This window comes from Curvibacter sp. EU05-FHT14A10, from assembly GCF_058791075.1.
The window spans coordinates 1-48,635 of sequence record NZ_JBYTDE010000014.1; the positions used below are offsets into that span (position 1 = coordinate 1).

At 58.9% G+C, this 48,635-nt stretch carries 38 protein-coding genes and 5 pseudogenes; 24 read left to right on the plus strand and 19 right to left on the minus strand.

Features of this window, described 5'->3' with window-relative positions; all coding sequences use genetic code 11:
* Positions 1-76: 76 nt before the first annotated feature.
* From AC3WUT_RS22540 to AC3WUT_RS22555, 4 genes and pseudogenes are all read right to left on the minus strand, one after another.
* Positions 77-553 (minus strand): annotated as a pseudogene (locus tag AC3WUT_RS22540) (AraC family ligand binding domain-containing protein); the annotation flags it as partial.
* A 330-nt stretch (positions 554-883) separates the two neighbouring features.
* A complete protein-coding gene (locus AC3WUT_RS22545) occupies positions 884-3,286 on the minus strand; it encodes a two-component system response regulator (protein ID WP_492349322.1) in 2,403 nt (800 codons plus the stop codon).
* A complete protein-coding gene (locus AC3WUT_RS22550; protein WP_492349323.1) occupies positions 3,283-5,196 on the minus strand; it encodes a PAS domain S-box protein in 1,914 nt (637 codons plus the stop codon). The genes AC3WUT_RS22545 and AC3WUT_RS22550 overlap by 4 nt, the downstream gene beginning before the upstream one ends.
* 442 nt (positions 5,197-5,638) lie before the next feature.
* The gene (locus AC3WUT_RS22555; RefSeq protein WP_492349324.1) at positions 5,639-6,652 is read right to left on the minus strand and encodes a diguanylate cyclase domain-containing protein; all 1,014 of its coding nucleotides are present in this window, start codon (positions 6,650-6,652) and stop codon (positions 5,639-5,641) included.
* 298 nt (positions 6,653-6,950) lie between these two features.
* Here AC3WUT_RS22555 and nosR point away from each other — a divergent pair, with 298 nt between their 5' ends.
* The 10 genes and pseudogenes from nosR to AC3WUT_RS22605 form a co-directional block, all read left to right on the plus strand.
* Positions 6,951-8,243, plus strand: a complete 1,293-nt coding sequence (nosR, locus tag AC3WUT_RS22560; protein ID WP_492349325.1) for a response regulator c-di-GMP phosphodiesterase, NosR family — start codon at positions 6,951-6,953, stop codon at positions 8,241-8,243.
* Between the two features lie 9 nt (positions 8,244-8,252).
* On the plus strand, positions 8,253-8,708 hold the full coding sequence (locus AC3WUT_RS22565; RefSeq protein ID WP_492349326.1) for a response regulator: 456 nt from the start codon (positions 8,253-8,255) through the stop codon (positions 8,706-8,708).
* Positions 8,709-8,746: 38 nt separating this feature from the next.
* On the plus strand, positions 8,747-10,840 hold the full coding sequence (locus tag AC3WUT_RS22570) for a PAS domain-containing sensor histidine kinase (RefSeq protein WP_492349327.1): 2,094 nt from the start codon (positions 8,747-8,749) through the stop codon (positions 10,838-10,840).
* 163 nt (positions 10,841-11,003) lie between these two features.
* Positions 11,004-11,388, plus strand: a pseudogene (locus tag AC3WUT_RS22575) (transposase); the annotation flags it as partial.
* Positions 11,389-11,855: 467 nt separating this feature from the next.
* The gene (locus AC3WUT_RS22580) at positions 11,856-13,649 is read left to right on the plus strand and encodes a PAS domain S-box protein (protein WP_492349328.1); all 1,794 of its coding nucleotides are present in this window, start codon (positions 11,856-11,858) and stop codon (positions 13,647-13,649) included.
* Positions 13,646-14,254 (plus strand): ANTAR domain-containing response regulator, encoded by a 609-nt coding sequence (locus AC3WUT_RS22585; protein WP_492349329.1) that lies wholly within the window; start codon positions 13,646-13,648, stop codon positions 14,252-14,254. Before AC3WUT_RS22580 ends, AC3WUT_RS22585 begins: the two co-directional genes overlap by 4 nt.
* 314 nt (positions 14,255-14,568) lie before the next feature.
* Positions 14,569-16,116: a methyl-accepting chemotaxis protein gene (locus AC3WUT_RS22590; RefSeq protein ID WP_492349330.1), complete on the plus strand. Its 1,548-nt coding sequence runs from the start codon at positions 14,569-14,571 to the stop codon at positions 16,114-16,116.
* A complete protein-coding gene (locus AC3WUT_RS22595) occupies positions 16,113-18,668 on the plus strand; it encodes a putative bifunctional diguanylate cyclase/phosphodiesterase (protein ID WP_492349331.1) in 2,556 nt (851 codons plus the stop codon). Before AC3WUT_RS22590 ends, AC3WUT_RS22595 begins: the two co-directional genes overlap by 4 nt.
* Positions 18,669-19,448: 780 nt before the next feature.
* Positions 19,449-19,625 (plus strand): annotated as a pseudogene (locus AC3WUT_RS22600) (GNAT family N-acetyltransferase); the annotation flags it as partial.
* Between the two features lie 1,111 nt (positions 19,626-20,736).
* Positions 20,737-20,957, plus strand: a pseudogene (locus AC3WUT_RS22605) (ABC transporter transmembrane domain-containing protein); the annotation flags it as partial.
* A gap of 221 nt (positions 20,958-21,178) precedes the next feature.
* On the opposite strand, the gene AC3WUT_RS22610 reads toward AC3WUT_RS22605, so the two are convergent.
* The 6 genes from AC3WUT_RS22610 to AC3WUT_RS22635 form a co-directional block, all read right to left on the minus strand.
* Positions 21,179-21,679 (minus strand): sensor histidine kinase, encoded by a 501-nt coding sequence (locus AC3WUT_RS22610; RefSeq protein WP_492349332.1) that lies wholly within the window; start codon positions 21,677-21,679, stop codon positions 21,179-21,181.
* A 635-nt stretch (positions 21,680-22,314) separates the two neighbouring features.
* Positions 22,315-23,166: a pPIWI-associating nuclease domain-containing protein gene (locus AC3WUT_RS22615; protein WP_492349333.1), complete on the minus strand. Its 852-nt coding sequence runs from the start codon at positions 23,164-23,166 to the stop codon at positions 22,315-22,317.
* A 25-nt stretch (positions 23,167-23,191) separates the two neighbouring features.
* Complete coding sequence (locus tag AC3WUT_RS22620; RefSeq protein ID WP_492349334.1) at positions 23,192-23,656, minus strand: hypothetical protein; 465 nt, start codon at positions 23,654-23,656, stop codon at positions 23,192-23,194.
* A gap of 46 nt (positions 23,657-23,702) precedes the next feature.
* Positions 23,703-24,821, minus strand: coding sequence for a HigA family addiction module antitoxin (locus tag AC3WUT_RS22625; protein WP_492349335.1), 1,119 nt, complete (start codon positions 24,819-24,821; stop codon positions 23,703-23,705).
* Positions 24,822-24,835: 14 nt separating this feature from the next.
* Positions 24,836-25,132, minus strand: coding sequence for a type II toxin-antitoxin system RelE/ParE family toxin (locus tag AC3WUT_RS22630; RefSeq protein WP_492349336.1), 297 nt, complete (start codon positions 25,130-25,132; stop codon positions 24,836-24,838).
* A 363-nt stretch (positions 25,133-25,495) separates the two neighbouring features.
* A complete protein-coding gene (locus tag AC3WUT_RS22635; RefSeq protein WP_492349337.1) occupies positions 25,496-26,422 on the minus strand; it encodes an AraC family transcriptional regulator in 927 nt (308 codons plus the stop codon).
* Positions 26,423-26,523: 101 nt separating this feature from the next.
* Here AC3WUT_RS22635 and AC3WUT_RS22640 point away from each other — a divergent pair, with 101 nt between their 5' ends.
* Entirely contained in the window at positions 26,524-27,372 is an 849-nt protein-coding gene (locus AC3WUT_RS22640; RefSeq protein WP_492349338.1) for an NmrA family NAD(P)-binding protein, read from the plus strand.
* A 132-nt stretch (positions 27,373-27,504) separates the two neighbouring features.
* Positions 27,505-27,939 (plus strand): nuclear transport factor 2 family protein, encoded by a 435-nt coding sequence (locus AC3WUT_RS22645; protein WP_492349339.1) that lies wholly within the window; start codon positions 27,505-27,507, stop codon positions 27,937-27,939.
* Between the two features lie 120 nt (positions 27,940-28,059).
* On the opposite strand, the gene AC3WUT_RS22650 is transcribed toward AC3WUT_RS22645, so the two are convergent.
* The 3 genes from AC3WUT_RS22650 to AC3WUT_RS22660 all read right to left on the minus strand — a co-directional run bounded on the left by AC3WUT_RS22650 (position 28,060) and on the right by AC3WUT_RS22660 (position 30,075).
* A complete protein-coding gene (locus AC3WUT_RS22650) occupies positions 28,060-28,788 on the minus strand; it encodes a DUF6880 family protein (protein WP_492349340.1) in 729 nt (242 codons plus the stop codon).
* Positions 28,785-29,117 carry a hypothetical protein gene (locus tag AC3WUT_RS22655; RefSeq protein WP_492349341.1) on the minus strand — a complete coding sequence of 111 codons (333 nt, stop codon included), beginning with the start codon at positions 29,115-29,117 and terminating at the stop codon, positions 28,785-28,787. Before AC3WUT_RS22655 ends, AC3WUT_RS22650 begins: the two co-directional genes overlap by 4 nt.
* 82 nt (positions 29,118-29,199) lie before the next feature.
* Positions 29,200-30,075 (minus strand): restriction endonuclease, encoded by an 876-nt coding sequence (locus AC3WUT_RS22660; protein WP_492349342.1) that lies wholly within the window; start codon positions 30,073-30,075, stop codon positions 29,200-29,202.
* 215 nt (positions 30,076-30,290) lie between these two features.
* On the opposite strand from AC3WUT_RS22660, the gene AC3WUT_RS22665 reads away from it, so the two are divergent.
* Positions 30,291-30,920 carry a hypothetical protein gene (locus tag AC3WUT_RS22665; RefSeq protein ID WP_492349343.1) on the plus strand — a complete coding sequence of 210 codons (630 nt, stop codon included), beginning with the start codon at positions 30,291-30,293 and terminating at the stop codon, positions 30,918-30,920.
* An 88-nt stretch (positions 30,921-31,008) separates the two neighbouring features.
* Here AC3WUT_RS22665 and AC3WUT_RS22670 read toward each other — a convergent pair.
* Positions 31,009-31,667: pseudogene (locus AC3WUT_RS22670) on the minus strand (IS3-like element ISAzo10 family transposase); the annotation flags it as partial.
* Between the two features lie 394 nt (positions 31,668-32,061).
* On the opposite strand from AC3WUT_RS22670, the gene AC3WUT_RS22675 reads away from it, so the two are divergent.
* The 3 genes from AC3WUT_RS22675 to AC3WUT_RS22685 are packed head-to-tail and all read left to right on the plus strand — an operon-like array spanning position 32,062 to position 34,843.
* Positions 32,062-32,745: a glutathione S-transferase N-terminal domain-containing protein gene (locus AC3WUT_RS22675; RefSeq protein WP_492349344.1), complete on the plus strand. Its 684-nt coding sequence runs from the start codon at positions 32,062-32,064 to the stop codon at positions 32,743-32,745.
* A gap of 2 nt (positions 32,746-32,747) precedes the next feature.
* Positions 32,748-33,395, plus strand: coding sequence for a 2-hydroxychromene-2-carboxylate isomerase (locus tag AC3WUT_RS22680; RefSeq protein ID WP_492349345.1), 648 nt, complete (start codon positions 32,748-32,750; stop codon positions 33,393-33,395).
* A gap of 38 nt (positions 33,396-33,433) precedes the next feature.
* Positions 33,434-34,843 carry a dihydrolipoyl dehydrogenase gene (locus tag AC3WUT_RS22685; RefSeq protein WP_492349346.1) on the plus strand — a complete coding sequence of 470 codons (1,410 nt, stop codon included), beginning with the start codon at positions 33,434-33,436 and terminating at the stop codon, positions 34,841-34,843.
* A gap of 58 nt (positions 34,844-34,901) precedes the next feature.
* On the opposite strand, the gene AC3WUT_RS22690 is transcribed toward AC3WUT_RS22685, so the two are convergent.
* Together AC3WUT_RS22690 and AC3WUT_RS22695 are read right to left on the minus strand one after the other, a co-directional pair.
* Positions 34,902-35,621 carry a Crp/Fnr family transcriptional regulator gene (locus tag AC3WUT_RS22690; RefSeq protein ID WP_492349347.1) on the minus strand — a complete coding sequence of 240 codons (720 nt, stop codon included), beginning with the start codon at positions 35,619-35,621 and terminating at the stop codon, positions 34,902-34,904.
* A gap of 46 nt (positions 35,622-35,667) precedes the next feature.
* Complete coding sequence (locus AC3WUT_RS22695; protein ID WP_492349348.1) at positions 35,668-36,642, minus strand: GlxA family transcriptional regulator; 975 nt, start codon at positions 36,640-36,642, stop codon at positions 35,668-35,670.
* 129 nt (positions 36,643-36,771) lie between these two features.
* On the opposite strand from AC3WUT_RS22695, the gene AC3WUT_RS22700 reads away from it, so the two are divergent.
* From AC3WUT_RS22700 to AC3WUT_RS22725, 6 genes are all read left to right on the plus strand, one after another.
* Positions 36,772-37,059, plus strand: a complete 288-nt coding sequence (locus tag AC3WUT_RS22700) for a hypothetical protein (protein ID WP_492349349.1) — start codon at positions 36,772-36,774, stop codon at positions 37,057-37,059.
* 227 nt (positions 37,060-37,286) lie between these two features.
* Positions 37,287-40,829, plus strand: coding sequence for an indolepyruvate ferredoxin oxidoreductase family protein (locus AC3WUT_RS22705; RefSeq protein ID WP_492349447.1), 3,543 nt, complete (start codon positions 37,287-37,289; stop codon positions 40,827-40,829).
* A gap of 2 nt (positions 40,830-40,831) precedes the next feature.
* Positions 40,832-41,560 carry an enoyl-CoA hydratase-related protein gene (locus AC3WUT_RS22710; protein ID WP_492349448.1) on the plus strand — a complete coding sequence of 243 codons (729 nt, stop codon included), beginning with the start codon at positions 40,832-40,834 and terminating at the stop codon, positions 41,558-41,560.
* Complete coding sequence (locus AC3WUT_RS22715) at positions 41,557-42,279, plus strand: NAD(P)H-dependent oxidoreductase (RefSeq protein WP_492349350.1); 723 nt, start codon at positions 41,557-41,559, stop codon at positions 42,277-42,279. The genes AC3WUT_RS22710 and AC3WUT_RS22715 overlap by 4 nt, the downstream gene beginning before the upstream one ends.
* Before the next feature lie 15 nt (positions 42,280-42,294).
* On the plus strand, positions 42,295-43,128 hold the full coding sequence (locus tag AC3WUT_RS22720) for an amidohydrolase family protein (protein WP_492349351.1): 834 nt from the start codon (positions 42,295-42,297) through the stop codon (positions 43,126-43,128).
* 42 nt (positions 43,129-43,170) lie between these two features.
* Positions 43,171-43,947, plus strand: coding sequence for an enoyl-CoA hydratase/isomerase family protein (locus AC3WUT_RS22725; protein WP_492349352.1), 777 nt, complete (start codon positions 43,171-43,173; stop codon positions 43,945-43,947).
* A 47-nt stretch (positions 43,948-43,994) separates the two neighbouring features.
* Here the strand turns inward: AC3WUT_RS22725 and AC3WUT_RS22730 are convergent.
* A protein-coding gene (locus tag AC3WUT_RS22730; protein WP_492349449.1) for an IS3 family transposase occupies positions 43,995-45,106 on the minus strand; the annotation gives its coding sequence in 2 pieces (ribosomal slippage) (positions 43,995-44,911 and positions 44,911-45,106; 1,113 coding nt in all).
* 63 nt (positions 45,107-45,169) lie between these two features.
* Between AC3WUT_RS22730 and AC3WUT_RS22735 the strand changes: the two genes are divergently transcribed.
* Entirely contained in the window at positions 45,170-45,859 is a 690-nt protein-coding gene (locus tag AC3WUT_RS22735; protein WP_492349353.1) for a Crp/Fnr family transcriptional regulator, read from the plus strand.
* A 7-nt stretch (positions 45,860-45,866) separates the two neighbouring features.
* On the opposite strand, the gene AC3WUT_RS22740 is transcribed toward AC3WUT_RS22735, so the two are convergent.
* Both AC3WUT_RS22740 and AC3WUT_RS22745 read right to left on the minus strand, forming a co-directional pair.
* Positions 45,867-47,567: an AMP-binding protein gene (locus AC3WUT_RS22740; protein ID WP_492349354.1), complete on the minus strand. Its 1,701-nt coding sequence runs from the start codon at positions 47,565-47,567 to the stop codon at positions 45,867-45,869.
* A 19-nt stretch (positions 47,568-47,586) separates the two neighbouring features.
* Entirely contained in the window at positions 47,587-48,360 is a 774-nt protein-coding gene (locus tag AC3WUT_RS22745) for a nitroreductase (RefSeq protein WP_492349355.1), read from the minus strand.
* Between the two features lie 120 nt (positions 48,361-48,480).
* Between AC3WUT_RS22745 and AC3WUT_RS22750 the strand changes: the two genes are divergently transcribed.
* Positions 48,481-48,635 (plus strand): transposase (locus AC3WUT_RS22750; protein WP_492349450.1); only part of this gene is annotated, 155 nt, incomplete at its 3' end.

Genomic DNA, 48,635 nt, shown 5'->3' on the forward strand with positions numbered 1-48,635 from the left:
CAGCGTTCATCTCTTCTCTCCTTTCCCGGCATTCTCCGGGCTGAGCTATGAACTCCGAAATTCGAGGGCAACCTCAATCCCCTTTGCCTCGCTTTCGCTGCGCGCCAGAGGCCGCGGCAAGTGCATGCGCAAGCTCTGCAAGCGCGTCACTCTGTTCCAACGGTTCGTAAATATGGCCTACGCGTTGCAGCAGTGACTCCGCTGCAGCCGCGATATGTGGATCTGTTGTCACACCGCCTTCGAGGAACGGGAGAGCCTGTCCACCCAGCACATCCTGGAAAAGCGCTGGCTCCACGTAAATCATGCGATAGCGAAATCCCTCGTCCGTACCCGCCTGGCCATCATGCGCTTCGTCGGGGTGTAGAACGATGGTGTTGCCCGGAAGGCTGTCACGTCGGCTGCGTCGATAGTTAAAGCTCTGCACTCCGTCGAGCGTGCGGCCAATCGCATAGGTATCGTGGCGATGCATGGCGTAAGCTTTGCCGTGAAACCAAGCCTCAATACGTTCGAGGCCCTCTGACGGCTGTGCGCGCATCACCCAGTCCGGGCGCATGGATGCAGATGTTTGGAACAAGCAAGTCGCGAAAAATATAAGGGAGTGCACGCAAACGCGAAGTGCACGACTCGATTCTAGAATATGCCACGAGGATACGCTCCCCGTTGGCAACTTTCATGTCGAAGTGATCGCGAAATCGGTACTCTGCCTCGAAAAAATAGAACAGTTCGTTGTTCAGGTTCATTCGACGTTAATTTCACTGAAACTAAAATCAGGAGAGTGTCGACTGTGGCCCTGAACGACTGAATTCTGGCGTCGGCGGTGATCGCAGCTTTGTTATCAAGCGGTACTGAAACTGGTAAAGGGTCCGCCCCTGCGAACCGTGCTTCAGGGCCCAGGTGCGACCAGCAGTGGAGTCAGCTCCGCCGCTGGCATTGGACGCGCAAACAGATAGCCTTGTCCCATGGGGCACCCCTGAACGGTGAGAAACGTAAGTTGTGCCTCGGTCTCGATGCCCTCGGCAGTCACCTCCAAATCCAATGTCTCGCTCAGCCCGATGATGGCGCGCACGATAGCCATGTCGTTGGCGTTGCCGGGTAGATCCCGTACAAAGGATTGGTCGATCTTGATGCGATCCAATGGCAGATGTTTCAGATACGACAGCGAGGAAAATCCGGTTCCAAAGTCGTCCACCGCGATGCGTATCCCCATGGATCGCAATTGCCACAACACTCGCCTGCTCAGCTCCAGTTCCTGAAGGAGGCTTTCTGTGATCTCCAGTTCGAGAAATTGGGGTGCGAATCCGGAGGATGAGAGTGCCTCCGACACGTCTTGTATGAAGTTCTCCGCAGCCATCTGACGTACCGAGACGTTGACGGCCACAGTGAGCTCCGTGTGCCCTTGCTGATGCCAGGATGCACCTTGCTCGCAGGCGGCCTGCAGAACCCAGCGTCCGACAACCTCGATGAGTCCGGACTCCTCTGCGACAGAGATGAACCGTGCCGGTGATATGAGTCCGTTCTCCGGGTGATGCCAGCGCACAAGTGCCTCGACGCCGATAATGTTGCGGGAAGGCAGTGCCACGACCGGTTGGTAGTGCAGGATCAGCTCATGGTGTTCGATTGCATGGCGCAGGCCTTGCTCGATTCGCATGCGTTCATGCACACGCTCTGCCATCTCCGGGGCATAGAAACAATAGCGGTTGCGGCCCCGTCGCTTGGCGTCATACATGGCGCTATCGGCGGCTCGGATCAGGTGGTCCACGTCTTCACCGTTGGCGGGAAAGACCGCGATGCCCAGGCTGGCAGAGACCACGAGGCGCTTATGACTGCTCAGGTCCAACGGTTCTCGGATCGCCCGCAGCAACTTGTCTGCCAGGCCTGCACCGTCCTCGACGCGAAGCATGTCGGGGGCCAGCACGACGAACTCGTCCCCGCCAAGGCGAAACGCGACGTCTGCGCGTCGGATCGTGCTGCGAAGGCGTTGCGCAACCTGCTTGAGCAGGTCGTCACCCACGGCGTGGCCCAAGGTGTCATTGATCGTCTTGAAGCCATCGAGGTCGATGAAGATCAACGCGATCGGTATACCGGAACGGCGTGAGCGTTCGATTTCGCTTTCCATGCATTCGGCCAGCAGGTTGCGGTTTCCAAGCCCTGTGAGCGCATCGTGAAAGGCCAGGTGATTGAGCTGCAATTCAGCGTCCCGGATGGCGCTCAGATCAGAGAAGGCCAGCACATACTGAACAACCTGCCCATGATCGTCGCGCACGGCGCAGACATGTTCCCAGGCGGTGAAGCGTTCGCCCGACTGCCTAAGGCACACGGTTTCTCCGTTCCAGTAGCCGTGCTCCGAGGCTTCCAATCTTTCGTAAAAGACGGGGCTGTGTCGGCGGGCGTGCAAGACTTCGTCCGGTGTGCGTCCGATCACCTCTTCAGCCTCCATCGCTGTCAGCAAGGTGAAAGCCGGGTTGATCGACACAATGCGTTGCTGGCTGTCCATGATGGCGATGCCCTCGGCCGTGGTGCGAAAGACGACGCTGGCCTGACGCAGTTTTTCCTCCATCTCCTTGCGTTCGGTCACGTCCCGCAGCACACCGACCACTCGGTGTTCACCGTGGCGTTTCGCATGGATCTCGGCCCAGAGATGCATGCCGGCATCGCGCTGCAGACGCACTGTAGCGCAGGCCATGCCGGGTTGTTGCAATGCCTCGACCAGCAAGGCGCGATCGTCCCCATGTACCTGATTGAGCAAGGCGCTCTCCCCCTCAAGAAAGGTGGTGGGCGCTCCGCCGACGATACGAGAGAAATGGCCTCCGACCTTCAGGTGGCCACTGTCGGTATCCCACTCCCAGACACCCAACTCTGCGGCGTCGACCGCCAGCCTGAGTCGCTCTTCGGCGCTCTCGATGTCCAGTTCGGCAGTACGCCGACTCAGGGCCATCTGCAACGTCGCGCGCAATTCACGCATCTCATAGGGCTTGACCAGATACCCATAGGGGGCACTCGCAGCCGCGCGGCGCAGGTTGTCGTCTTCGGCGTAGGCCGTCAGGAAGACGATGGGCACCGAGGCCGCAGCCCGGATCATGCGTGCGGCCTCGGTCCCATCCATCGGCCCTTCCAGGTGGATGTCCATCAGAATCAGATCTGGGGGGCTTTGCCGGGCCAACTCGATGGCCGCCGGGCCAGTGGCCACGATGCCGGTGATCTCGCACCCCAGAGCCTCCAGGGCTTGCTTCAGGTCGAGTGCGACGATGCGCTCGTCTTCGACGATCTGGATGCGGATGTTCTTCATGGCATGTCCCGGTATTCCTGGGTGGATTCGTCTGACGGGTGTAGTACCACATCGAAGCGGGTTCCCAGTTGGCTACTCATCTGCAACTGCCCCTGCAACTGGTCCACTAGCAGCGGGATCAACTGAAAGCCCAGGGATCGGGCCTGGCCCAGCGCAGGTCCTGCCGGCATGCCAACCCCGTTGTCACTGACCACAATGCGGCCCCGGCCTTGTGCATCACGGTCAAGAATGATTTGAACCTCGCCACTTCGCTGGTCAGGGAAGGCGTGCTTGAGTGCATTGGTCACCAGCTCTGTCACCAACAGGCCGCAAGGCACAGCACGTTGCAGGTCGAGCGCCACCTTGTGTTGGTGATGTACCTGCAATTGCACATGGGGCCTGCCGCGGAGCATCGATTCGCGCAGCAGGCTGGCCAGTCGCTCCAGATAGGTCCCCAGGTCGATTTCGTTGAAGTCGTGACGCTCGTACAGCAACTGGTGAATCAGCGCCATGGCCTTGACTCGGCGCTGGCTCTCTTCCAGCAAGGCCTGGGCTTGCGGCGGTGCATGGCGCGCCTGCAGGCTCAGCAGGCTGGAGACCACCTGTAAATTGTTTTTCACGCGATGATGAACTTCGCCCAGCAAGGCAGTCTTCTCACCCAAGGCCCGTTCGATCTGCAGTTGGGCAGCCTTGCGAGCCGTCACGTCGACGATGGTGGCCAGCACCCGCTGGGAGTGGCTGGTGGTGATCGGGTTGAGGCCGATCTCCACCGGGAATTCGCTGCCGTCGCGCCGGCGCGCATACAGTTCACGCCTCTGGGCCATTTCGCGGGCGGAAGGCTGGGCAAAGAAGGTCTGCCGCAGGTTGGGATGGCGCTCCCGGTAACGCTCTGGCATCAGCATCTCGATCGTCATGCCGAGAAACTCTTCGCGTGAATAGCCGAACAAGGCGACCATCTTTCCGTTGACCATTTGCAGGCGCCCATGGACATCGACCATCGCCATTCCGTCCGGTGATGACTCGACAGCCTGTCTGAACCGCTCTTCGCTTTGACGCAGTTCCTGTTCGCTCTGCTGACGACTGCTGATGTCGATTGACGATGCGATCAGGTGGGTGATGAGCCCCGCGCTGTCTCGCAAAGGCGCGAGCATGAGGTCGGTGGTGATTCGCCCATCTTCACGGGAGCGCATCACCACATCAAAGCGCACCACCTCGCCCTTGGCGGCCTGGCCGACCGACTCTCTCAGTTGCTGTTGAACACTGGGGTCGTAGCTCCACCAGTGGCAGTCCCAGAACTTGCGCCCGAGCACGGCGTCCATGCCGATGCCCGCTGCGTCCAGCGGCGCTTGATTGGTTTCTATCAGCGTGCCATCAGGCAGCAGTACCCCTACAAAGGCAAACAAGGTATTGAGCAGCCGCTGCAGGCGCCTCTCATGGGTTTCACTTTGCAATTCGGTCTGGCGCTGCAAGGTCACGTCTTGCACCAATGCAAGAATCCCTCGCAACCTGCCTGCTTCGTCGCGGTAGGGGTGGTAGCTGGCCCGCCAGCAGCGTGCCGGCTCAGGCGGGGTGCCCGGGGCGGTATCGATGGCGGGGTCCATGACGACTTCATCGATCACCGGCAATCCCGTGCTGAGCACGTGCTGCAACAGCTCCTCGATTCGATCAGCTGCGCCAGGAAGTACCTCGCGTACCGTCCGGCCCAGATGGGCCGAGACCGACAGGCCATTCGATTGCGCCAGGCATGTATTGATGGCCAGATAACGGAAATCCGAATCCAGAATGGCCATGCCATGTGGCACCACATTCAGCGTGGCATTCAACAGATGTGGGCAAGACCGACTGAGCCCCGCGAGACCTGGCATACACCCTCCCTCAAGGGTTGAGCTGTTGACGTCATGGCATGTCGATCGACAACATGCCGCGCTCATTTATTGTTTTTCTGGCCAACCCTGAAGGGGCAGCGAAATTCAGTGAAAGACACCCAGCAAAACCATTGCTCTGGGTAAGGTGCTGATGTATTGTGGAATTCAGGATACCGTTCATTGGTCAACCCTGTCCAGCAAGTGCATGCTGGATATGTTTGAACGACATGGCGTTTTCGAGACACGAGAATGTCTCGCAATTCGGGTCAGACCCTCGGCCTTAACAAGCCAGTATTTCGGCCGAAAATAGGCCCGGCGAGGTGATAGTGAATCGGACACTGGCCGTTCGCAGAAGCTGTCTGCCAAATTCCTGTAAAGCAATATTCGGCACTTCACCTTCTGGAACCGTTGGCTTATATTTAGCGGTGTCGAGTGGATGCGGTCGATGCTTCATGGGCATTTTTTGCCGATCCAGCCTTTTGAGATTCGACTTCACCTCAAACCAGACTCAGCCCGAGGCGCGCGGCAGCGAATGATCACCGTTCTGCCAAGACACGAAGCAATTACGACCGTTGGATTTCGCTGCATACAGAGCAGCGTCGGCATGACGAATCAAGTCAGTTGGTAGGGCATCGGCCTGCGGTATCAGTGTTGCGCTGCCCACGCTGACCGTGACATGGCCGTCGATACCACCAGACTGGTGAGGGATGGCCGTGACCGCCATGTGATCCCGAATTCGCGAGGCGACAACGGCAGCGCCGGCGCTGTCTGCGCCGGGCAGGATGAAGGCGAACTCTTCGCCACCATAGCGGGCCACAATGTCGTTCGGGCGCAGTACAGACTCCCCTAGAACCCGACCGACCGTGCGAAGGCATTCGTCGCCCAATTGGTGCCCGTAGTGATCGTTGAAACTTTTGAAATTATCAACATCGATCATCAGCAGGGTGATCGGCAGGCCAGTGCGGAGGGCTCGGTTCCACTCCAGTGTCAGTTGATCGTCGAAGCCACGGCGGTTCAACACACCAGTCAACCCGTCAACTGAGGCCAGGCGCTCCAGGGCAGTCTGGCTGTGCTTCTGGACTGAGATGTCCCGCAGGGTCTCGACCACTGCCAGCAGCGCCCCATTGTCATCGTAGATGGGTCCCGCATCGATCGCGAGATAGAGGTCTATACCCCGCCTAGGCATGTGACACCAGTTTTCGGCGTGAACGCCGAACGTGCTCATGATTTCTGGGTCGCCGTGGGTCACGTACAGAGCGTCCAGCTCGTGGATACGCCCTTCGACGATCAGGTCCGCCAGGCAGGCCCTCGGGGTTTCGTAGAAGCCGCGCCAATGGTTCCTCGTCCCGACCACCGCCTTGGCGTCCAGGCCGGTCAATGACTCACAGGCGCGGTTCCAGATCAGCACTCGACCATGAGGGTCCAGAACGAACGTCGGGACCACCAGGAACTGCATGAGCTTTACAGAAAAGGCTCGCGCTGAATCGGCGAGTTGCTGCGAATGTATGTGCTTCTTAGCCATGACGGCTCTCCTCGACGGCATGAAAACGGCGAGGGGCGTATTGACGCTCCATGGCCTTGCCTCGACAGCAGCGCTGGATGCGACCTGATGCCAGTTCAAAAGCCAATCCAACTCCCTAAGAGGCGGTACTCCAATGTCATCACAGAATGGGCAACAACGCAGCAGGGGGAACCCCTCGATATCTACCAGGCGCTGCAAATATAGACTGGCCTCAGATTGAACTCTGCCACCCATTCCATTCGCGCTACGATGGCCGAAAGAAGAGACGCCAATCTACCCAGGCAAAGGATGCGCAGCGATGACTGTTCCGAACCACGAGCCCGGCGAAGCCTGGACGATTCTGTGCGTTGACGACGAGCCTCACATTCTCAGTTCTCTGCGTCGGCTGCTGAAGCCCCATGGCTACCAATTCCTCGGGGCGAACAGCGCCGAGGAGGGCATCGCGCTGCTGGGCACCGAGAAAGTCGATCTGATCATTTCTGACATGCGCATGCCAGGCATGCAGGGGGCAGAGTTCCTCGGTATCGCGCGGGAACGATGGCCCTCTGTCATCCGTGTCATGCTGACCGGCTACTCCGACGTCAGCTCCACCATCGAGGCGATCAACAAGGGCGAAATCTACCGCTATGTTTCCAAACCCTGGAACGACCTCGAAGTCCTGGGCGTGCTGAACCAAGCGCTCGAGCGGCGCCGCATCGAAAACGAAAACCACCGACTGCAGGAGGCCCTGGTAGTCAAGAACGCAGAGTTACAGGAGTTAAACGGATCTCTGGAGGAGCGGGTGGTCGCCCGCACCGAGGAAGTTGAGCGCATGGCCCGACAGATCCGAAAGAGCCACATCAACACGATCAAGACCTTCTCCACATTGCTGGAGTGGAGAGAGGGTTTGCTGGCGGGACATTCACGCAGGGTGGCAGATATGGCACGCAAGCTTGCACAGAACATGGCTTGTTCAGAGCAAGAGATTCAGGACGTCTTCATTGCTGGCCTGATCCACGATATCGGCCTGATCTCCTTGCCGGACAAGGTGATCGAGAAGCCCGTATCTCTATTGCAGGGGGAAGACCTTCTGCGCTACGAAAAGCATCCGGCCTTCGGCGAGCAGATCCTGCTATCACAGGACGACCAGCAGATGGTGGCCACCATCATCCGCTCGCACCATGAGCGCCATGACGGCGCTGGCTTTCCTGACCGGCTGGTGGGTGCAATGATCCCGCTGGGTGCCCGCATTCTTGCTGTGACGGACACCTACGACGACCTCTGTCATGGGCGGATCACCAGTGCGAGGCTTGGCGAAGCCGATGCCTGTTCTGTGATCGCTCGAGGACGGGGAAGTCAGTTCGATCCCGAGGTCGTCGACGTATTCCTGCAGATGCTGCTGGCAGCCCGGCCTGCTCCAGAAAAGCCACCGCGCTTGGTGCGGACGGAAGATCTGCGAGCCGGTATGCGGCTGGCCAGGGACCTGGTTTCTCCAGAGGGCCTGGTTTTGCTGTCTGCCGGCCATGTGATCCAGACCGACTTGATCCGGCGTCTGAAACTGCGGGAGACGAGAGATAACAGCCCCTACAACTTGTATGTCACGCACGATTGAAGGCAAGCCATGAAGCAGCGCACTCTACTCATCGATGACGAGCCAAACATCATCTCGGCGCTCAAACGGGTCCTGGTACCCGAGTTCTCCGAGCGGGTTGATTTCTACTTCACCAGCGATTTAGCCTTGGCCTTGACCTGGATCCGCGAAATTGAATTCGACGTCGTGATCTCCGACTACCTGATGCCCGACATGAGTGGCCTTGAGTTCATCCAGGTCGCCAGGACTCTGCAGCCCGAGGTGGTTGCCATGATGCTCAGCGCCTCGACGGAATTCGAAGTGATGCGCACCGCGGTGAACGAGCTCAACGTTTTCAAATACCTTAGCAAGCCCTGGGTAGCTGAAGAACTGTGCCGAGACATCTCTGCTGCGCTCGAGAAGTCAGCCAATGACCGCTATCAGAAGGAGTTGGCCAGCATCGGCCTGATGCAGTTCCGGCCAGCCTCGGTGAAGCACCAGAACTGAGGAAAATCATCATCCAACCCTCCGACGCAGGGGCTCCCATGGAATATGCAGAACTCGACATCCTGGAGGCCGTGAGCCAACCCCTGTTCGCCTATGACGGACAGTGCATCGTCCATGCAAACCAGAAGATGCTGCGCTTGCTCGGTCTCAGCCTGAACGACTTGCAGTCGCTGCCCCCTTTGGCAATGTTTGCTGACGAACATAGGAAAAAGGTCGCTCAGTACCTGGGTGAATGCCTCGACGGCGAAGGACTCTCGCCCTCCATTGAGCTTGATGTCGAGTCAATCAGCGGCCTGAAGCGGAACATGGAAATCACCGGCGTTAAGCGCAGGGTAGCCAATCGGCCCATGGTGATCTGCACCTGCCAGGACCTGAGCGATATCAAGATCGTCCAGGACAGCCTGATGGAGATGAGCCAGCGCCTGAACCAGATCATCGAGAACGATCCGGTAGCTACCCTGGTTATGAACGCCGGGCATGTCGTCACACATTGGAACTCGGCCGCTGAACAGCTGACGGGTGTGTCAAAAGCCGCGATGATCGGAAACCGGGAAGCTTGGCGGCCGTTTTATCCGAGCCGGCGGCCGATCCTGGCCGACCTGATCATCGAAGGAAACGTCGAATCCGCGATGCCCTCACTCTATAAAGGGCGAGGCCGGAGGTCTACCTTGATCTCCAACGCTGTCGAAGCCGAAGACTTCTTCCCCGACATCGGAAACAGTGGTGCCTGGCTCTATTTCTCGGCAGCACCTCTATATGACTCCAAAGGCAAACTGGTCGGGGCCATTGAGACCCTGCAGGATGTCACGAGCCGTAGGGATGCTGAAGACGCGTTGCGCCGCCAGCAATTAGCCCTGGAATGGACCGTGGCTGAGCGGACTGCCGAAGTGCGCGCACAGCATCGTCAGATCGAGGCGTTGCTGGAAAACGCCCCCATCGGAATCGTACAGATCCAGGACGGTCTGATTTCACGGGTCAACAACACTTTTGTCGAGATGTTCGAACTCAAGGAGACGCCAATTCAGACCTTGAGGGTCAATCACATCTTCGCCAGCCGTGACGACTACGAATTCATACGCAAGATGGCCGGGCCCATGCTGAAGGCCGGCACGGCATTCAACTACGAGGCACGGATGAAGACCAGCCTTGGCAACGAGCGCTGGATCCAACTGATCGGCTACCCTGCCAACCCCGGGGCTGGGGACGAAAGCTCGTGGTGGCTGTTACTGGACAGGACCGACATCAAGGCGGCACACGAGAACTTGCAGAAGAACTTCGACCGCATCACGGACATCAACGCCAAGCTCGAAGAAGCCCAGAATCAGTTGTTGCAATCCGAGAAAATGGCTTCCATCGGCCAGTTGGCTGCAGGTGTAGCGCACGAAATCAACAATCCGCTAGGCTTCGTGAGCTCAAACATTGGTGCACTGGGTCGTTATTCGGCCAATTTGCTCGCGCTCGGCCACGCGGTGGATCGAGAGCTCGAGGACAAGACGTTGGCTTCCGAAGCCGACAGCCCCTGGGGCCGGCTGGCCAAGTGCTTGTCCGGATTCGATTTCGAATTCCTGGCCGAAGACCTACCCGATCTACTGGCTGAAACCGAGGATGGACTCTCGCGTGTAAAGCGCATCGTGCAGGATTTAAAGGACTTTTCCAGGGTGGACCATGACGAATGGGCAGAGGCCGACATCAATCAAGGTCTGGATTCCACCCTGAACGTGGTCAGAAATGAAGTCAAATACAAGGCCGAGGTGGTCAAGCGCTACGGTCAACTGCCACGAGTGAAGTGCCTGGCAGCCCAGATCAATCAGGTCCTCATGAACCTGATCGTGAATGCTGCGCAAGCCATCAAGGACAAGGGTGTGATCACCCTAGAGACGGAGGTCCGCGGTGACTGGATTGCCGTCTCCGTGTCCGACACCGGATGCGGGATGAGCGAAGAGGTCCGGAAGAGAATTTTCGAACCTTTCTACACCACCAAACCTGTAGGACAGGGGACTGGACTGGGCCTGTCACTCTCGTACTCGATCATTCAGAAGCATGGTGGACGGATTGAGGTGGAATCCAGTCCCGGGGCAGGGACAAGGTTCACGGTGCACCTTCCAATCGCCTGCGCTTCAGTGAGAGAATAACTACACATAGACTTGGCTGTGTTCGGGTTGTCGTTATCTCCCGTTTATCACTTGTGCTGTGTCTAGAATCTCCTGTACATATTGCACTGATAAGTGACCTGTATCTGTGCTTCCGCCAGTGTCCCGGACACATCAAATGACATGATGTGTTTAGGAGGCAGACATGCCAAGGACGAGAAGAACTTTTACGGACGAGTTCAAGCGGGAAGCCGTGAAGCTGGTCAAGCAACCTGGGGCGATGGTCACGCACATTGCGAGGGACCTCGGTATTGAGCAGAGCGTTCTGCGACGCTGGGTCAGCCAAGAGCAAGGCGGAGTTTTGGACATGCGGGTCAACAAGCCGTTGCGCAGCGAGTCGGCCTCTGAGGTTGAGCGACTTCAACGAGAACTGCGCCGGGTCACCACGGAGCGCGACATCCTAAAAAGGGCGCTCGGCTACTTTGCAAGGGACCCGCAATGAAGTAAGCCTTTATCGTTCGCCATCGGGACACATGGACACGCGTGCGATGTGCCGTGCGATGAATGTATCGGCCAGCGGGTTCTACGAATAGTTCGGCAGGCCTGAGCAAACAACGTTGGGCTGTGGAGAGCGCGCACGCGTGAGTTACTGAATTTGGAAAGCTGCAGATCCGATTCGAGGGCGACTCGACATTCATCAAGCCTTGTTCACGTTGAGCCCCCGCCGTCATCTGCTCTCGGTTCGTGGACCGGGTGTGTTCGCCGGTCTTACTAACAAAGTGCAGCTAGAACACCGGCTTCGCCAGATCGAAGAAAATTACGGACAGTTACAGAGTTGATGGCGTCGCCCGATTCGATGATCAGCATTAGCGAGAGCGGCAACTCTTGCACGTCGAGATTGATCTCGCGATATCCGTCCCGTACCAATGGAATCATTGCCCCACCTCCATAATAGTGGTGGGTGAACCGCACTCACTCCGGGTATATTTATTGTTTAAATATTGGAATTCTCCGCCTCCCCCAATGAATTCTGGGAAGCGATATTCCGGAGCGCACAATGCAGCATCAAGAAGCGATTCCGTCGGCGGCCCTTGAGATGGGCCCGCGCGTTGCAGCGTTGGCCATGCCTTGGCAGCAGGCCCTGGAGGCCACTGGCGATGGCGTGTGGGAGTGGGATGTGCTGAACGACGGCCTGCGCTATTGCGGTCGTTTAGCTGCCATGCTGGGCCACCTCCCGGCGATGCTGGGAAGCACCGAGGCAGATGCAGGACGCTTGCAGCATCCAGACGACCGCGCAGAAGTGTCCAGGCGTCTGAGGATGCACCTGTCGGGGCAATGTCCGGGGTTTGTAGCCGAGTATCGCATGCGTTGCGCGGATGGATCGTACAAATGGATTCTGGCCCGAGGCCAGGTGACGGAGCGCGATGCGGACGGTCAGGCGCTGCGCATGGTCGGGACCCATGCGGACACCACCTTGCGCAAGTTGCGCGAATTGGAGTTGTGCGGTTTCAGCACGGAGTTGACCGATATCCGTATGTGGCTTCCTGATCGCATGGTGGAGGTCGATATTCAGGGGCGCTTGGTTGATTCGGCGGGATGGCCCGAGGCGATCTCGGCCGATCTGTCAGCCGCTCCGGCATGGCCTGAGGTGGATCTGTCCTTGCTGCGGCGAGCGCTGCAGGCGGCGGCGCAAACCGGCACTTCCTGTGGGCACCGCCACCCGGTGGACGGGCTGGGAGGGCACCGTTGGCAGGAGGTCTCGGTCTACCGTCGCCACCGTCTCTGCGAGGGGCAGCAGCGATTTCTGGTCGTCATCCGCGATGTCACGCGGCAAAAGGCCCTGGAAGACGAGTTGCGCATTGTCGGCAAGGTGTTCGAGAGTCAGCAGGCCATGGTGCTGATCGATACTGCGCACACCGTGGTGCGCGTCAATCAAGCCCTGTGTGAATTGTTGGGCTATGAACGCCAGGCCTTGATGGGCCGCAAGGCCTGGGACATTCTGCAGGGCAGCAGTCTGGAGGCGTCCGATCGGTCTGGTTTCTGGCCTGCCTTGCATGCCCGCGGTGAATTCGACGAAGAAATCACTTTTGTGCGAGGTAACGGAGAGTTGGTCACGCTCTGGTATTCAATCACCCTGGTGCAGGACGAAGAGGGCGCTGTGACCCATTACGCGGGCTTGGTTTCCGACGTGACCGAACGCCGCCGCCGTCGGGAAGAGCAATTGGCCAAGAACCTGGCCCAACGCCATGCCCTGGTCCGCGAGGTGCATCACCGCATCAAGAACAACCTGCAGGGCATCGTGGGCATCCTGCGCGCCTTCGGCTATCAGCACCCCGACACGCTGGAGGCCATCAACCATGCGGTGACCCAGGTCCAGAGCGTGGCGGTGATCCATGGCCTGCAGGGGCGATCCACACTGGAGCAGGTGCGCCTGTGCGAACTCACTTCTTCGATCGCTCAGGGCGTGGGGACCTTGTTCCAGACAGAGATCGGGATCGACATTCCCACACCCTGGCAGCCTTGCCTGCTCGCGGCGTCCGAGGCCGTACCGGTGGCCCTGATTCTCAATGAACTGATGTTGAATGCTGTCAAGCACCGGCGTGATCCGCGGAGCCGGGTGCAGGTCAGTCTGCGCAAGGGAGAGTCCGAGGATCAGGTTCAGATGTCGATTTGCAACGCCGGCTCCTGGCAGCCGGTGGCCGGTGATGAGCACGTTGGCTTGGGCCTGGTCGAGATGCTGATGCCTCGCGCGGGGGCCCGTCTTTCCCACAGTCAATCACCGCAGGGGGTCAACACCCTGCTGGTGCTGGGGGCGCCGGTCATTTCGCGACTGCCAGGAGCGTATTCATGAGTCCCGCGGAGCTGGCCTGGGGCCAAGTGCATCTGTTGATGATTGACGATGACCGCCTGATTCTGTCTACGGTGTCGCAGGGCTTGACGCAGGCAGGTTACCGCGTGAGCACGGCCGAGTCGGTGGCCCAGGCCGAAGAGCTGTTGTCGGCCGGGCAGCGCCCGCACCTGGTGTTGCTGGATCTGCACCTGCCGGATGACGAAGGCCTGAGCCTGGCGGACAGCCTGCGCGATCTCGACAACCTACCCTTTGTGGTCTTCAGTGCCTACAGCGATGCGCGCACGGTGGAGCGTGCCACCAGCGCCGGTGCGTTGGGCTACCTGGTCAAGCCGCTGGATGTGCCGCAGATGGTGCCCGCCATCAAGGCCGCGTTGATGCGCTCGCACGAACTCCGGGACTTGCGCTGCACCGGCGCCCAGTTGCAGACCGCACTGGATTTGGAGCGTGACATCAGTGTGGCGGTCGGCATCACCATGGTGGAGCACCGCTTGAGCCGTGATCTGGCTTTCAAGCGCCTGCGGGCCACGGCCCGTTCTCAGCGTCGCAAACTCTCCGAGGTGGCGGCGGAATTGATCCGCTCTTTCGATGTGATTCATCAAATCTAAAGGTTCACTTCTGTTCATTTTTGGTTATTTGTAATAACATGTTAACGAGATGGTGACCTTGATGCATGTCACTGTTTTGTTCTGAGGCCAAGAACCCGCCTCGTTGATCCGTCGCCGTGACCCTGTTGGGGCGCGGCGGTGAAACGACTCTTTCATTCGAGAGATGGGGTGTTCATGGGCTTTCTTTCAATCACCTGCGCCGAGGGGGGGCTGGTGCATGGCGCGGACCCAGCTTTGAGCTTGTCGGCGCGCAAGGTCATGGCGTGGTACCGGCTCCACCGGGTTCGGCCGCGCTGCGCCGGTCGGGGGCCTCAATGAAGCTCAACCTGCCGGTGACCCAGAGGGAATTTGATTTCCCGGCTTCCGAGACGCTGTTGTCCACCACCGATGTGGACAGCCACATCACCTACGGCAACGCTGCCTTTGTGCGAGCCAGCGGCTATACCCCTGATGAGCTGCGACAGCAGCCCCACAACCTGGTGCGGCACCCGGACATGCCTCCCGAGGCGTTTGCAGACATGTGGCGCAGTCTGCGCTCAGGTCGCTCGTGGTCTGGCCTGGTGAAGAACCGGCGCAAGAACGGTGATCACTACTGGGTGCGGGCCAACGCGGCCCCCATGAGGCGCCGCGGCGTGCTGACAGGCTACTTGTCGGTGCGTACCCGGCCCGAGCGCGCGGAGGTCGAGGCGGCGGAACGTCTGTATTCGCGGTTCCGATCGGGCGAGGCCAAAGGCTGGCGCTTCCACCGGGGGTTGTTGGTGCGCAGCGGTTTGCTGGCCTGGCTCGATGCCTTGCAATTGTTGCCCACCCGCTGGCGCCTTGGGTTGCCGATGGCGCTGCTAGGACTCTGCATGCTCGCCGCCATGGCTGCGGCCGGGCTGGACGGGCGTCAGCAATGGCAATTCATTCTGCCCATGCTGGCGGCCCTGATACTGGTCTGGGGATTTCTGCAGGTTCAACTGGTCTCCCCTTTGGGCCGAATCCAGGCCCTGGCTGAACAGGTGGCTCAAGGCGAGGTGGCTCAGGACCTGGGCCTGCAGCGCTGCGACTCGGTGGGGGTGATTGCCCGCTCCATCCATCAGGCCGGACTGAACCTCCACTCGCTGATGTCTGACGTCCAGGAGCAGGTGGCGGGCCTGCAGCGCGCCAGTGAACAGGTGGCAGCGTCCAACGCCGAACTGGCCCACCGCACCGAACAGGCCGCTAGCGCGCTCGAGCAGACCTCGGCGGCCATGGCGCAGCAGACCCAGGCAGTACAGCAGAATCACCAGGCCGCAAGCGATGCTGGCGATGTGGTCGCGCTGGCCACCCATGCCGCCCTCAGCGGCGGTCGGGCGGTGGATGACATCGTCGCCACCATGGTTCTGATTTCGGAGTCCAGCCGTCGCATTTCCGACATCATCGGGGTGATCGACGGCATTGCCTTTCAGACCAATCTGCTCGCACTGAATGCGGCCGTGGAGGCGGCGCGAGCCGGCGAGCATGGGCGTGGCTTTGCGGTCGTGGCTTCGGAGGTGCGCGTGCTGGCCCGGCGCTCGGCCGAGGCTGCGCGAGAGATCAAGAAGCTCATTGACGATTCGGTGCACAAGGTCGACAGCGGTGCCGCCCTGGTCTCCGTGGCCGGGCAGACCATGGCCGACGTGGTGAGCCAGGTCGATCGTGTCCAGGCCCTGATGAACGCCATCGGCCAAGCCTCGCGCGCCCAGTCAACGGGCATTCTGCAGGTCGGGCAGGCCATGGCGGAGCTGGATCGCATGACACAACAGAACGCCCAGATGGTGTCGCAGAGCCGTGCCGCCGCATCGGCCATGGGCGAGCAGGTCGCCAGGCTGACCGCAGCAGTCCTGGTCTTCGCCCCGTGAACACACCTGACGTGGCACCCCAGATCGGGGATTGGCGTGCCGATCTGGCTGAGGGGCACGACCACCCTGTGCAGCGCGTGCTGGGCTTTGCCCTGCTGCTGCTGGCCCTGCCGCTGGCGCTTCGGTTGCTGCGGCCCGAGCCGCTCTGGCCTCTGTCGGAGGCACAGTGGCTGTGGGCTCGCAGCGCCATGGGTCTGGTGTCGGTGGTGGTGGCCTTGCTCGTGTTCGTCACGGGCTATCGCGCGATCCTGTCGGCCCGCAAAGGGGCGGTGGTCACCCTTGGGTTGGCGTTTCTGGCGGTCGCGATACTGGAGTTCAGTCTCCTGATGGTCTTGCCGGGCATGCCCGCCATCGGCCCTGCGCAGACCGTGCAGAGAACCATGCTGCTGTCCATGGCGGCCCGCTGGGTGGCCGCACTGGCCTTGCTGCTGTTTGTGTCCTTGCCGGTGTTGCCGCAATACAGCCTGAAGGCGAAACGCCTGGCGGTGGCCGGGGTGGCGCTCTTGAGCATCGGCCTGGCGGTCTGGTGCATTGCCCTGCCTGGCGACTGGCCCGTCCTGTTCGAACCTGAGTGGGGCCTGACGCCCTTGAAGGTGGGTCTGGAGTGGGGGGTGATCGGCCTGCACATGGCCTCGGCGGTGGTGTTGTGGCGCCGCCGGGCCTCGCTGGTCACGGAGTGCGTGATGGCCCTGGCATTTGCGGTGTCCCTGTCCGCCTTGGCCGCGCTGCTGGGGACCTTGCAGAACGACGCGAACCGGAGCTGGATTGTCCTGAGCAGTCAGGCTTACAAATTGGCCGGGTACCTGTTCCTTTTTCACGCCACCTTCCATGAGGCCTTGCGCAGACCTCTGGAACGCATGGCGGTGCAAGGCCTGCGCGAGAGCCTGGTGCTCAACGTGGCCCCGGACGGTGTGCTGTGGATCAGCGAGACAGGTTGCATCCTGATGGCTAACCCTGCCATGGCGCAGATGTCGGGCTACGAGGCCTCGGCATTGATCGGGCAGAACGTCGACATCTTTCTGCCCCCGGAGCTGCGGGCGCGCCATGCGCAATCGATGCGTGCCTTTTTTCAGCAAAGCGATGCCCGGGCCATGGGGCAGATTGAGCTCAAACTGCGCCGGGCCGATGGCGTGATGGTGCCGGTGGACATCTCGCTGGGTCACTGGAAAGACGAGCAGCAACAGCATGCCATCGCCTATGTGCGCGATCTGCGTGAGCGCAAGGGCTTTGAAGACTCCTTGCGGCACCGGGCCACCCATGATCAGCTCACCGACCTGCCCAACCGCTGGTTGTTCAATCTGCAACTTGAGCAGGCGCTGGCACACGGCCGGCGCACGGGGCATCGGGTGGCGGTGCTGTTCCTCGATCTGGACGATTTCAAGACCGTCAACGACACCTTTGGCCATGGTCCAGGGGATGAGCTGCTGATTCAGGTCAGCCAGCGCCTGCGCCAGGCGGTGCGTGAAAGTGACCTGCTGGCGCGCCTGGGGGGCGACGAGTTCGCCCTGCTGTTGCCGGACGTGGGCGAGGTGGCAGAAGCCACCCAGGTGGCGGCCAAACTGTTGTCGGTGCTGGACGAGCCCTTCGTGGTGAATGGCCACGATGTGCTCTCGGGAAGCAGCCTGGGCATCGCTTTCTTCCCTGACGACGCGCAGGACAGCGAAGGCCTCATGCGCTGCGCCGACATGGCCATGTACCAGGCCAAGCGATCGGGCCGGGGCGCCCAGGCCTGCTATTCGGCACACCTCAATTTGGGGGCGCACGAGAACCTGCAGATGCACCTTCGCCTCAAGGAAGCGATTGGCCGTGGCCGCCTAGCCTTGCACTACCAGCCCCAGGTCGACCTGCGCAGCGGCGACATCGTGGGCGCCGAAGCCTTGCTTCGCTGGCATGACGAGTTGTTGGGCGACGTGTCTCCGGCACGCTTCATTCCGGTGGCCGAGTCAACCGGCCTGATCCTGCCGCTGTCGGACTGGGTGCTGGACACGGCTTGCCGGCAGATCGCCGACTGGGCACGGCAGGGCATGGCGCTGCGGGTGGCGGTCAACCTGTCGGCCCACCAGTTCCGCCAGGGCCAGCTGCCAGAGCGTGTGCGTACGGCGTTGGCCTCGTCCGGGGCACCTGCCCACTTGCTGGAGATCGAAATCACCGAATCGGTGGCCATGATGCACCCAGCCCTGGCGCGGGAGCAGCTGGAGGCCCTGGTCGGGATGGGGTGCAGTGTGGCGCTCGATGACTTCGGTACCGGCTACTCGTCAATGGCCTACCTGAAGGCCCTGCCAGTCTCGACGATCAAAATCGACCGAGGATTCATTCAGGACATTCCCCACGACCAGAGCGATGCGCAGATCTCGCGCTCCATCATTGCTCTGGCTCATGGCCTTGGCCTGTCGGTGGTGGCTGAGGGCGTGGAGACAGAAGCCCAACGCAGTTTCTTGGCCAGCCATGGCTGCGAGGTCTATCAGGGCTGGCTGTTTGCCCGGGCCATGCCTGCCGCGGAGTTCGGCATCTTTTATCGAAACGCCACGGGGCGCCAGCCAGCCGTGCCCTAACTCAGAGGGCGAGGACGTCGTAGTATGGGCATACCGATGTATCTGATTTACACAATGCAACGAGCAAAGGGTGTTCCAAAAAACGGCAATTGGATCGCTTGCTAGTTTTACGTCGCAATGCGGCGGATGACAAAGAAGGATGAGTGGAGTCCGCGAAGTGTCTTTGAGGCACAGAGAGCCGCAGTGAAGTGTTTGCGCAGGAAGCATCAAGCCCTGCGCCAAATACCTCTGCGTCAGCCCTGCGAGATCGCGGTAACCACGCTTGGTGGAGCTTGAGTTTGTGGCGCCTGATTTGCCGCACTGCGACCAATCCGCCCAGGGTATCAGCGAAGTATTTGATCAAGCCCTCCTTGCGGACGTGTATGTCTGAGGTAGTCGCATTGCAAGGATCCACGACGTCATGCTCTCAATTCTGTCTGCCCCACTACATGAAGTGCGATCGGATCGAACAGGGAACGCAATGACCTGCCAGGGGTTTGGCTTTGACGCTACGGGTTCCAGCCTCGTTGACCTCGACGCACCAAATTCTGAGTTGAAGGGTAGGACGGCAGAGCTGTTCAGCGCGGATATGGAACTAAATAATCTGGACCCACCTACCTAGCTCGCTTCCCGACGAGCACTGCCGGACTAAAACAGAACTCAAGCTACTCAATGCGTTCGCCTTGCGCAACACATATTTATTATCACGGATGCCGTAGTCATCGCGTGCATTCAGTCTCGTATGAAACTAGGGCCGCTCATCTTCTGATCTACTACCCCACTCTGCTCATTTTTCCTTGTTTTCGCTCCTTCCCCGCTTACAAATACACAGTCGAGCATAGCGTTTACGTTCACCACGACCGCCTTGGCTGTTGCGCGGGCAAAATTCTCCTGTCCACGCTGATAGACCGAGCAAGGTCGGCCGAAGTGCATTTGAAGGTGGGCTGCATTGATGCATCCACCACTGGAAGCGAGGCGAATGGATCTCAGCCGAGCGGTTCGTGCCTGAGGCCCCGCTTTGTGCAAGCAGACTGTAGATGTGCAGTCATTTTCTTGTTTCAAGCAATTCGACCGATCCGTCGCCTGTAGACCGTCTCAAGAACTTCATGTGTGAACCACGTGAAAAGTCCCAACAGACAAAAATTTTAACGCGGGTGCGCGCAGAGAGGGCTGGAGATTCATGATGCGAGTGCAAAAGGACGATATTGGGCCCACAATGACTGAAGTCTCAACCAACCATGTGCTTGCGATCAAGTGCTCATCACGGGAGCGGCCCGATTCAGGAGCGAGCGCATAGTTGGTCGGCTGCACCAAAAATCCGCTGATTCTTGAACCACTGAACCACTGAACCACTGAACCGAGGATGAGCGTAGTTATATTCAGGCAAGAAATGGATAATTTATGCAAAAATTGATTATTAATGCAATCAGGGAAAGGCGCAGACTTAAGCTTCGATACGGTGGAGTCACCGCTATAGTCGAGCCGCATACATTCGGCATCAACGAATCAGGGCATGAGGAACTTAGTTGCTTCCAAGTTAAGTGTGAAGGCAGATTAGAGTCGCGAAAGGGCTGGAAGGACATCTTGTTGCTAAATATAGAATCGATCGAAGCCGATGTCTCGTTATTTGATGGTCCGCGGCTTGGTTACGTTAGAAACACCAAGTCAATGCATGAGATTTTTGAGCAACTTTGAACTCATGTATTGCATCTTCCAAATAAAATGTAAATCGTGTTACTGTCCTTAATATAGTTCGTATGCACATAGTCGCGTCACACCGTAGGTGGCGCGTCGTCTCTGTGAGCACAGTGCCTTGATCACTTGTCGTGCCCTCTGGCGTTAGACCGCAGCCGGTTTGGGTGTGGGAAGCCGTTACGGCCAGGGAATTTGGGGGCTAGAGCACGTCCGTTTGGCATCTTGAGTCACCGCCGAATGATCTTGCGACGTCGCACCGAGATTTTCAGGGCTTGTGCGGGATCGGTATATTCGAGTCACCCCGTTGAGAGCGGCTAACGCGACTCGCTTCTGACGGCCTGCAGAGCAGTTGCCCCCATTGCCCGACGTCCTATAAGCAAAGAACAGTGGCAGCAGCTATGTGTTCAGCCACACCGCGAGTCGCATCAATGTGGTGCTTGGAGCGCGACTGTTTCGGCATCTCGTCAGCTGCCACTGGCCTATTTCCAGTCACGCCGCGTTGGTGACTCGGTGGCCCGGGTGCGTGAACTGGAGAACATTCGCAGCTTTCTGACCGGCAACGCGCTGACCGTGTTGTTGGAAGTGGTGTTTTCGGTCATCTTCATCGCAGTGATGACTGGTTTACAGCGTTCACTTGAGCTGAAGAGGAAGTGCTGGAAAGATCCACCACTGAGGAAAATCGCTCCATGTGGGTCTGCGCTGCGCTTGAGAAAGGTAGCCCCTCTGGTTTCGATCTGACCTCAGGGAATGCAGGTGGCGAGGACGGCCAGAGGGTGGCGCCGATCGATCATCGGCATTGAGCCTAACGCGTTAGAAATAGAGGACACCCCCAACATTTACGCCTGTGCTACGGTAATAGGCAACAGCAACTTAAATTGTGTTCCTTCAGGCCCAAATACCCATTGAACGCTTCCATTAATGGCTTGCGCCCGGCGCATTTGATTGTTCAAGCCGCGTCCTTTGGAGCTCAAGCGGACAGCCTCATAATAAAACCCTGCCCCATTGTCTTGAATCGAAACCACCACATGCGGCCACTGCAGCCCTGTGCGTACATGGACATCAGTGGCACGTGTGTGTTTGAGAATGTTTGCAAACGCCTCTTGAAAGATGCGCAGAATGTGCAAACCACTGCGTGGATTCAGCCATGACAACCTGGGTATCTCCTGAACCTCCCAATTGAGCCGTACACCCGCCGCTTTGAGCCTTGGGCCCAAGCGAAATCGAAAGGTCGCCAGCAGCAAGAGAAGGTCTGCTTCGACGGGCTCCATCGAATCAATCGTAAGTTTCAAATCGTCGATGCATGCTTTGAGGATGTCGCCGAGCAAGGCCTGCGTCATGCCCCTCTGTGTCAGAGTACTTGTCGCCTCCTTAAAACCATAGAAACTAGGGGGTGAGGACGATGAGAGAACGACGTGGCCCGATACGGACAAGACTTCAAGAACAAAGCATTGGCAAAGCTGCTGCCACCCGGGCGTGCCCCACTGGAACGAGTGGCAGCCGAGGTTAGCGTGAGCGCCTCGACCCTTGAGCGTTGCAGCAGTGACGCTTTAAGCCAACCGTGTACTCGCATCAAGTCGTTATCCGGCGTGAGCGGGGAGTAGTCCAATGGCATTGGTCAAGTTTCTCGGTCTGGCAGGCACCAAGTCAACCGCACCATGCCGGCTCCCAGCGCTTTAGAGCTGGGCCTTGATGCTTGTGAAAGCCTTATCGCCACGCTTGTAGCCAGTACGCGGGCCTGCAAAGGTCTGGGGCTGAACCGTCACACCGTGCATTTCATTTGTGTGAAACAGCTTCCAACCGACGCATTGTCCGGACTCGCTACCTCCACCCACCTGATAGGCGCGAAGCGCCGAGTGGCCCTGCTTGTCCGTACCATATGTGTGCGGTTCAACCGTCCTTCGATATCCGTCGTACATGAACGACAGCAGGTTGCGGCCTTGGACGGCTGTGGCGATGCTCACAATGGTTCTCCCTAGTCGCAGTAGTCGTCCCACCACGAACTGGTGTCGACGCACAGTGAGTAATTGACCATCTCAAGTTCTTCAGGGGTTTCTACCTTGCTGTAGAACTTACAGGTCAGTGGATACGAGTCTTGGATGACTGCGCCGTCACCCCTGCGCACGTCGCTGTTCGAACCCCACTGGAGCTGAACTCCGACCGAGCCGTGCGCAATGAACTGAATCTCCGCATGGTCCATTGAAGTCACCTCGATCTGGTGGACATCCACTTCATCGATGCAGTGATGAGTCGAAATTTCATCGAGGGAAAGAATGGTGTCGCCGATGACCTCACTGACCACGTCTTCGTGGACTCGCTCCTCAATCCTGCTGCACAAGAGCCTGCGCGTCGAATCAGCGCAGTCGAGGAAGGCCCGTAGCGCCTCGCAGGCTGCCAGCGCTTGCTGCTCAACTTCGTGCGGGCTAGAACCGAAGGAGTCCTCATTCACGTGAGTGAATTTGCTGAGCCGGTCGATGATCTTCAGCAGTGCTTGTCGTTCTGCAAAGACATCAATGCCCAGTTCGTCTTCTACATATGCCGGGTCAAGGCCACCATGCACAACGTAGCTAACCTTCTGCGCACGAGTGACTTTTCCTGCGTTCTTAGCGTCCGGCACGAACCATGAGGTTGCTATCACATGATGGTCAGGTGCGAACTCAACTAGTACGTGGCGAAACAACTCCCGAAAAGACGCAGAGAAGTTGTTCAAACGCAAGGGATTCGAGGTCTCCTGCACACTCTGCATCGTGGCGGCCAAGAGCCGCCTCTGGAACTCGTTGGCCATCCGCGGCATGAGCTCCTCCGCCAGTGCAAGTGCCGTCTGCATCGCGCCGTTCCGGAGTTCAGCCACCTCAGGCAGCCTGCTTGCCCTGGTAGGGCAACTGCAGTTCTTCCACGTCATACGTGAAGTCGAGCGGAACCTGGATGGGCTTCTGCGAGGAGTCTTTCGCGTTGTAGACGTCCACGTCGGTTTTGAGCTGATAACAGTCCCCGACGATTTGCTGACGCCGTTGCGCAAAAGACCGCACGAAGTGGTCACGAGGCGCTCGCTCGTCGTCCATGTCTGCCCACAGAGACATGGTCTTGTCGCCCTTCTTGGAACGAACAGCGTGCATGGCGCGATATCGCTGACCCTTGGCATCAGTTCGGTATTCCTCACGGAATTGCTGGGCGATGTCCGCTGCTATGGCATCGACGACGGTACGGACGCTGGGCTTGTGAAGTCCGTTGCGGTACGCCCACTCAGCTACCACATGCGGGTCGAGCAAGCCATCGCCTCCAAACTCCGCCTGATATCGCTCAATGTAGGACTTCACCTGATTCGCATATGCCGTCATAGCAGTTCTCAGCTCAATGTTGTGATTACTCGTTGAACGAGCCCCAACCATCGGCATCAGCCGACGGCAGCACCAGCGCTCGCACCTTAACTTGGTGCTTGCGCAAGAAGTCGTGGCGCCCCATCCTGCGCTGGAGTTGGCCGACCACCAATCCCGGATGTACATTGATTCGCTGCGCGAAGCGAAGTACTTTTTCCTCGGAGAAATAGGGCTGAACGCGAGCAATGAAGTTCTCAAGCTCTGCCGAAGGCACGCAGAACTCCGCACCTGCCGCATTGGCCAGCCGCTCGCATTCAGGCAACTCCACCTTGTCTTCGCCCACGTCGGTGTCGATGACCGCTTCATTGTTGGTCTTCCCGTCCTCGCGCAGCACGTGCTCAATCTCGTGCCGCAGGACGAACCAGAAGTTATCAATCCGGTCGAAGCGCAGTGTCATGCCGATGACCGGCTTGTTTTCCTCGAGCCAGAAGCAAGCGCCGTCCATCTTGGAGCCGGCAATGGACTCCACCAGCACAAGACGAACGCCTACCTCAGCCAGGATACGGGGCACATGTCGCACTTCCTCTGGCGAGAGGGTCAGTGCCTTAAGCTTGTCCAACGCTGCCAGAAGCTTTGCGCGCGAGTAGGCGGGCACCACCTGCTGTTTCGCCATGTCTTTCACACGAAACAACCAGGCCAACTGCAGCGGTGTGACATCTAGGGTCGCGTGGGTCTTCTTGGCGCTGTGGCATAGTTCAGGCTCCGCTGACATGTCTGGGATGGAAAAGAAGGCGCAAAATCTCTGCTCCAGCACGTCGATGTTTTCACTGGCGCGCACCCAACCACGGCGGAGCATTTCCCGCACAGGGAACTTGTCATACAGCCGCGCCTTGCGCGCGACATTGTTGTTGGGGACTTTGACCTTGGAGAGCTGGTATTGACTCTCCAGATTCATCCAATAGTCGGGCGACATGCCAAAGGCGTCTGCCAAACCCTTGGCCGTCTCGGGCGTAATGGCGCGCTTTCCAGCGATGACCTCGCTAATTAGGCGCGGCGGCCGATCAAGAATATCTGCCAACTCTTGCTGGGTCCACTCCCGCGCTTCCAACTCCTCCCGCAGGAACTCTCCTGGCGGGAATACTTCAGCAGGCACGCGTGCGTTCATACTCTCTCCGATTTCTAGTGATAGTCAACAATTTCAATAATTCCGACGACTTTGCAGGGGTGGTTGCCTCGAATTTCCAGAATCAAACGCCATTGCAAATTCAGCCGTATTGAATGTTGTCCTTCTCTGTTCCCCTTGAGTTTTTCAAAGTTCAGCGACCTCACAGCCAAAAAGTCGCGCTCATCCCTGAAGGCGCGAACTTGTTGCATCCGTTTTCGATAGGCACGCACGACCTCCTGCGAATACCCAGCCGTGTACTGGGCATCGGTCTCTAAGCGGTCAAGGTCGTCATCGTCAAACTCAACATCCATGCGCTGAGTCTAGAACGAGCATCTTGCAATGTCAAGTCCATCTTTACACGTTGCGTAAAGATGGACTTTTTTATAAATGATCGCCTCGCTAAATCTTCGTTGCGCTTCACTCTTGAGAGTCCGCAGCCGATGTGTGCCCCACACAAACAGTCTTTTGAGCTTCGGGCTGACGCAGTTTGAATAGCTGGCCGGCGGCATTGTGAGGACGTGGTGTAGGTGTACGACCACCAGTGACCCAAACGTAGAGTTTGTAAGTCCGCTTAACGTGACCGCCTGTCGCCAGTTGAAATTTTGCGTGGTTGATACCAGCCCTTCTGGCTTCGACCCACTGTGCACTTCGCACGAAGCCTGCTGCAAATGACATCAGTGAGCCACCGTTTCTTGCGCAGACGCAGCACTGCCTTGTCGCCACTGTCCAGGCGGCAAACCGTTATGCCTGCGGAAGGCGGCCGAAAACGCGTACATCGATGTATACCCGACCCGTTCTGCGATATCGCTAAGGGCCATGTCCGGAGTTCGCAGGAGATCACGCGCGATTGCCATCCGCCAAGCCGTGAGGTAGCGCATGGGCGCATCGCCCAACACGTCTTGAAAGACGCGAGCAAATGTTGCCCGCGACATATTGCTTAAGCCAGCCAACTCGTCCACGGTCCAAGCCTTGCTGGTGGCGCCATGCATGGCCTGCAAGGCTTTGGACAGGCGCGGGTCCGAAGCGCCACGAAACCAGGCCGGCGCTGTTGCGCTGGACGCTAGCCCAGTGCGAATGCCCAGCACCACCAGGACGTCCAGCAATCGATCCAGAACCGTCTGCCGACCCGGCTCTAGATGAGAAAGCTCGCGCGATAACAGCGCCACGACGCCGTGAATTGGATCGTCGATGCGTGCGGGAATCGCCAACATCGATGGCAATGAATTGACCAGTCCCGCTCCGATGTCGCCGGAAAAGCGGTAGGCACCGCAGAGGAAAACAGCCGCACGCGGATCGCGCTCTGCCTCATTTACGGGTTGCTGAGCCCGAAAGTCTTCTGGCAAGACGCAGACCGCGCCGGGCTCGTGGGCGATGAAGTGGTCCGGGCCTCCCCGTACAAGGGCCAGGTCGCCCGGCCGCAGTTCAAGCGCCTCTTGCTCATGGCCCTCGACCCAAAGCCATGCCTGCCCTTGAAGTACAGCGTGCACCGCGAGTTGGATCGTGCCAGGCAGGCGCAACCCCCAGGGGGCGATAGCGATCGACCGCGCGAACACTCCACCGGAGGCTCGGGCGCGAGTCAGATGCTCTTGAAGTATGTCCACGAAATGAGCGTATCACACAAATTTACGAGCTATTTGATTATTGTTGCATTCAATGGTCGCCCCTAAAGTCTGCATCGCCGACCTACATCCCGGAGATCACCATGACCGCCTGCACCCCCAGCATCCCTAGACCGACCCTGGTTCTCGGCGCCACCGGCAAGACCGGCGCGCGCGTTGCACAAAAGCTGCGCGAGCGTGGCACCACCGTCCGCACGGCGGCCCGGCGAGGTGCAGACGTTCGCTTCGACTGGGACGATCCGTCAAGTTTCGCCCACGCCGTGCAAGGCGCTCAGGCCATCTACCTGGTGTCACCCGTCCTGCGGGTCGACTTCGCACCGGTTGTTAGCCGGTTTTTGGACGAGGCGCAGCTCGCGGGTGTAGGCCACATCACCTATCTCAGTGCCCACGGCATTGAGCTGGCTCCGCCACAAGTGGCGCTGCGCGCAGTCGAGCTTGACCTGGCTTCGCGCCCATCCTTCACGCACTCGATCCTCAGGCCCGCCTGGTTCATGCAGAACTTCAGCGAGACATTCCTGAAACCGGTGAACGATGAGATCGTCGTGCCCTGCGGGATGGGGGCTGAGGCCTTTGTGAGTGCCGAGGACATCGCCGAAGTCGCGGCCGCCACGCTGACCGACCCTGTGTGTCATACGGGCCGCGCCTACGCCCCCACGGGCCCCGAGGCATTGACATTCGAGCAGGCGGCAGCGCTCATTTCGAGGGTGGTTGGACGCAGGATCACCTACCGTGACATTGAGCGCGAGGCCTGGATCCGTGCGATGACGCAGACGGGGGTGCCCGCAGAATACGGTGACGTGCTGCGCATGTTGACGGAGACGATTGCCAACGGTCACGGCTCGCAACCCAATGGCGACGTGCTGGCGGTCACAGGCAAGGCAGCATCGTCGTTCACTGAGTTCGCCGCCGCAACCGCCGCCGCATGGCGCTAACGCGCGCGGCCCTGCACCAGGCTGACAAGTGAGCTTTGAACGATCTGCCGCCATTGTGGAAGGCAAAACCTACCCACCATGGGCAATGCAGAAACCAACGCAGACACACGATTCCCATCAAGGAGAGCCCCCATGACAGGTTCACGCTACTCGACATTCAAGCCGGTCAAACCCTATTTCGATCTGGTGCGCACAGCCTTGGGCGAGCGCGTCGACGGCGAACACTTCTTCGACTGTGCGTCTGACGACATGACGTACGAAGTGCTCTACGAGCTCCCCGGTTGGCCACGTGTCATTCGTGGCAAACATGCACTCATGGAGAGTTTCCGGGGATACGGTCAGCACATCGTTATTCATGCGGCTGATCACCTGACGCTGCACGCAGCCGAAGACGGCAAGGTCGTGGTGCTGGAGTACGAGGTGCACGGGACAATCTTGTCAACCAACAAAGGCTACAACAACCGGTTTTGCTCGATCATCACCGTGACAAACCGTCGAATGGTGCATTGGCGGGACTACATGGACTCCCTCGCAGCCTGGAATGCACTGACCGTCCATGGCCTGTAACTGCAGGTGGAATGCGTTGGATGAGCTGCAGGTGAGGTGCCTGTCGCCACAGACCGCTCTCGGCCGAGGCTGTGTGAAAACACTTCTCGGCTTGTGGCTTCGAAAATCAAATAGGACACCTCATTTCGGTTCTGGGCTGTAAGCCAGCACAGCACGAATCTTGACCTCGGGATCGTGCAGGGCCTTAGACAGCAGTGACAGCGCCCCTGAGATCTTGAAGACCTCAGTGGATCTTGGGCTTCCATCTTTCAGAAGAGGAGCAGCTTGAGTCATCAAGCTTTCGAAATTGGACACGAGCGCGCGTAATCCTGATTCATCAAGCGAGATGTTTGCCTGACGGAGCAGTTCTTCTCGCCCCCCGTATTGATCACCTCGCCACAATTCAATCAGGCGTGTTGCGACCTGCTTCGGGTCCAGTTTGCTCTGGGCCGAAGCATGAAGCCAGTGGCGGCAGGCGGATTGCATCGCCATGCCGATATCCCCGGCGGAATCGTCAGCGTGCTCAAACCAATGCCGGTCAAGTTCGATGAACTGCTCAAACAAAGCCATTGCATCGGCAGGATGGTTGGGTTGCACCTCGGCCGCAACTTCGCTCAACCATGTTTCCAACTTGCGCCCATAGGCTGAGGCTTCGTCATAGCCATGGTATTTCGAAGAGCGCTGCCAGGCCTTCAAGGTTTTCTTGAACTCGTCGCTCAATGCGTTGGGTTGCTGGGTCATCTGTAGACGGAGCAATCGGTCCATGACATGTTCATGGTGAGAGGCCAATTCAAGCAAGACGGTACGCAGGGTGGCAGCGTCCCGATGCCGCAGAAATTCTTCAATCGACTCAGGCAGGGCGCTTGTCATCGATAGGCAGGGCTTATGGCTGCGTCAGAGGCTGCACTTCTGGAAAGATCCCAGAAAATTCCCTGCCAGTCGGAGATGCACCCCTCTGAGGAGCAGGTCGGACAGAACCAGTGGATGACTTCATCGTCATCCATGGCAGTCTTTACGTGCTGATCCTCCGACTGTTTGCGGCGATGACACAAGGGCCCAGGGACTTCCTCTGCGCGATCGAAGTTCGAGGCATGTGCGACGACCGCCATCACGAATTCAGCCATTTTCTTTGCAGCCACCTTTTCGGGTGCTATCGCGCCCTTGTCATTAAGATAGTGCCAGGCGTTGATCACGTACATAGGTCGGCATGAGGTTTGAGGGGCTTCGGATTGACTGGATAACCCACGTCCTGCAAAAAACAACGATCCGGCCTCAAGTCGATCACGATTGTCCCGCAGGAGCAAACGGTCGTGTGCCTCGGCAAGCAGGAAAGGTGGAACATCCCCAGAAGGTCTGGCCTGCGAGGCTGCCCATTTTGGCGGTTCGTTGGACCATTGACTGCTGGCATCTGGGACAGGCGGGGGCTAAGTTGTGGACTGCTTCTGCAGTCAATCTAGGGTCAGCCAATAAGACGGGCTCATATGGCGGAATGCTCTTTGCCTTCCTGGTGTCGCGTGCTTGCTTCTTGGGTGGATTGGAGCGTGAGGCTTGTGCGCGCTTAGCCTGAACTTGACCAATCATTCGGCGCAGTTCCGGCCCGTCGATCAGGCGAATAGGCAGATTTTTAGCGAAATTGCGGGCTGCCTCGGTGAAATGCCCAGAGGTGACGATGATGGCACCGTCAGCAGCAATGGCGGTCATGATGCCGTATTGCTCGCGTACGACCTCGGGGCCCACACGGTAGGTTTTCCAACGCTTGCACTGGACGATGTGTTTTTGGCTGTCCTTCCACAGAACAAGATCGATACCACCATCAGGCCCTCCTCCCCCGTTTTCTTCAACCGAGTAGCCTTGAAGCCGAAAGGCTTCGCCGACCAGCATTTCAAACTCACGCCAACTCATCTGCTGGAGGCTGTCTTGGGCAGGGTTGGTTGCCACCTGATCAAAGAGCTGCGCACGTTTTCTTCTGCGGATCACCGACACGATCGCGCCAATGCAACAGGCCAACGGCAAAGCGATCTGGCACGCAAAATAGATGGGGTGAACCATCACGTGGGCCCCAGATCGCAAAGAGCCAAAGACTCCATACAGAATGCCACCCAGGATCAGACTGACCCACCAGGGCAAACCTGACGTCATCTCAATGATGAGATCCAAAACACCGTCGTTCTTTCTTGACCTTCCCATTTCCTCTCCCTTTCTGCCCATGTGCTCTAGCGGCACCGGGCAGTGTGGGGAGGATAGCGAAGAACCTAGCTTCAACGAAGGTCTCTACCCTGGGTAAGGGTTGCTGTCCGAGGAATTTTTGCCGTCATCAGGCCGACCCGCATGGATAGAATTTGACCATTTCGTTCACTACGTCGGGTACCCACATGGCAATTGCTTCTCAGACGCTGTCTCAACTCCAAGCTGCCGGCTCGGCCGTGAATGCGGCGGGTCTTGCATTACAACAGGAGCTTCAGGCGCATTCGCAAGCCTTAATGGAGCAAATGGCCTTGCAACCTTTTGGCCGCGAGGTAGATGGTGCTTATCAGCAGATGCGGCAGGTGGCGCGCCTGGTGCACGAGATGAATTCCTTGGAACAGCAACTCAAGGCCATTTTCTTGGATGCCGCGCAGAAGGTTCAGGCCGAGGTTCCAGTCCTGCCCGCCCTGCCCTCTGTGACCCGCCAGCGTCGAGTTAAGCAAAGTTCAGTTGCCTCCCCCTCAGAGATGGTTGAGGATGCAAAGGTCGTCAGCAAGGCGCCTGGCAGGCGCAAAGCCAGCAAGCAAACTGCCACGGTTGAGCTATCTGCTGTTGCCGACAAACCAAAGATGTCCAACTCGGAGCTCTTGCTTAAAGCACTCAAGAAAATCCTTGGCAAACAGGCAAAGGCTGTTGGCCATGTCGAGATGGCTAAGATCAGTGGCCTGCCTCGCGGCTCGATCGGGGCATCAATCAAGAAGCTCGTTGAGACGAACAAGCTGACCGTTGATGCCAATGGCTTCTTCAAGCTAGTCTGAGACTCTCGGGTTGATTTTCATCCAGCAGGGCCCCCACCACAGCACATTCGCCAGGATGCCTACGTCATTCGCACCCAAGGAACCTCGCCCTTTGGGCATGGGGGCGTTGGTCGCCCTCCAGCGTGGCTCCTGTTGCCCGGCTTCGCCAACGCTGCAGGGTGCGCTCGCTCAGGCCACACAGCTCGCAGGCCAGGGCCAGTCGGGCCCCCGCGTTGCAGGCCTGGGTGATCAATTCAGACATCTGTTGACGATCTTCAAGCGAGGTCATTCGTCCTCGTCTCTGTCCTTTTGGAAGATCGTCTCTAACTTTTTTGACAGCACCAGCAAGGCTGCGGTTTCTGCCAAGGCTTTTTCCTTGCGACGCAGGTCGCGCTCGAGCTCTTTGATGCGGCGCCGGTCCTGGGCGGTTTGTGAAGGGCTGGCCCGTTGATCTTGAGGATCGGCCAGCGACTGGGCTGCGGTTTGACGCCACAGTTGAAGGTCGTGCAGCAGCACCCCGTTGGCTCGGCACCAGGCACTCTTGCCCGCCTCGTCCATCGCAGCCGTGGTCAGCAGGGCATCAAAGCGGGCCGCGGCGCTCCAAACCTTGCTGTCAATGCGAGGCTGGCTCAAAGCATCACTGCGCCAACGCTCCAGGATTGAAGCGCTCACACCCACCTCGGCTGCCACTTGGTCCAGTGGGGCGCTCTCGGGTGGCAACAGCTTTGCAAATGCTTTGTTCTTGAAGTCTTGTCCGTATCGGGCCACGTCGTTCTCTCATCGTCCTCACCCCCTAGTTTCTTCTGTTTTAAGGAGGCGACAACAAGTCTGACACGGGGGGCTATTCGGGTCTGAAAATTCGCACACCGCGTGAATTTGTCTAACTTCACCCGCGCATAAGTCAGGTAAACGGCCAAGCGCTCAATTGCGAATAGACCGTGTCCGGTCATACGGGGGCAATTCCACCAGCGTGACTAGTTGGTAACAAGAATTCCGCCTGCCGGGCTGCATCAAGCTTGATGGCTGAATTCGTCCAGTATTACGGAGCCGATCTGTCATCGCAAAGACATCACTCGTCAGCGCCCCTTGCTAACCTACAACGGAGTCTGAGTTGGATATCTACAGAGGCCGAGTGCTTCAGTTTTATACAAAAGGAGACAGGATGATCGATCTTTACAGTTGGGCGGCACCGAACGGTCACAAAGTGCAGATTCTGGTTGAGGAACTGCAGATTCCTTACCGGGTAATTCCGATCAATATCACTGCAGGCGACCAGCATACAGACGGCTATCGCGCGATCAACCCGAATGGGAAAATACCAGCGATCGTGGATCACGCGCCGTCCGACGGTGGCGTGCCGTTCATGGTCTTCGAGACTGGCGCCATCATGGTCTATCTGGCGGAGAAGGAGAAGCGCTTCCTCCCTACTGAGATGCGCAAGCGTAGCGAAGTACTTCAGTGGCTGTTTTGGCAGGTCGGTGGGATCGGCCCGATGATGGGCCAGGCCCAGCACTTCTTTCGCTATGCAGCTGATAAGCAGCCTTACGCCATCACTCGTTACCAGACGGAGACAAGACGTCTCTTGAAGGTGTTGAATGATCGTCTCGAAGGTCGGGAGTTCATCTGCGATGAGTACTCAATTGCCGACATGGCCAGTTTCGCCTGGATCCGGATCCACAAGATGACCGGTGTCCCACTGGACGAGTTCCCCCGTGTGCAGGATTGGTATGGCCGGCTGCGTAGCCGCCCTGGCGTTGGCCGCGGCCTGGATCTCCTGAGAGACCAATGGGTGGACGTAACTAAGTCTGACGAAGCGAAGCTCAACCTTTTCAAGAAGAGCCTTTAACCATGTCGATTGATACTGACCGGGTGGATGCGTTCTTCGATCTGCGGAGCCCTTACTCCTACCTAGCGCTCGGACCGGCCCGCGAGCTTGCTCAGCGCAGCGGCGTCGCCTTCGATTGGTGGCCATACGTGACAGACTTCCGCTCCGCGTACGGTGGAGAAATCGAGCAGCGATCAAGTCGCGACGTCGCGAAGCTTAAGTACCTATACATGGATTGCCGGCGGCTCGCAAAATTGCAGGGGTTGACGTTGCGGTCCACGACGAAGCTCTGGAATCCGACGCTCGCGAGTCAGGCCATTCTTTTTGCAAAGGCCAGAAATCGGCTTTGGGAGTTCTGCGACCCAGTTCTCACGGCATTCTGGCGGCGCGAGTTCGACTTGGAATCTCCCGCTGAGGTAGAGGCGGCTCTGGTCAACGCGGGGATGTCGCCTTTGGAGTGGAATGAATTCCTGCAAAGAGACGCCGAAGGCGCATTGGCGGGGACGCTCGAACATGCAGATAGGCTGGGCGTGTTTGGGGCACCGACTTTCATCTACAGGGGGGAGATGTTCTGGGGCGGAGACCGTATGGATCTGCTGGCGTCGGCGATCATAGATGCATCCGAAAAAGGTAGGGATGAACGCTGTACTCCGCCCCTTTCTAGCGGCTGAGGTTTGGCTGCCAGTCTCTTTTTTCTTTGGAATTGTTCATGAATAGAGTCCATGTGGATGTTGCGATCATCGGAGCTGGAAGCGCTGGGATATCTGCCTACAAGGCGGCCCTTGCACATACATCCAGTGTTCTGGTCATCGAGGGTGGCCCATACGGAACGACCTGCGCGCGAGTCGGCTGTATGCCCAGCAAGCTACTTATTGCAGCTGCAGAGGCCGCGCATTCTGTGGACCAAGCCCATGCGTTCGGTATCCGGGTTGGGGCGGCTCATGTCGACGGTGCTGCGGTTATGAAGCGCGTCCGTGACGAACGTGATCGTTTCGTCGGATTCACGGTCGGTGCAGTTGAAGGTTGGCCGCCTGAGCATCGCCTGCGTGGCTATGCGAGATTCCTGGATGATCACACTCTGCAGGTAGATGAGCACACCCAGGTGATTGCCGAACGCATCGTCATTGCCACCGGCTCTCGTACCAACGTGCCGGCGCAGTGGCGGCAGGCCGTTGGTGAGCGGTTGATCGTCAATGACGATGTCTTTGAATGGACCATGTTGCCAAGTTCACTTGCCGTCCTGGGAACAGGCGTGATCGCGCTGGAGTTGAGCCAAGCGCTGTATCGCCTCGGGGTCAGGGTGACGATGTATGGGCGCAGCAATCGCATGGGGCCATTGACAGACCCTGCCTTGCAGGCGCTGACCTCGCAGATCGTCGGCGATGAAATTCCTTTGCAGATGGAGGCGAAAGATCTGCGCCTAAGCCGTGACGGTGACGAGGTACTGGTGCACGTCGGCGACGATACGCGGCGGTTTGAACGGGTATTGGTCGCCAGCGGCCGGAGCCCGAACATCTATGAACTGGATCTGTTTCGGACCACGCTTCCAATCAACTACGACGGTATTCCGGTCTACGACCAGGAAACAGGTCGTGTCGGTGATAGCCACGTCTTCATTGCGGGCGACGTCACCAACGAGTTGACGGTGTTACATGAAGCTGCCGATTCAGGACGCATTGCCGGGGACAATGCTGGGCGCTATCCAGAGGTGCGGCGCCGAAAGCGCCGCACCCCTTTGAGCATTGTCTTCTCAGATCCGCAGATCATGGTGGCGGGCCAGACGCACGCGCAGTTGAGCCAGTCCGGTGTGGATTTCACGGTTGGAATTGTGTCCTTCGCCAACCAGGGTCGCAGCCGAGTCATGCTGAAGAACAAAGGGGCATTGCACTTGTATGCGGCAAGCGACTCCGGGCAACTCCTGGGTGCGGAAATGATCGGGCCTGCTGCAGAGCATGTTGCCCACTTGTTAGCCTGGTCCATCCAGCGTCGTGACACTGTGCATGAGATGCTCGGATATCCCTTCTATCACCCTGTCATCGCAGAAGGCTTGCGCACAGGCCTGCGGAATCTCGCACGGGCCATGCCCAATCAGAAACAAGGAGGAGCCTTTCTCGGCTGAGTTCGGCACAGTTCGGGCTAGGTCCGCGGCCTTACGCTGTCAACGCGTCACCGCGCTGTCAAATCCCGATGTAATTGCGCAGTTGTTGAATGTGGACGATCAAATAGCCTTTGGTGCGTTCGGTAAGGACGATTCCATCCTGCTTGAAAGACGCCAACGCCATGTTCACTCGCTGGCGCGAGAGTCCACAAATCAATGCCAATTCGTGTTGATTGATCGACAACCTATGCGTGTCTTCGCTTCCGTTTTTGGCGAGCATCAGGAGTGCCTTCGCAACCCGCTTCTCAGGTCCCAGCAGGCGCGAAGCCACAAGCATCCCGACGAATTCGCCCATTCGGGCGTTCAGGACATCGCAAAGAAAGTTGCTGAACTCAAGTGAGGAGCTGCGCAGCAAATTGAAGGTATTCGCAGGAATAAGGCAGAGGTGTGCGTAGGTCAGAGCGCGCAGGTCGTACTGCATCAACTCCCTCTTCAACAAGGATCCATCGCCGCACCATTCTCCGTCCCGCAGGTAGTAAAGCGTCGTCTCGTCTCCCTCAGGGCCCACAATGTACATCTGCAGGTGACCGCGCATGACGCCGTACCAGTATGCGCTGGGCTCACCGGCGCGAGCAATATACTCGCCAGAGGCCACCTTCTTCTCTACTGACGTTCCTAGCGCCATGGCTCGAAGTTCGGGGGAGAGCGCGTGGAACCATGGCCACTTCCCGAGGAAGTCGGCTACGCTTGACACGGAAGTATCGTCTACTGTGGATGCTCGGATGATTCCTTGTTCCATCATTCGTTTGCAACGCCTCAGGCACTGGCCACTATGTTGATTCGGCCTAGATCGAGGAGTCCATCTGGAAGCGGCCACGGTAGGCTCCCGGACTCATCCCAATGCGCTGACGGAAAAGTCTGGAGAAGGAGCTGGTGTCGCTGTATCCGACCTGACTCGCCACTTCTTCCACGCTATGTGAACTTGTCTCGAGCAGTGCGCGCGCAGCTTCTAGCCGAAGATCTTGAAGATAGGCTAGCGGCGTTTGGTCCAGAACGCTGCGGAAGCGCCGGATGAGGGTTCTGTCACTGACTGCGAGCGCATCGGCAAGCTCTGTGATCCTCAGGTCATTGGTCATGTTGCTCTGCAGCCAGCGTTGGGCTCGATGCACCAGCTCGTCTGAGTGGTTCTTCTGTGCCAGCAATGGAAGGTACGGAATCTGGCTGGTTTGACTCACGTCGATCAGCATTGCCTTTGCACACTGTGACGCGATGACCGGCCCAGCAAAGCGCTCGATGACCCGCACGGTCTGAATCAGGTACGACGCTGACGCGCCTGCGCAGATCAGTCGATCCATCTCCGTGATCACGGGGCGAAGTTGTAGGTCGACGTGCGGAAACTTTGCCCTGAATTGGCGCTCAAGCCACCATGTGGTCGTTGCCGTGCGCTCATTCAGCAAGCCCGTCTGGGCCAGGATGAAGGTACCCGTGCAGTTCGCCGCGATCCATGATCCCGCGCGCCATTGCGCTGTTAGCCATGCGCAGGCATCGGCCTGCCGGTCGAGGAACTGGTCGAACTGTCGGTGCCCACCATAGTGAAAGCTAGGCACAAACACCAAGTCATAGCGTTCACGCGGTCCCAACTTGTGGGTTTGCAAAGGTAACCCATTGCTGGCGATCGCCGAGTCACCCGACGGCGACACGAAACGCCAATCGAACAATGCCGACGCCGGCGCATTTTCGAGCTTCAGATGCGAGTTCGCAATCTGAAGGATGTCGGCAAACCCTGCCACGCTAGAGGCGTAGCAGCCGTCGAAAGTCAAGATGGCAGCACGTGTCATTCGTCGTAAACAGCATAAATCATGTCAGTTTCGACAATTTACACGAACACGTGCCGTCCGCCTAATAAGCGATGCTGGCCTCTAGAGCAGCGACTACAAAAAGGAGCACAAATGAGCGGCATACCCCTTGCGTCATTGCGCAGCAACGTTCCTAGCTGCGATCAAGGTTCGCAGAGCCAAATGGATGTGAACTCCGGCGAGGTCGTTGACAGAGAACCCCATCCAGCTTTTGAAGACGGCGACCAGGTTTCCATACTTGGAAACTGTCAAGGATTCGCTGTTCTGCCCGCCAGCCAAGTGCAGTACTTTTATCGTGGGTACGCGCTGGTAGCCATCCCAGCAGTGGCGATGGCAGCCTTGGTCGGGATCGCTTATTTCGTGTTTGGGCTGTCGTTCTGAGGTCTCGCCGTCTGAAGCTCGATGCGAGATGGCGAATTTAGCACAAGTAAAGTCAATATCGCCAATGTACGAACAGGGCTACGTGTCGGTTAATAGAGGGATGGCATCCCGACCCAGTAACAAATACAAGGAGTTCCCCATGAGCCTGTCACAGCGTGCAGTTGCTTCACGCGAAGGACATTTCAGTGCTGTTCTTTCTGCCTGCGTTCAACATGGGGAGGTGCGGTATGTCTGAGGTCACGCCGCCGCCCGGTGCCCTGTTGCGTCCGGCGAAACTCGAAGACCGCTATCGGCTTGATCGCGGCCCCGCCTACATCAGCGGTTCGCAGGCCCTGGTTCGACTGCTGCTCAACCAGAGTGCGCGCGACCGTGCGGTAGGGTTGAACACCGCCGGATTTGTCAGCGGCTATCGTGGGTCGCCCTTGTCGGGTCTTGACCAGACTCTCTGGGGTATTCAGAAATTCCTCAAAGAAAGACAGATCGAGTTTATCCCGGGTCTCAACGAAGATCTGGCTGCGACGGCCTGTTGGGGAACCCAGCAATTGATGCAGCACCCGGAGGAGGCCACGGTAGATGGAGTGTTCGCCATGTGGTACGGCAAGGGGCCCGGCGTTGACAGAAGTGCGGACGCCCTCAAGCACGCCAACGCGGCTGGAACTTCTCCGCATGGCGGAGCCCTCGTGCTGGCCGCAGACGACCATACCGCCAAGTCGTCCTCGTTCGCCCACCAAAGCGAACAGTTGCTGGTCGCATCGTTCATACCTATCCTGTACCCGAGCAACGTGCAGGAATACCTTGACTATGGGATTCATGGCTGGGCGATGAGCCGCGCGTCGGGCCTGTGGGTGGGGCTCAAGTGTGTGGGAGACATCGTTGAGACCACTTCGATCGCAGACGTCGATCCGTTCCGGGTCGAGTGTCGGCCGCCCGAGGATTTCGAGGCGACGGAAGACGTCCACATCCGTTGGCCCGACGTGTGGGCGACGCAGGAGCCGCGGATCGTGCGCACCAAGCTGCCCTTGGCGCTGTCCTACTGTCGTGCCAACGGGTTGAACCGCATCGTAGCCAAGGGCGCAGGTTCCCGCATCGGCATCATTGCAGGCGGTAAGCCCTATAACGACGTGCGCGAAGCCCTGGGGATGCTCGGCATCGGCGAGCAGGATCTGGCCGCGAGGGGCATCGCCATTTTGAAGCTCGGCATGGTCTGGCCCCTGGAGCCGCAGATCATCCGCGAGTTTGCGCAGGGCCTCGACGAGATCTTCGTGGTCGAAGAGAAGAGGGCGCTGATCGAGCAGCAGGTCAAGGACATCCTCTACCCGCTTGCCGTAAGTGGCGAGAAAGCGCCTCAGGTCGTAGGTAAGTCCAGTGGTGGGCTCCAATGCGCGGAATTCGAGATTCCGCATGGACAGCGCCTTTTGCGCGGAGACTCCGAACTCGGGCCCGTGGACATCGCAGCGGCCTTGCAGGCGCGGCTTCATGCTGCGGGCATGGACGCATGCCAGGCCCTCCCCTACACGCCAGAAAAGGGAAAGCTCCTGGCGCCCCTCATGCGCACGCCGTACTTCTGTTCTGGCTGCCCGCACAACAGCTCTACTAAGGTACCCGAGGGTTCGCGCGCCTCGGCCGGGATCGGCTGCCACTACATGGCCAACTGGATGGATCGCCGTACCGAAAGCTACACGCACATGGGCGGCGAGGGTGCTCCGTGGGTGGGGCAAAGCCGCTTCTCCAAGCGGCCTCACATGTTCGCTAACATGGGCGATGGCACGTTCTTCCATTCGGGCTCGCTCTCCATCCGGCAGGCCGTGGCGGCAAAGACGCCGATAACGTTCAAGGTACTGTTCAACGATGCGACAGCGCTCACGGGCGGGCAGCCGCACGACGGACCGCTCACGGCACCAATGCTGACGCAACTGCTACATGCCGAAGGCGTGGCACGCGTCGTGGTCGTCAGTGACGACATCGAGAAATACAAGGGGCACGAAACAGCGTTTGCGCCTGGCACGACCTTCCATCACCGGCGCGATCTAGATGCCGTCCAGCGCGAGTTGCGCGAATTGCCCTTCGTGACCGCCTTGGTCTACGACCAAACCTGCGCCGCCGAAAAGCGACGCCGGCGCAAGCGAAACAAGTACCCGGATCCTCCGGTTCGCTACGTCATCAATCCGGAAGTGTGCGAAGGCTGCGGCGACTGCACCGTCAAGAGCAACTGCGTCTCCATCGAGCCGCTGGAGACGCCGCTGGGCCGCAAGCGCCAGATCAACCAGTCCTCCTGTAACAAGGACTACTCCTGTGCCGACGGCTTCTGCCCTAGCTTCGTGGCCGTGGAGGGCGGGGCCTTACGCAAGAAGCCGGTCGACTCCGGTGCCGGCTCTGAAGGGGATCCCGCCGCCTGGCCCGAGCCAGCCCATCCCCAACTGCCAGCGCTGCACACCAGCTACGCCGTACTGGTCAACGGCATCGGCGGCACGGGTGTGCTGACGATCGGCAACATCCTGGGCATGGCGGCGCACCTGCAGGGCCTGCATTGCTCCGTGATGGACATGGCCGGCCTGGCCCAGAAAGGCGGCGCGGTTTGGAGCCATGTACGCATCGCGGCAACGGCCGAAGGCATCTACGCGCCCCGCATACCGGACGCCGCCGCGGATGCGCTCATCGGGGGCGATTTGGTAGTGAGCGCACATCCGGATTCCATCAGCCGGTTGAAGCCTGATTGCCGCGCCATGGTGAACACCAATGTATCGCCCACCTCCGACTTCCAGCGTAACCGCGACTTCAGCATGCCGAACGAGGCGCTGTGGGCCACTATCGAGCAGGCGTGTGCAGAGGAATTCCTGACCAAGATCCCGGCCCATGACATCGCGGTGCGCTACTGCGGAGATAGCGTCTACGCCAACATGATCTTGTTGGGCGCCGCTTGGCAGGCGGGGCAGGTTCCGCTGTCGCACGATGCGCTGTGCCGCGCGATCGAGTTGAACGGGCAGGCGGTCGCGGCCAACTTGCGTGCATTCAAGATCGGTCGGCAGTACGTTGTGTCGCCAGAGCGGCTGGTGGCAAAGCCAGCTGCGGTGGTGCATTGGGTGGCAAAGGCAGGCAAGGAAGACGTGCAGGAACTGGTTCAGGACCGCCATGCGCGGCTCGTGGCCTATCAGGGTAGTAGCTATGCCCAGCGGTACGATGACTTTCTGCGTACTGTGCGCTCGTCCGGTTCTGCCAAGCCCGTCGGCTACGAACAGGCCGTCGCCAAGAATCTCTTCAAGCTGATGGCCTACAAGGACGAGTACGAAGTGGCGCGCCTGCATTCGTCTCCTGAACTGCGCAAACTGATCGAAAGCCAGTTCGATGGAGAATACAAAATTGGGTTTTCCTTGGCGCCCCCACTCTTTACTCGTCGCAACTCGGATGGTCTGCTCCGCAAGCAACTGTACGGCGGATGGATGGCGTCGGCATTTGGAATCCTTGCGAAGCTGAAGTTCCTTCGGGGTACGTTGTTCGACCCGTTTGGGTACACGCATGAGCGTAGGACGGAGCGCGCGTTGATCGAGGAATACATGCAGGGTATCCAGGCGACGATGCCTTTCTTGGCGGCCAAGCAGAAAGAGTGTCTGGAGTTGGCGCGCATTCCCGAGCAGATCCGTGGGTTCGGGCATGTGAAATTGCAAGCCATCGAAGAGGCGCGTGAACGCCAGCGGGCCTTGCTGGAAGAGATCACTGGCAAGAACAATGCACCGATGACCAAGGGACATCGGTTGCAAGGAGCATCCACGTGAGCATGAAAGATACCGAATCCATCCAATGCAGTGTGCACGACGGCGTATGGCATCTCTGTATAGCTCGGCCTGAGAAGCGCAATGCGCTCACCATACCGATGTTTGCGGCCATTGCCGATGCGCTGACGGTCGCAGATCAAAGAGATGATGTGCGCTGTGTTCTGGTGACAGGGACGGGCGACGTGTTCTGCGCCGGCCATGACTTGAAGGCCTTCGACGAATGGCCTCAGCAGTCGCAGGATGCCGTGCCAACCTTCCTGCATGCCATCGCTGACGTAAGGAAACCAGTCGTGATTGCGGTGCATGGCTCCGCTACAGGGATCGGCGTGACTTGGCTGCTGCATGCCGACTGGGTGGTGACGAGTGCCGACACCGTCTTCCGGCTTCCTTTCGTCGACCTGGAAATCGCTCCGGAGGCGGCCAGCACGCTGCTGTTGCAGCGGGCCGTTGGCCTGCCGCGGGCCAAGCGCCTGCTCCTCGGCGGCGAGAAGTTCACGGGCGCCGAGGCATGCGATTGGGGACTTGTCGCAGAGATATCGCCCGCGGCAGAGATCGGTGCGCGGGCCTGGGAGCGTGCAAAGTTTCTCGCTGCGAAGGATCCCATGATTCTTCGTCGCATCAAGGACTGGCTGCATCCCAGCAGCGAATATCACCAACGCATTGATGAAGAGGTGATCGAAATCAACGCGGCCGTCGGCCGCCGTCGAAAGGCAATGGAGAGCACGCAATGAAACGCGCACACATCGTTTACGCGCACCCTGAACCGAACTCGTTCGTCGCGGCCATGCGCGACTTGACCAAGGAAGCCTTGGAGAAAGATGGCTGGCAGACGAGTGTGACCGATCTGCAGGCCATTAACTTCAATGCTGTGGCCAGTGCGGACGATTTTGGTGCCAGGTCACGCGAGGACTATCTAGTCTATCCATTGGAGCAACGTCATGCCTGGCAAAACCAGACCATCGACCCACAAATTGCCGCCGAGGTCGAGGCCGTACGCAATGCGGATCTGCTTGTGCTGGTGTTCCCCATCTTCTGGTATTCGGCACCAGCTCAACTCAAGGGTTGGATCGACCGGGTGTTCTTGTCTGGGGTTTTCTATGGAGGAACGCGTGTCTATGACCGCGGCGGCATGCGCGGCAAGCGCGCGATGATCGTCGCATCACTGGGGGGGCGCGACTACATGTTTGGTCCCGGCTCGATCCATGGGGACTTGAAAGACATGCTCAAGCACTTGCTGCAAGGCACGCTGGGATATGTGGGCTATTCTGTACATGAGCCGTTCTTTGCGTATCACGTCCCTTACGTGGACGATACAGAACGAACGGGCATGCTCATGAAGCTCTTCTATGCCCTGGAGAACATCGACAGCCGCCCGGTGCTGCCAATGCCCAGCCTGGATGATTTCGACGACCAGTTCCGGCCCAAAACGGCGCAGACTCCGTCAACCTGAGTCCGGAGTTGTTAGATGACCGAAATCATTGATGCATGGATGCAGCTGCCGAACAAGGCATACCTGCTCAACCCCATGTTCGATTCGCTGCGCCGATGGCCGACGGCATGGCGGACTCTGGCGGAGGACCATCCGGACATTTCGCACGACGAGGCCCTCAAGACGTTTCGCGAGCAAGGCGTCACGCGAGCGATCGCGAGTGCGTGGTGGGGACCGGCAGGGCCGATGATCACGAACGACGAAGTGGCCGCGGCGGTCAAGGTGAACGCCGGATACGTCGTCGGCGTTGCGTCTGTCGACATCAACAGGCCGATGGACGCAGTGCGGGAACTCCGCCGATGCGTCAAGCAGTTTGGTTTCAAGGGCTTGCGTGTTTTGCCTTGGCTGTGGGGGCTTCCTCCCGACGACCGCAGGTACTACCCTCTCTATGCCGAATGCGTCGAACTCGACATCACGTTCTGTCTGCAGGTGGGCCATGCCGGGCCGATGCGGCCTTCGGAGCCTGGGCGGCCGATCCCCTATTTGGACAACGTCGCGCACGAGTTCCCTGAACTGCGCATCGTCGGTGGGCACATCGGATTCCCATGGGTGAACGAGATGATCTCGCTCATGATGAAGCACCCGAACGTATACGTCGACACCTCGGCCTACAAGGCTTCCCGCTTCCCTCAGGAAATGGTGGACTACATGCGCGGGCCCGGAAAGCGCAAGGTGCTTTTCGGCTCCAACTTTCCGATGCTGACCCCAGCAGAATGCCTGAAGGACGTCCAGGCGCTGGAACTCGGAGACGATGTACTCACCCTATTTCTTGGAGGGAATGCGCGTCGCGCGTTCAACCTGCAAGATTGATTCCACTGGCCGCATTTTGCTTAACAACTGAAGGAGACTCACATGGCATGGGATATCGAAGTCATTGATGAATGCGCCGTCGTGCGCATGAACACCAACAAGGTCAACGTCCAGAACGATCAGTTCTTTGCCGACCTGCATGCAGCATTCGATCGCCTCGAACGCGAATTCAGCGAGCTCCCCGTCGTTTTGACGGGGCAGGGTGATGCGTTCTCGGCTGGTATTGACTTCCAGTACAGTTTCGAGATCTTCGGAAGCGGTAACCTCGATAAGATCCGCGACTGGTACAAGGCCTACCGCGAAACCAATCTGCGCATCTTCCGGTACCCTAGGCCTACGGTTGCGGCTATCAACGGCCACGCCATTGCCGGGGGCCTGATCACTGCCCTGGATTGTGATTTCCGCATCGCGGCCCGCAAGACCGCGAAATTCGGTCTCAACGAAGTGCCCATTGGCATTCCGATGCCGGCGGCCTATGTGGAGATCATCAAGTACGCTCTTGGCGACAAGGTGGGGGCGCTGACCACCTTGCGCGGCGAGTTGTACGGTCTGGATGAGGCCGAGCGACTGGGGTTCTTTCATGAAGTGGTGGAGCCGGGACAACTGCTGTCCACGGCCATTCGCTACGCGCGCTGCATCACCCCTGACTGCAACGTCGCCTATGCGATGTCCAAGAAAGCACTACAGGATGCAACCAACAAGCAGATTGACGAGCGCACTGTTGCTCTCGATGCTTTGCTGCCGAACGGTATGAGCGACCCTGGAAACCGGCAGGCCCAAGATCGCCGTCGGCAGGAAATCATGCACAAGCGCAAATAAGGTCGTGCGTCGGGGCTACTTGTGCTGCCGCGCAATCGCCGTCTGGATCAGCGGCATGTGACCCTGTACCAGTTCCAGTACCGCTCAGAAGTAGAAACTTCCGGCCTCTCTGACATCGCAGTTGCTGCCTGCAGGCAGCAACGGCGGGCGAATTCAGCGGGTGTGGCCCACTCCAGCGCAGAGTGGGGACGACTCTCGTTGTAGTACCTGCGCCACGTTTCGATTTTGGTCTGCGCATCCGCCAATGACAAGAACCAACTCGCGTTCAGGCACTCCTGCCGCAGTCGACCATTGAAGCTCTCCACTGCCGCGTTGTCTGTCGGTTTGCCTGGCCGGCTGAAGTCCAACTCAACGCCGCGCTCGTAGGCCCATTTGTCCATCACCTTGGAGATGAACTCGCTTCCGTTGTCTGTCTTGATCGTGCCTGGTAGGCCACGTTGGACACAGACGTCGCTCAGCGTTCGCACGACATCTTCCCCCTTCAAGCTCTGGCCAACCGCGATGGCCAGGCACTCCCTGGTGAACAGATCTACGACCGTCAGCATGCGCAGCTTTCGGCCATCAAACAAGGCATCGACCACGAAGTCCATGCTCCAGATTTCATTCATGGCGTGGGCCAACTGCTTAGGCTGGCGTAACTTGGCCGCTTTGTTGCGCCGCGGCCTTTTCAGGCGCAGCGACAGACCTTCTTCCCTATACAAGCGGTAGACCCGTTTGACGTTGTCCCTGTGGCCCTCGCGGCGGAGCATCACGTGCACCCGGCGGTAACCGTAGTGCACCCTTGTGTCGGTGATCTCCTTGATGCGCATCTTCAGTGCCGACTCGTCCTTCTTGACCGCTTTGTACAGGTAGGTCGAGGTCGACATCTTCACCACACGCAACGCATTGCGTTGGCTGCATCCAAAGCGCTGCATCAATTCGGGCACCAACGCGCGCCGCTGCGAAGGCCTCAAAGCTTTTTTGCAACGACTGCCTGCAACATCGCCTTGTCCAGGCTCCGATCGGCCACGATCTGCTTGAGCTTGCGGTTTTCCTCTTCGAGTTGTCGCAGTCGACGCAGCTCCGAGGGACCCACGCCTGCGTACTTCTTACGCCACACATAGAACGTCGCATCGCTGATGCCCATCTTGCGGCAGACCTCCTCAACGCTGATGCCCATCTCAGCTTGCTTGGCGCAAGCTGAGATCTGCTGGAGAATCCGCACGAAACTCAGCACGCTCGCATGAACATGAATACAGATCCGCTTGATTCTTTTCTTTCCCGGTCGTCTTGGATGGCAGCACTGACCGAGGAAGAAGTGAAGCGTGTGCGATGCGCTATCAGGGTGCGCAGCTTTACCGCTGGCAGCGTTGTATTTGGGCGCGGCATGCCGACAGCACATTGGGCCGGTGTGATCCATGGCATGCTCAAGCTCGATAACATCACTGAAGAGGGCAAGATCAGCACTTTCGCGGGCGTTCCCTCGGGCGCCTGGTTTGGCGAGGGATCAGTGCTCAAGGACGAGCCTCGGCCTTACGCTGTTACGGCGCTCACCGACAGCGTGGTTGCTATGTTGCCACGCGATGAATTCCTGAGGCTTTTGTACGAGAGCCATCTATTTGCGTTATGGCTCATTGGACAGCTCAATGCACGACTAGCGCACTACGTGGCGCAGGTGCAGACTGATCGGCTGGGCGATACCACGGCGCAGGTCGCATACAGCTTGTCTGGGCTATTCAACGACGAGCTGTTCCCCAACACATCGAGGCTCATCACCCTGTCACAAGAAGAATTGGGACGCCTGTCAGGAGTTTCACGCCAAGTGGCCAACCGGGCGTTGCAAGAGTTACAGGACCGTGGCGCGATTCGCCTGGGTTATGGCTCCATCGAGGTGATCGACCTGAAGGAACTACAAGCCATCGCAAGGGAATGATGATCGCTCAGTTCGACGGCTCGGATTGAATGCGCGCTAGCTTTGTGATGGCCTCGCGGCTGCCCGCCATCTCGCGCAGGCGAAACTTTTGGATCTTTCCCGTTGCCGTTCGGGGCAGCGTTCCGAACAAAATCTGGCGCGGACATTTGAAACGTGCCAGATGCCTGCGACAAAAGTCAATGAGTTCTTCAGCGCTCACACTCCCCACGGCATCGGGCCTAAGCTCCACGAAGGCGCAAGGTACCTCTCCCCATCGTTCGTCGGGCTGAGCCACCACGGCTGCAAGAAGCACTGCGGTATGGCGATGCAGCACATCTTCCACCTCCACCGACGAAATGTTCTCACCGCCAGAGATGATGACGTCTTTGGAGCGGTCGGTGATTTGCAAGTAGCCGTCGGGGTGCAGCACCGCGATGTCGCCAGTGTGGAACCAGCCGCCCGCAAAGGCCTTGGACGTGGCCTCAGGGTTCTTTAGGTAACCCTTCATCACGGTGTTGCCGCGCAGCATGATCTCGCCTGCGGTCACACCATCAGCTGGCACGGGCTGCAGGGTCTCAGGGTGCATCACGCGCAAATGCTCCAACGCTGCAGCGCGCACGCCCTGGCGGGCCTGCAACTGTGCGCGTCCGTCCTCCGACAAGGCCGCCCAACCAGGCTGGCGCACGCAACTGACGGGCGTACCCGAGACTTCAGTGATGCCATACACGTGGTCGACATCGAAACCCATGGCGGCGATAGCCTGCAGAATGGCGGCAGGCGGCGGCGAGCCCGCCGTAAGAACGCGTACAGGGCGCGGCAGTACGATGCGCTCATGTGCAGGTGCATTCGCAAGCATGGCCAGCACAGTGGGCGCGGCGCAGAAATGGTCCACGCCATGCTCGGCAATGGCATCGAAGATGGCCTTGGCCGTGACCTTACGCAGGCACACATGCGTGCCTGCGGCCGCGGTAATGGCCCAGGTGAAGCACCAGCCGTTGGCGTGGAACATTGGCAGCGTCCACAGGTACACAGGGTTGCGCGGCGTGGCCCAGTCGATCAACTGCAGCATGCTCATTAGGTAGGTGCCGCGGTGGCTGGGTACCACGCCCTTAGGGTCACCGGTGGTGCCTGAAGTGTAGTTTAGCGCGATGGGGTCCCATTCGTCCTCAGGCCACACGCCTTCGAACGCGGGGTTGCCTTCGGCCAGCAGGGCTTCGTAATCGAGCGCGCCGAAGTTTGGCTTTGCAGGTAGGCCTGCATCGTGAATCGCGACCATCAGCGGTGGGTGAGCTAGGCCCGCGACGGCCTGCGCCGCGAGCGCGGCGAATTCGCTGTCCACCATAAGGATGCGCGCCTCACCGTGGTTCAGGATGAAAGCGATGCCCTCGGCGTCGAGCCGGCAGTTAATTGCATTGATGACCGCGCCGCACAACGGGATGCCCAGGTGCGCCTCAAGCATCGCCGGCGTGTTGGGCGCAATGATGGCCACAGTGTCGCTACGTTGCACGCCGCGCTGTGCCAGGGCACTTGCCAGACGGTAGGCGCGCTCACGCGTCTGCGCCCAGGTTTGCCTGGTACCGGTGTGTACCACTGCGATTCCTTCGGGGTGTACTAGTGCACTGCGGTCCAAGAACCCCAAAGGGGTGAGCGGCAAGTAGTTGGCGGATGTTCGTTCCAGACCACCCTTGTAAGGGCTGCGGGATGGGCAGTTTGGTGTACTTAAGGTCATGCTGTTGTCTCCACAGATGCTATTCGTGATGGGTGGTGAAGGATTCGACGCTTTCGCGTTCAGTTACCAGCGTGTTTTCGATGCCTCCCGGGTCGGCGTAGCCCAGGCTCATGCCACAGACCACCATCTCGGTATTGGGGATACCCAGCTCGGTGTGGATGATCTGGTGAAACTTGGTGAACGCCACCTGCGGACAAGTATCAAGACCGCGTGCGCGGGCCGCCACCATTAGGCTCTGGAGGAACATCCCGTAGTCCATCAGGCTACCGGCCTGCAGTACCCGATTCACCGTAAAGATCAGGCCCACGGGCGCATCGAAGAAGCGATAGTTGCGGCCATGCTGGGCGTGCATGCGCGCCTTGTCACCCTTAGCAATGCCGAGCAGGCCATAGAGATCCCAGCCCACCTTGCGGCGCCGTTCCACATAGGGTGACACCCATTCAAGCGGGTAATACTGGTAGGGCTCGGTGAGACCTACAGATGCTTCACCATTGTTGTCCACGGCAGCGATTGCAGCGCTCAGCCGATCTTTGGCGCCGCCCGTGAGCACGTGTACGCGCCATGGTTGGGTGTTCATGCCAGATGCCGCGTGGCGTGCCACGTCAAGGATGGCATACACCTCACCCCGACCTACCGGCGTGGGCAGAAAGGCGCGTATGCTGCGCCGAGAGACGATGGCCCAGTCCACTGCCTGGCGTAGCGGTAGGGCCGCGAGAGGTGGCGAGCCGGGGGAGCGGCAGGAAGGCGGGATGGGATGGTTGGGCAAGGCCACTGGTAGGTCTGAGCAGTTCATGGCGGAATGCTATGCATGGCGGCCGCGCGAGACTGTCGACGCGATGACATTCCTGGACCCCCGGACTGGCATTCACCTTTGTGAGATGCACCTCTAGCGACCAACTGGAGAATGACGGATATGAAGAAAAGCAGATTCAGCGAGGAACAGATCATTGGGTTCCTTCGACAGGCGGAGGCAGGCATGCCTATCAAGGAACTCTGCCGCAACGGCGGCTTTAGTGATGCGACTTTCTACAAGTGGCGTGCCAAGTTCGGCGGCATGCAGGTCTCGGA

Coding starts and splice junctions, on each gene's coding strand:
- AC3WUT_RS22545 (WP_492349322.1), bottom strand. CDS start 3,286: ATGAAGAACATCCGCATCCAGATCGTCGAAGACGAGCGCATCGTCGCA.
- AC3WUT_RS22550 (WP_492349323.1), bottom strand. CDS start 5,196: ATGAGCGCGGCATGTTGTCGATCGACATGCCATGACGTCAACAGCTCA.
- AC3WUT_RS22555 (WP_492349324.1), bottom strand. CDS start 6,652: ATGGCTAAGAAGCACATACATTCGCAGCAACTCGCCGATTCAGCGCGA.
- nosR (WP_492349325.1), top strand. CDS start 6,951: ATGACTGTTCCGAACCACGAGCCCGGCGAAGCCTGGACGATTCTGTGC.
- AC3WUT_RS22565 (WP_492349326.1), top strand. CDS start 8,253: ATGAAGCAGCGCACTCTACTCATCGATGACGAGCCAAACATCATCTCG.
- AC3WUT_RS22570 (WP_492349327.1), top strand. CDS start 8,747: ATGGAATATGCAGAACTCGACATCCTGGAGGCCGTGAGCCAACCCCTG.
- AC3WUT_RS22580 (WP_492349328.1), top strand. CDS start 11,856: ATGCAGCATCAAGAAGCGATTCCGTCGGCGGCCCTTGAGATGGGCCCG.
- AC3WUT_RS22585 (WP_492349329.1), top strand. CDS start 13,646: ATGAGTCCCGCGGAGCTGGCCTGGGGCCAAGTGCATCTGTTGATGATT.
- AC3WUT_RS22590 (WP_492349330.1), top strand. CDS start 14,569: ATGAAGCTCAACCTGCCGGTGACCCAGAGGGAATTTGATTTCCCGGCT.
- AC3WUT_RS22610 (WP_492349332.1), bottom strand. CDS start 21,679: ATGACGCAGGCCTTGCTCGGCGACATCCTCAAAGCATGCATCGACGAT.
- AC3WUT_RS22615 (WP_492349333.1), bottom strand. CDS start 23,166: ATGCAGACGGCACTTGCACTGGCGGAGGAGCTCATGCCGCGGATGGCC.
- AC3WUT_RS22625 (WP_492349335.1), bottom strand. CDS start 24,821: ATGAACGCACGCGTGCCTGCTGAAGTATTCCCGCCAGGAGAGTTCCTG.
- AC3WUT_RS22630 (WP_492349336.1), bottom strand. CDS start 25,132: ATGGATGTTGAGTTTGACGATGACGACCTTGACCGCTTAGAGACCGAT.
- AC3WUT_RS22640 (WP_492349338.1), top strand. CDS start 26,524: ATGACCGCCTGCACCCCCAGCATCCCTAGACCGACCCTGGTTCTCGGC.
- AC3WUT_RS22645 (WP_492349339.1), top strand. CDS start 27,505: ATGACAGGTTCACGCTACTCGACATTCAAGCCGGTCAAACCCTATTTC.
- AC3WUT_RS22650 (WP_492349340.1), bottom strand. CDS start 28,788: ATGACAAGCGCCCTGCCTGAGTCGATTGAAGAATTTCTGCGGCATCGG.
- AC3WUT_RS22655 (WP_492349341.1), bottom strand. CDS start 29,117: ATGTACGTGATCAACGCCTGGCACTATCTTAATGACAAGGGCGCGATA.
- AC3WUT_RS22665 (WP_492349343.1), top strand. CDS start 30,291: ATGGCAATTGCTTCTCAGACGCTGTCTCAACTCCAAGCTGCCGGCTCG.
- AC3WUT_RS22675 (WP_492349344.1), top strand. CDS start 32,062: ATGATCGATCTTTACAGTTGGGCGGCACCGAACGGTCACAAAGTGCAG.
- AC3WUT_RS22680 (WP_492349345.1), top strand. CDS start 32,748: ATGTCGATTGATACTGACCGGGTGGATGCGTTCTTCGATCTGCGGAGC.
- AC3WUT_RS22685 (WP_492349346.1), top strand. CDS start 33,434: ATGAATAGAGTCCATGTGGATGTTGCGATCATCGGAGCTGGAAGCGCT.
- AC3WUT_RS22690 (WP_492349347.1), bottom strand. CDS start 35,621: ATGGAACAAGGAATCATCCGAGCATCCACAGTAGACGATACTTCCGTG.
- AC3WUT_RS22700 (WP_492349349.1), top strand. CDS start 36,772: ATGAGCGGCATACCCCTTGCGTCATTGCGCAGCAACGTTCCTAGCTGC.
- AC3WUT_RS22705 (WP_492349447.1), top strand. CDS start 37,287: ATGTCTGAGGTCACGCCGCCGCCCGGTGCCCTGTTGCGTCCGGCGAAA.
- AC3WUT_RS22710 (WP_492349448.1), top strand. CDS start 40,832: ATGAAAGATACCGAATCCATCCAATGCAGTGTGCACGACGGCGTATGG.
- AC3WUT_RS22715 (WP_492349350.1), top strand. CDS start 41,557: ATGAAACGCGCACACATCGTTTACGCGCACCCTGAACCGAACTCGTTC.
- AC3WUT_RS22720 (WP_492349351.1), top strand. CDS start 42,295: ATGACCGAAATCATTGATGCATGGATGCAGCTGCCGAACAAGGCATAC.
- AC3WUT_RS22725 (WP_492349352.1), top strand. CDS start 43,171: ATGGCATGGGATATCGAAGTCATTGATGAATGCGCCGTCGTGCGCATG.
- AC3WUT_RS22735 (WP_492349353.1), top strand. CDS start 45,170: ATGAACATGAATACAGATCCGCTTGATTCTTTTCTTTCCCGGTCGTCT.
- AC3WUT_RS22740 (WP_492349354.1), bottom strand. CDS start 47,567: ATGACCTTAAGTACACCAAACTGCCCATCCCGCAGCCCTTACAAGGGT.
- AC3WUT_RS22745 (WP_492349355.1), bottom strand. CDS start 48,360: ATGAACTGCTCAGACCTACCAGTGGCCTTGCCCAACCATCCCATCCCG.